This is a genomic window from Brevibacterium sp. LAARM3_SD1 (assembly GCF_057364765.1).
Window position 1 is genome coordinate 1 of record NZ_JBNFOL010000032.1, and the last position, 47454, is coordinate 47454.

A 47454-nucleotide genomic window follows, 5' to 3' on the forward strand; every position below is an offset into this window, starting at 1 on the left:
CGAGTCCGGCCTACCTCATCAGCGCGATCGAGTCGTGGCAATATGGCCGAAGTCGCCGCCGGCGTCATGACGGAAGCGACCGTGCCGCCCACTCACCGCTGGATCCCGGCGGGAATGACTGTGCAATACAACGCCAAGGCCAGCAAAGGGCCGGTCACGGCTGTCACCCGACTTGAAGAGATCCCCGAATTCGGCGAGGAGAAGTTCGACCTGGTCGTCCCTGTCGATGTCCTCGACGCGAATGGCATCGCCTTCGTCACCGCACACATCACCATGTACATCTCACCGAAGAAGAAATAGAGCACCGGCGCTCTCTGCGCCCATGCCCTTCCGCTCACCGCCCGGAGAGTCGCAGCACCCGCTGGGCGTATGAAGCCCCATCGCCGCTCGAGCGCGGCGGCTCGTATCCGCCTAGGGCCCCGAGGGTGATGATGAGCTCGCCGAGTTCGACGTAGATGAACTCAGCGAGCTCTTCGTCGATGGGCCAGTCGCAGCCGATGCCGCGTGCGAGATCCGCGGCATGGAGCGATAGCTCGAGGATGCGCATCTGGACAAGCTGCTCCCCCGGGATGTTCCCGATCCGGTGAGCCACCAGCGCTGTGAGATCGCAGGTGTCCGCACGTGACCTGAATGTGCTCTCGTGCGTCCAGAATGACTGGATCATGTCATCGCCGAGATGGTCGAGTCCCCTTACGGCCTCGACCTCGGCGGTGCTCGCCTGCCCCAACAGCTTCGTGTATCGGACTCCCCCGCCGATGAGGTGATTGATGAGCTCCGCATTCGTCCAGTCGTCGGCACCGCTCGTGAGATTCAGGTCCGTCTCCCGCACGCGCTGGAGCGTTGCGACCCAACAGGCTTCCGCGCGATCGAGTTGCTCTGCCGTTGCTGCATCCATGCCATCAGCCTACGTCGACTGGTCTCCGAAAAGCGGCGTCCTCACCAACGGGACAGAAGTCGGCTATCGCCGTGATCAGTCTCGCGAAATGAGAACTTCTCTCCAACCTATGGTCCCTGACCGTTCGGTCAGTATAGGTTTGTTCCTGCGCAGAGACTGATGGTATACCATACCTGCCCTGTCGGTCTGCGTCTCTGCAACTCGACAATGAAGTGAGGAGCTGACCATGCCTATGGCCAGCGGTTCGGCCGACTACATCGGCCTCGCAAATGCCCCCATACTCTGGATACTCGCGATGGCGGTGATGGGCGTCGTCGTCGTGCAATCGCTCATCTATATGACCGCGGTGAAGAAGAACGCCGAGTCCGCGGGAATGAGCCAACAGGAGGTCCGTTCGGCTTTCCGTGCCGGCGGTGTCGCCGCGATCGGACCATCTCTGTCGGTGGTGCTCGTCGCCATCGCCCTGCTGCCGCTGTTCGGCACTCCCCCTGTCATCGTCCGCGTCGGACTCATCGGATCCGCCGCCACAGAAGTGGCCTCTGCCTCCCTGGCCGCAGGCACCATGGGTGCGAACCTCGGCGATGAGACCTTCACTCGCGGAGTCTTCATCGTCGCTCTCATGGCGATGAGCCTCTCGGGAGCAGGCTGGATGATCTCCACCCTCATCCTCACCCCGGTCTTCAAGCGCAGCTCCCACAAGCTCGAGAAGGTCAATCCTGCGCTCATGTCGATCATCCCGGGCGCTGCACTGCTCGCAGCCTTCGCGGCCCTGACCTTCCGCGAATTGCCGAAATCGCCGACCCACGTCATCGCCGTCATCGTCTCGGCAGTGGTCATGAGCATCTGCCTGCTGCTGGCCAAAACACTGAAACAGAATTGGCTGAAGGAATGGGGCCTGGGGTTCTCCCTGCTCATCGGCCTCGTCGCCGCCTATTTCGCCCACTACGCCGGTCTCGGACTGCCCGAAGCCTGAGGAGAGACCATGTCATCGATCATCACATCACCCTCACACGCGGCCTTCGAACGCACCACCAGCCGATGGGGTTCGATCACGCTGTTCATCGGATTCCTCATCGCCACCTCGGTGCCCTTCTATCTGCTCTTCGTCGCGGACGCGAACATCAATTTCGGGGAGATCCTCAAGGGATTCCTCGCCGTGTTCGCCGTCTACGGAGTCTTCTACATCGTCGAACCACTCACCTACTTCCCGATCCTCGGGCCTGCCGGCATGTACCAGGCGTTCATGATCGGCAACGTCTCGAACAAACTGCTGCCCTCGGCGATCGTCGCTCAGGACACGATCGGCGCGAAGCCGGGCACCCGCAAGGGCGAATACGCGGCGACGATGGCGATCTGCGGGGCCGCGATCATCCACGTCGCCTCGATGGTCATGTTCGTCGGCATCCTCGGCACGTGGCTCGTCACCCTCGTCCCCGAGCCGGTCACCCTCGTCGCGAAGCTCTACATCCTCCCGGCCATCCTCGGCGGTGTCACCGTCCAGCTCATCGCCTCTCTCAGGCAGCTCAAGTCGACGCTCATCGCGCTGGGCATGGCGGCGCTGGTCATTCTCGTCCTCGTGCAGCTGGTTCCCGTGCTCGCGCCCGGAGACGTCGCGATCGTCGTGTTCCTGACCATCCTCATCACCTGGTTCACCCGCAACAAATCGGTCACGGACAAGCGGCCCGACAGCGACGGCACCGATACCGTCGGCATCAACTGACGAACACTGCCGACAACCGATTGCGGTGGGTGCTCGACTGCCGAGACTCACCCCCGCATTCGACGAATCCTGCCAAGATGAGACCAGACCACTGCTGAAAGGACATCATGTCTCTCAACCCCGCCATCCGCGCGTCGATCAGTGCCGATCTCGACCAGACGATCGCCGACTACAAACACTTCCACCGCACTCCCGAACTGTCGATGCAGGAGACGAACACCGCCGCCGAGATCGCCTCCCGGCTCCAGTCCCTCGGCCTCACGACCCACACCTTCGGCGGGACCGGAGTCGTCGCCGTGATCGAGAACGGCGACGGACCTGTCATCGGCTACCGGGCCGACATCGACGGACTGCCGATCAGCGAGGACACCGGGTACGACTACGCCTCCACCGCGGACGGCACGCTTCCCGACGGGGAGACCACAAAGGTCATGCACGGCTGCGGCCACGACACCCACATCACCGTCGGGCTCTACCTCGCCAAGCACCTCGTCACGCACAGGGATCTGTGGTCGGGGACCGTCGTCATGCTCTTCCAACCCGGTGAGGAGACCGGCCAAGGTGCGCGCGCAATGCTCGACGACGGACTGTGGGATCAGATCGTGCGTCCCGAGGTCATCTTCGGCCAGCACGTGTGGCCCGGAGCAGCGGGGCACCTCTACGTCAGCAGCGGCACCGCCATGGCGATGTCCGACTGCCTGCGTGTGACCGTCAAGGGCAAGCAGGCGCACGGCTCACAGCCGGAGAACGCGATCGACCCGATCGTCCTCGGCGCCTATATGATCACCCGCCTCCAGTCGGTCGTGTCACGCGAGATCTCCGGTCGCGATATGTCCGTGGTCACCGTGGGCACCTTCCACGGCGGACTCAAGGAGAACATCATCCCCGACTCCGCCGAGTTCAAACTCAATATCCGCACCTTCACCGAGGAGGTCCGCGAAGTCGTCCTCGACCGTGTCCGCCGCATCATCGTCGCCGAGGCGCAGGCGTCTGGGGCACCGGAACCGGAGATCGAGGAGATGTATCGATTCCCGCGCTGCTTCAACGATCCCGAGGAGACCGAGTCGTTCCTCACCCATGTGGGAGCCGAACTCGGTACCGAGCAGGTTCATCTGTCCGAGCCGGCTACCGGCAGCGAGGATGTCGGAGCCTTCGGCGATGACATCGGAGTCCCGTACGTGTACTGGTTCTTCGGCGGCTACTCCCCCGCGAAGTTCGCCGACGGGCAGACTCCGCCCGGGAACCACTCCCCGTATTTCGCCCCCGACGATGTTGAGACCACGCTCGAGACCGGCATCAGAGCCGCCCTTTCTGCAGTGCTGAGCAAGGTCGGAAAGGACGGCGCATGAGCGAGGAGATGCTGTGGTGGTCGACTCGTGAACTGGCGGCCCGGATCGCATCCAAGGAGGTCTCGGCGCGAGAGGCGCTGCAGGTCCACCTCGACCGCATCGACGAGGTCAACCCTGCCCTCAATGCCGTCGTCACCCGTGACGACGAGGCCGCCTTCGCCCGGGCCGCAGACGCCGATGCCGCGACAGCTCGCGGAGAGAGCTACGGTGCCCTGCATGGGGTGCCGATGACCCATAAGGACACTCACGACACCGCGGGAATGCGCACGACCTGGGGTTCGCCGCTCATGGCTGATCGCGTACCCGAAACGGACGCGCTCATCATCGCCCGACTCAGGGCCGCGGGGATCACGACGACGGGCAAGACGAATGTGCCCGAGTTCGCGGCCGGCTCGCACACCTTCAACGAGGTGTTCGGGACGACGGTGAACCCGTACGACCGGACGAAATCGGCATCGGGATCCTCCGGCGGGGTCGGGGCGGTGCTCGCGGCCGGGATTCAGGCCTCCGGAGACGGATCGGATATGGGCGGATCGCTGCGCTCGCCGGCATCGTTCAACAACGTCGTCGGATTCCGACCGAGCAACGGCCGCATCCCGCACGTTGCCCCGGGCAATCCCTATGCGTGGCTGTCGCAGAGCGGGTTCATGGCCCGTACGGTCTCCGATGTGGCGCTGCTGATGTCCGTGGCCTCCGGTCCACATGCCTCGGCGCCGGGATCGATCCCCGAGTCGGGCGGAGTCTTCGACCTGCCGGAATTCGCCCTCGAGGCTGACCGCTCCCCCGACCTCACCGGTCTCCGGGTCGGGTTCAGTCCCGATCTGGACGGACTGCTGCCGGTCGAGACAGAGGTGAAGGACATCGTCGCCTCCGCCGCTCAGGTGTTCGGCCGCCTCGGCGCGCATGTGGACGACGAGATCCCGAACCTCATCGACGCCGATGAGGTGTTCAATGTCCGTCGTGCCCTCGACTTCGTCGGTTCCTGGGGCGGGCTGTATGAAGCCCACCCCGACAAGATCAAGGAATCGGTGAGGTGGAACATCCGCATGGGCCTCGACTTCACCGGTGCCGAGGTGGTGTCCGCGGAATCCGCACGCACGCGCTTGCACGGTGAGATCGACCGCTACTTCGCCGGACACGATGTCCTTGTGCTCACCACCTGTCAGGTCCTGCCGTTCGATGCCGACATCGAATACCCGACGCAGATCAACGGGGTGCCCCTGAACAACTACCTCGATTGGATGCGGGCACTGTGCCTGATCTCGGCAACCGGGTGCCCGGCGATCTCGGTGCCGGCCGGCTTCTCGGACTCCGGTCTGCCGGTCGGTGTGCAGATCGTGGCGAAACCAGGTGCTGATGTCGAGTTGCTCCGAGTTGCGCATGCCTTCGAAGCCGCAACCGGCCACCACGCGCGGCATCCCGTGTTCTGAGCGGTTCTCGCAAGCGGTTCTCGCAACAGGGTTCGCTTCGGCACGGAGGGCAGGGAAAGGCAGGTATGGCAAACCTGGGCAGAGTTTGCCGAGCCTTTCCACACTGGAACCGTTCTAGAAAAGGTGTCAGGATATTGTCTAAGCAGGCGGAATGGATCCGCCTCGAACCGCAAAGGAGTAAAAGATGCACCTGAGCCCCGCAATGCAGAAGGTCCTCAACGAGCAGGTCACCCTCGAACTCGAAGCCTCGTTGGTCTACCTCCAGCTCTCCATCCAGCTCGACGATCTCGATCTGCCCGGAATGACGCGCTGGATGCGCGCCCAGTCCGAAGAAGAGCAGGTTCACGCCGCCAAGTTCACTCAGCACTGCCTCGACCGCGGATTCGCCCCTCAGATCGGTGATATCGCCGCTCCGAAGGTCTCCGGTTCGCAGCCGATCGACTTCTTCAAGGCCGCACTTGCGCACGAGGAGAAGGTCTCCGAGTCCATCCGGAACCTCTACCGCACCGCTCAGTCCGAAGCCGACCTCGACGTCCTGCCGCTGCTCCACTGGTTCATCGACGAGCAGGTCGAAGAGGAGTCGAGCATCTCCGAGATCATCGGTCGCCTCGAGCGCGTCGGCACCGACGGAGCCGGCGTCCTGCGCATCGATTCCGAGCTCGGCTCGCGCCACCCCGATATCACCGCCGACAGCGAGTGACATCTGCAGATTGACCACTTCGGCTCCGCGCTCATCTCCAGCGATATGAGCCGATTGGGACTGCGAGGCGAGAACTCAGCGGCCGATCCCATCACGGGGTCGGCCGCTGTGATGTCTGGACCGGACCGGCGGCAGGGAGACGTGCGCGGTCGAACAGGAGGCCTCGTGCTCAGCCGAGAACGGACTGTGCGATGAGGAGCACGACCGGCAGAGTCACGAGCATGACGACGGTCTGGCCGGCGATGAGGGCGGCCATGAGCTTCGCATCTCCCCCGAGCTGCCGGGCCATGACATAGCCGGAGCTCGCCGTCGCGATCGATTGGAAGAGCAGTCCGACCAGCGCCGGCACCGTCGGGAGGTCGACGATGGACAGTGCTGCCAGTGACAGTCCCGGCAGCACGAGCAGCTTGATGAGCGTCGAGGTGACGATGGCCCTGGCGTGGGCACGCATGGAGAACGTCTGCAGACCGGCGCCGACGCACAGCAGACCGATGGGCAGCGAGGCGGCTGCCAAGGGATCGAGGACTGTCGCCGCCACATCCGGCAGGCCCAGACCGGTGATGTTTACTGCGGCTCCGGCGACACAGCCGAGCACCAGCGGATTCGTCACGATCGCCCGCAGCAGCGCGAGCAGCGAGGTCGGCCCCGTGCGCAGGAACTCGAATCCGAGGCTCGAGATGACATTGACCGTGGGGACGAGGATTGCTGCGACGATCGCGGCCACGGCGCTGCCTTCGGACCCGAACAGACTGCCGGCCAGGGACAGACCGATATAGGTGTTGAACCGGACCCCGCCCTGGAGTACGGAGGTGAAGGCGGGGAGGTCGCGGGCGATGACTCGGCGGGCCAGGACGATGCCCACGGATACGATCACAGTGGGGATGACGAGCGCCGCTGCCAAGCGCGCGAGCGGGACATGGGCCACGTCCACCTCGGCGACGGAGGTGAAGAGGAGCACCGGAAGGAGACAGTAGTACGCGAGCTTCTCCGCACCGGACCAGAACTCCGAACTCCGAAATCCCGGCAGCCGCTTCAGCACGAGGCCGAAGGCGATGAGCACCGTGACGGGAAGAAGGGCGAGGAGTATCGGAACCAGGCTCACAGACTGAGAATTTCATGAGTTTGGAATCATTTCAAAGTTGAGTGTGTTTGACTCAATGTAGGACCCGAACGAAAGGAAGCACATGGCTACACGTTTCGACCCCATCCGTGACCTCGACCGATTCTTCTCCGAGGTGACCCGCACTCCGAATGCCACCACCCTGCCGATGGACCTCTACCGTGACGGTGAAGTCTTCATCGCCCGCATCGACATGCCAGGAGTCGATCCGAGCAGCATCGATGTCGACGTCGAGGACCGCACGCTCACCGTGCGTGCCCGTCGTGAGTCCGAGGTCGCCGACAAGGACGTGAAGTGGCTGACCAGGGAACGCACCAACGGCACCTACGCCCGCCAGCTCACGCTCGGCAATCGGGTGGCCCTGGATCGCATCCGCGCCGACTACAGCGACGGCGTCCTCACGCTGACGATCCCCGTCGCCGAGGAGGCTCGCCCCCGGAAGATCTCAGTCTCGCACGCTTCCGGACAGACCACCCCCGAGGTGGTCGAATCCTCCACGTCGGACGAGCCCCACTCCCCCGGCGTCGACAGCTGACAACGGCGCCGGGCTCCGGCGCACCTGAGTGAAACGAGGATCGGACTCCGCTCCGACACTCGGACGCTGACAGCGGGCCGCACCCCTATTCGGGTGCGGCCCGCTTCGTTCGTTCGGCACCGTTCGAGTTCAGTGGCGTTGATGATCAGCGCCGTTCGAGGAGGTAGGCCAAACACATATAGGGCAGATCTACCGTGTCCGGAACCGGATGTTCCACTCGCAGATACTCCCGCAGATTCGATTCGACTCGGGCCCGCGTCTTCTCATTCGAGCGCAGCCAATAGGAACGCGTCCGAGCCAGGTCGACGATACCGTCGACGGACAGTTCAGTGGCGAATTCCACGAGCGTGTGGTCGATGAGGGTCAGTCCGGCTCCGGGCTGGGGCCGGTACTGCGGCCGGTACACATCGCCGGCATGCATGATCCGGCTCAAACGGAGCACCCAGTCGACGCGGACATCGAGTTGGTTGATGAGGATGAGGAGCCGACCTCCGGGTTTGAGGATGCGGGCCGCCTCGGCTGCGGCACTCGCTTCGTCGAACCAGTGCCAAGCCTGCGCGACGGTGACGAGGTCGAGGCTCTCCGCCTCCAGGCCGGTGTCCTCAGCGGTGCCGACCACGGTGGGAGCAGGATTGCGTTCGAGCGCGACCGCGTCGGGATCGACGGCGATGACTTCGGCGCCGAGGTCGCGCAGCCGGCGGCTGAGGATCCCGGTTCCGGCCCCGAGGTCGCACACGCGCAGATCGGACCATTGCCGGTCCCAACCGGCAAGCGCCAGATCGAGTGCCGCGTCGGGATAACCGGGGCGCACCTCGTCATAGACCCCGGCCTGGACGCCGAAACTGCGTCCGTGGGCGGGCTGCGCGCGTGGTCGCACCATCGTGATTCTGCCTTTCACCAGGTCTGCAGCGGTCGTCCTGGCGACCGCTGCAGACCACTCTAGCGTCGTCGCCGATCAGCGAGTCGATAGGATGGAGTCAACGGCCCGTTCCCAGCCCTGAGGAGTCAGCATGTCCGCACCGTCCGATCTCCAGTCCAAACTGGATGAGGCCTCCGCCGCCTATGAGGAATTCGCCTCGCGCGGCCTCGCTCTCGACATCACTCGGGGCAAGCCCGCCCCGGAGCAGCTCGACCTCGCCGCCGATCTGCTCACCGCCGTCAGCGGCGATGACTACCTCACTCCCGGTGGAGTCGACACTCGCAACTACGGCGGTCTCGATGGGCTCATCGAACTGCGGGAGATCTTCGCCCCGCTGCTCAAGGTGCCGGCCGAGCAGCTGCTGGCCGGAGGCAATGCCTCGCTGACGTTCATGTCCCAGGCGCTGACCTTCGCACTCCTGCACGGAACGGCCGTCGACGATCGTCCGTGGGGTCAGGGTCCGCATAAACTGCTGTGCCCAGTGCCCGGGTACGATCGGCATTTCACCCTGGCCGAATCCCTCGGGTTCGAGCTGCTGACCATCCCGATGGACGAGGAAGGTCCGATCGTCGCCGAGGCGCAGCGTCTGGCCGAAGACCCGGCGGTCAAGGGCATGTGGCTGGTGCCGATGTATTCCAATCCGACCGGAATCACCATCACCGGGGCCCGAGCGCGGGAACTCGCGGCTATGCCCACCGCGGCACCCGACTTCGCGCTGCTGTGGGACAACGCCTACGGGGTGCACCATCTGCGTGAGAACCACCCGGACAATCTCGACATCCTCAGCCTGTGCGCCGAGGAGGGCCATCCCGAACGAGCCTGGATCTTCGCCTCGACATCGAAGATCACCCATGCAGGAGCCGGAGTCTCGTTCTTCGCCGGCGGCCCGGCCACGGTCGATTGGATGCGTGCGAACCTCGGGAATGTTGCGATCGGCCCCGACAAGATCAACCAGCTGCGCCATGTCCGGTTCTTCTCCGACACCGCCGGGGTCGAAGCACATATGCGCAAGCACGCCGAGATCATCGCACCGAAATTCGACGCCGTGCTCAAGGCGCTGGAGGATGGACTCGGAGCGGACGAACTCGCACAGTGGACCTCACCCGACGGCGGTTATTTCATCACTCTGACGACGATGGAGGGCATCGCCGATCGAGTCGTCAAACTCGCCGGAGAGGCCGGAGTGAAGCTGACACCGGCCGGAGCCACTCACCCGTACGGACTCGACCCGCACAACAACGTCATCCGCATCGCCCCGACGATGCCGACCCTCGACGAGGTCGAACTCGCGGCCCAGGGGCTCGTCGCGTGTGTGCGGCTGGCCAGCTACGAGAAGCTGTTGGCCGGCTGAACTTCCCATAACCTGCAGACAGAGACATGCCCGCCCCCGAATCATTTCGGTTCGGGGGCGGACCTGTTTGTGCCCGGTATTTCGGCCGAGACGTCGACTCTGCCGAAATCACTGCCGATTCGGCTCAGTATTCGTAGAAGCCGCGACCGGACTTCACACCGAGCAGACCGGCGTCGACCATGCGGGAGAGCAGGATCGGCGGCTTCGCGGCCGGATCACCGGTCTCCTCATACATGCTCTCTGCGGCATAGAGGCAGGTGTCGAGACCGACGAGGTCGGCGAGCTTGATCGGACCCATCGGGTGGGCGCAGCCGCCGACCATACCCGCGTCGATGTCCTCCTTCGTGGCGGACCCGGCCTCGAGCATCCTGACGGCGCTGAGCAGGTACGGGATGAGCAGGGCGTTGACGATGAATCCGGGCCGGTCATCGGCCTGGATCGGGTTCTTGCCGAGCACATCGGCGACGAAGGTGGTCACGATGTCGCGGACATCCTCGGCGGTGAGCACCGAGGAGACGACCTCAACCAGCGGCTGCACGGGTGCCGGGTTGAAGAAGTGGACACCGAGCACACGTTCTGGACGCGAGGTCGACTGGGCGAAGCGGATGATCGGCATCGACGAGGTGTTCGATGCGAGGATCGCATCCGGGTCGGTGACGACCTTGTCGAGTTCGGCGAAGATCGACTTCTTGATGTCTTCGTTCTCACTCGCTGCCTCGATGACGAGCTGACGGTCGGCGAGATCGCTGATATCGGTGGTGAACCGCAGCCGGCCGAGCGCCTCGTCGCGGGCAGCGGCATCGAGTTTGCCCTTGTCCACGGCGCGGGCGAGGGACTTCTCGATGCGGGCACGACCGGCGGCCGAGGCCTCCTCGTTGATCTCGCGGACGATGACGTCGAGGCCGGACTTCGCCAGCACCTCGGCGATTCCGGCTCCCATGAGTCCGCTGCCGATGACGGCGGTGCGCTGGATGCTCATAAATTTCTCCTTCTCAAGTCAGATTGGTCGATGGTGTGCGATTTGATCGGCTAGGACATCCGGGCGAGGAACCAGTCAGCCGAGCGGATCGCCTTCATGGCTTCCCGCCGGCGCTCGGCGGGCAGGGTCTGGATGTAGACCTGCCCGTCGAGGTGGCCGACTTCGTGTTGGAGCATCTGGGCGAAGACTTCCGTGCCTTCGATCTCGATCGGCTGATTCTTCGCATCCACCCCGCGCACCCGAGCAAATTCATAGCGCGGGGTGGGGAAGAACAGTCCCGGGACGGACAGGCAGCCTTCTTCGATATCGCGCAGCTGCCCTCCGACCTCGACGATCTCCGGATTGATGACATAGCCGGTGCGACCGTCGAGGTCGTAGCCGAAAGCCCGCAGACCGACTCCGATCTGCGGGGCGGCGACCGCCGCACGGCCCTCGGGCCGTGCGGTGTCGACGAGGTCGGCGGCGAGTGCTTCGACGTGATCGTCGAATACAGTCACCGGCTCACACTTGCTGCGCAGCACCGGGTCGCCCCACAGCCGGATCTCGCGTTCAGGCATCGATCACCACGACGAGGTCTCCGCCTTCGAGCTGCTGGACGTCGGCGATGGCCACACGCGAGACGGTTCCCGCCGTCTGCGTGGTGATCGTCGCTTCCATCTTCATGGCTTCGATCGTGGCAACGGTATCGCCGACGGCGACCTTGTCGCCCTCGTGGACCTGCATGGTCACGACACCGGCGAACGGGCTGCCGACATGTCCGCTGTTGTTCGGATCGGCCTTCTCCGCGGTCTTGACCTCGCTCTCGACCGACCGGTCACGCACCTGCAGCGGACGCAGCTGTCCGTTGAGGGTGAACATGACCGACCGCATTCCGCGCTCGTCGGTTCCGCCGATGGCCTGAACGCCGATGAGCAGGTTCTTGCCCTTCGCCAGCTCGACTGCGTGCTCTTCGCCGCCGGTGAGTCCGTAGAGGTACTCGGAGGTCTCGACGACGGAGAGGTCACCGTAGTTCGCGCGCATCGTCTGGAACTCCTTCGTCGGTCCGGGGAACAGCAGCTCGTTGAGCTTGTCCTTCCGGTCCCGGCCGGGAGTCTCCAGAGCCTGCGCATCCGCGGGCTCGAGGTGTTCGACGAGCGGCTTGGCGGAACGACCGGCGAGAGCCTTCGTACGGAACGGCTCCGGCCATCCGCCCGGAGGATCGCCGAGGTCGCCGTTGAGGAATCCGATGACCGAGTCCGGGATGTCGAACTTGTCCGGGTTCTCCGCAAACTCCTCCGGTGAGACTCCGGCACCGACGAGGTGGAGGGCCAGATCGCCGACGACCTTCGAGGACGGGGTGACCTTGACGAGGTGGCCGAGGATCGAGTCGGCGGCCGCATACATGTGCTCGATGTCTTCGAACCGCTCCCCCAGACCCAGTGCCACGGCCTGCTGACGCAGGTTCGACAGCTGGCCGCCCGGGATCTCATGGCGGTAGACGCGACCCGTCGGTCCCGCGAGTCCCGACTCGAAGGGTGCGTAGAGTTTGCGCACCGACTCCCAGTAGGGTTCGAGGTCGCTGACGGCGCTGAGGCTGATGCCGGTGTCGCGTTCGGTGTTCTCGAATGCGGCGACGAGGGCGGAGAGGCTCGGCTGGCTCGTGGTTCCGGCCATGGCCGCCGAGGCGGCATCGACGGCATCGGCACCCGCCGCGGCCGCAGCATAGAGGGTGGCCAGCTGTCCGCCCGCGGTGTCGTGCGTGTGGACGTGGACGGGCAGGTCGAAGCTCTCCCGCAGAGCGGTCACGAGCTTGACCACAGCGGCGGGACGCAGCAGTCCGGCCATGTCCTTGATGGCGAGCACATGAGCGCCCGCATCGACGATCTGCTCGGCCAGGCGCAGGTAGTAGTCGAGCGTGTAGAGCTCTTCCTTCGGATCGAGGATGTCCGAGGTGTAGCACAGGGCCACCTCGGCCAGTGCCGTATTCGTTCCGCGCACGGCCTCGATCGCCGGGCGCATCTGCTCGACGTCGTTGAGAGCATCGAAGATGCGGAAGATGTCGATGCCAGTGCGAGCCGCCTCATCGACGAAGGCGTCGGTGACCTCCGTCGGGTACGGGGTGTAGCCGACGGTGTTGCGTCCGCGCAGGAGCATCTGCAGGTTGATGTTGGGCACCGCTTCGCGCAGAGCCTCGAGGCGTTCCCAGGGATCCTCCCCGAGGAAACGCAGCGCCACATCATAGGTGGCACCGCCCCACGCCTCGATGCTCAGCAGCTCGGGCGTCATCCGTGACACGTGGCCGGCCACGGCGAGGAGGTCACGGGTGCGCACGCGGGTGGCGAGCAGCGACTGGTGGGCGTCGCGGAACGTCGTATCGGTGACCGCCAGAGCGGTCTGCTCACGCAGTGCGCGGGCGAAGCCCTCGGGGCCGAGTTCGGCGAGGCGGTCATGGCTGCCCGCAGCAGGAGCAGCGGAGAGATCGATGTTCGGCAGCTTGTCGCCGGGACGGATGCGCAGACCCGGTTCGCCGTGGGGACGGTTGACGGTGACATCGGCGAGGTAGTCGAGAAGCTTCGAGCCGCGGTCGGCGCTCACACGGGCGTCGAAGAGCTGCGGGCGCTCTTCGATGAAGGAGGTGGACAGGTCGCCGGCGACGAATGAGGGATCGTCGAGGACGGCCTGCAGGAATCCGATGTTCGAGGACACACCGCGGATGCGGAACTCCGCGAGGGCGCGCTTGGCACGGCCGACGGCCTGAGCGAAGTCGCGGCCACGGCAGGACAGCTTCACGAGCATCGAGTCGAAGTGAGGGCTGACGGAGGCACCGGCGTGGACCGTTCCGCCGTCGAGGCGCACGCCTGCACCACCGGCAGAGCGGTAGGCGGTGATGGTGCCCGTGTCCGGACGGAAGGAGTTCGCGGGATCCTCGGTGGTGATGCGGCACTGCAGGGCAGCACCCTTGATGCGCATCTCGTCCTGGCGCAGGCCGATCTCCTCGAGGCTCTCGCCGGCGGCGATGCGCATCTGCGACGCGACGATGTCGACGTCGGTGATCTCCTCGGTCACGGTGTGTTCGACCTGGACGCGCGGGTTCATCTCGATGAACACGTGCTTGCCGGCGCGCGGACCGTCGGTTTCGAGGAGGAACTCCACGGTGCCGGCGTTCTGGTAGCCCAGCGCCTTCGCGAACTTCAGGGCGTCTGCGTGGAGGGCGGCAGCGATCTCGGGATCGAGGTTCGGTGCCGGGGCGATCTCGACGACCTTCTGGTGACGGCGCTGCACCGAGCAATCACGTTCGAACAGGTGGATGGCGTTCGAGTCGTTGTCGGCCAGGACCTGGACTTCGATGTGACGGGGACGCTGCACGGCCTGCTCGATGAAGACCGTGGGGTCGCCGAAGGCACCTTCGGCTTCGCGCATCGCGGCCTTGAGAGCGTCTTCGAGGTCCGATGCCTGCCCCACGCGACGCATTCCGCGTCCGCCGCCGCCGGCAACGGCCTTGACGAAGAGGGGGTATTCCATCGATTCGGCATCGGCGAGCAGCTGCGCGATATCGGCCGAGGGGCGGGTGGAGTTAAGGACCGGGATGTCGGCATTTCGTGCGGCGGCCAGTGCCTGGACTTTGTTTCCGGCCAGTTCGAGCACATCGGCCTTGGGCCCGATGAAGGTGATTCCCGCTTCGGCACAGGCGCGCGCCAGGTCGGGGTTCTCAGAGAGGAAGCCGTATCCGGGGTAGATGGCGTCGGCGCCGGATTCCTTCGCCACCCGCAGCATCTCTTCGACGCTGAGGTAGGCGCGGACTGGGTGACCCTCCTCACCGATCATGTAGGCCTCGTCGGCCTTCATGCGGTGTTCGGAATTGCGGTCCTCATAAGGGAAGACTGCGACGGTGGAGGCTCCGAGCTCATAGGCGGCACGGAACGCGCGAACGGCGATCTCTCCGCGGTTGGCCACGAGAACTTTAGAGAACATAGGTGTCTCTCACTTCTGTATCGGCCGCACTGGGCGACTGTTCGACAAGCTGTCGGAAACATACTCTACTCAGTGACCTGGAACACCTCTGCGACCGGGGGGTCGACTTTCGACTGAGACGTGAGTCTCGGCGTGGTCGGCACGGCTCGGCAGCCGCCGATACGTTAACGTAGGAGAGTGCTTGTCCTAAGTATCAGCAGCCTCAAAGGCGGAGTCGGTAAGACATCCGTGACGCTCGGTCTGGCCTCGGCGGCCTACAACAGGGGGATTCCCACCCTGGTCGTCGACATGGACCCGCAGGCGGACTCGTCGACCGGCCTCGATGTGCCGACCTCGACGCGTGTCGACATCGCCGATGTGCTCGCTGCTCCGAAGTCCCAGAAGATCCTGTCCGAGGCGATCATCCCCTCCGGGTGGGTCGGCGACAGGCTCGGCCACCTCGATGTGATCTCCGGTTCTCCGCGTGCCGCAGAATTCGATCGGCCTTCGCTGTCCGAGCGTTATCTGCGCCGGCTCGAAGATGCGCTGTCTCGGATCGCCAAGGGCTACCGGCTCGTCCTCATCGACTGTCCGCCCAGCCTCAACGGCCTCACCCGTACAGCGTGGTCAGCGAGCAACCGAGTCGCGGTCGTGACCGAGCCAAGTCTGTTCTCCGTCGCGGCTGCCGACCGTGCCCTGCGGGCAACGGATGAGCTGCGGCAGCGTGGCGCTTCCGACCTGCAGCCGCTCGGCCTGGTCGTCAACCGGGTGCGTGCCGGTTCGACCGAACATGACTATCGCATCCAGGAGATGCGTGAGATGTTCGGTCCGCTCGTGCTCAATCCGCCTTTGGCCGAACGTGCCGTCATGCAGCAGGCTCAGGGTTCGGCACGTCCGATCCATTCCTGGCCGGGCAAGCCCGCCGAGGAAGTCGCCGGTTCATTCGACGCTCTCCTCGAACGCGCACTGCGTTCGGAGAACATCCGCGGCCGGCGTGGTGCCGCCCCGGCGAAGAACGGTGCTCAGCAGCCCGAGAAGAAGTGAGACTCTCACCGCCGCTCCCCCAGCAGCGATTCGACTGCCCGTCGCGAACTCAGGTTCGCGGCGGCAGATCTGTTTTCGGATGAAGATCGACCGTGATCCTGAGCTGTGCGAGATCCATCCCCTACTGTCCGAGATCATCAGGTCCCTGATGCGAACCGAGGCGGTCCGCTCGGACTGAGCGGACCGCCTCGGTGGTGGTGTGAGTTCTCTGTCGGCTGTCAGCCGGACTTGCGTGCGCGACGGGCGGCGAGTTCGTCCATGGCCTCGAGTGCCGCATCGTCTTCGAGGATCCGTTCGCTCGGGAACTCCGAAAGCGAGCCTTCGACTTCGTTCCAGACGCGACCGACGGCGATGCCGAAGACGCCCTGCCCGCCCTGGAGGAGGTCGACGACCTCATCGGGTGAGGTGCACTCGAAGACGCTGGCACCATCGGACATGAGGGTGATCTGGGAGAGATCCTCGACGCCGCGGGAGCGCAGGTGCTCAACCGCTGTGCGGATCGACTGCAGTCCGACGCCGGTGTCGAGAAGTCGCTTGACGATCTTGAGAACGAGGATGTCACGGAAGCTGTACAGCCGCTGGCTGCCGGATCCGGTCGCATTGCGGATCGACGGGGTCACCAGATCGGTGCGTGCCCAGTAGTCGAGGCGACGGTAGCTGATGCCGACGACCTTGCAGACGGTGGGACCGCGGTAGCCGGCCTCTTCATCGAGTACGGGCAGATCATCATCGAACAGCAGCCCTTGGGCTGCTGACGGCATCGGCGTCACGTCGACGCTTTCATGACTTGAGCGGTTCACACCGACTCCTCCTTAAAGTCCCTGGGGGAAGCGAAGGTCGCTTGGAAGGACCGAGAACATAGTCATTCTAGCTCTCTTCCCAGCGAACCTACAGTGGGATTCAACAACTCCAAGTTATTCTGCCGTCCCGGCCAGGACAAACACCTCGAGGTAACAATTTCCGCGTGTCGCCGTTACCGCAGTATTCGAACATGTCACATGGATGTCTTTCAGGCGTCTCGGAGCGGAAAGCGGCGGGTCGTTCAGGCCGAGGTCGACGGGTTCTCACTGCCGGATTCAGGCTCGTTCCGGTCCGTTGAATCCTGCTGCGCCTTCGTCGCACCTTTGCCCTTCGGAGCGTCCTTGCCCTTCGCCGCATCCCGGCCCTTCGCGGCGTTCTTCTCGGATTCCGACTTCTTCGGCTTCGCGCTCGTCAGCAGCTTCGTCTTGACCGTCGACGCGTAGGTGTCGACGTACTCCTGTCCGGACAGGCGCATGATCTCGTACATGATCTCGTCGGTGACGGACCGCAGCATGAAGCGGTCGACCGGAAGGCCCGAATACTTAGAGAAATCCATCGGTGCGCCGAAGACCACTCCGACACGCCGGAGTTTGGGGACGAGGCGACCGGCAGGCTGCAGCTTGTCCGTGCCGATGATCGCCACGGGAACCACGGGGGCACCGGATTCGAGGACGAGACGCGCGATGCCGGTGCGTCCCCGATAGAGCTTGCCGTCGGGCGAGCGAGTGCCTTCGGGGTAGATGCCCAGCGAGTTGCCTTCGCGCAGGACCTTGAGCCCCGATTCGAGCGAAGCCTGCGATCCCGAGCCGCCGCCGCGATCCATGGGCAGCTGGTTGTTGAGCTTGAAGAACCAGCGCGTCACTGCGCCCTTGATGCCGCGGCCGGTGAAGTAGTCCTTCTTCGCCAGGTACACCACGGGGCGCGGAGCAAGCAGCGGGACGAAGATCGAGTCCATGAAGTGATTGTGGTTTCCGGCGATGATCGCTGGACCTTCGGCCGGCAGATTGTCCAGGCCGCGCACCCACGGACGGAAGAGGATCCGCAGGATGGGTCCGGCGAGGACTCGCTTGAGAAACCAGTAGAACACGCGCACCCTTCCGACTACGACTCTTTGTCGTCCTCGGCAATCATATATCGACACGAACCGTGAACAGCGAAGTCCGTCGACGACACATCCGTGCCATGCTGGAACCATGGAGATCGATTTCACACTCAGGGCGGATCCGACGGCCGCCTATCGCAGCCTCGGTGCCGGTTCGTCGACTGCGGTGCTGTTCCTCCACGGACTCACCGGCTCTCCCGTCTCCTGGGTGCCGATCGCCCGCGCGATCGCCGCCGAGGGCATCGACGTCAGCGTTCCCCAGCTGCCCGGACACGGCACCACCTGGCAGGATATGGGCGCCACGGGATGGGCCGACTGGCTCGGCGAGGCGCGTACGGAGCTCGGCCGGCTGCAGGCCGACCATGACCGGGTCATCGTCGTCGGCTTGTCGATGGGTGGAGCCCTGACTCTGGCTCTGGCCGCGGCCGAGGGCGCGCCCGACGAGATCATCGTCGTCAACCCCGCCCTGTATGTCGACTCCCCCTTCGCTCCTCTGCTGCCGGTGCTCCGGCGCGTCGTGCGCACGATCCCGTCCATCGGCGGGGACATCGCCCACCCGGACCGCGACGAGTACGCCTACGACCGGACGCCGGTGGCTCCCTTGGCCACGTTCCATCGTGCGCTGAGCTTCGTGCGCGACGATCTGTGGAAGGTCGACTGCCCCGTCACCGCCATGGTCTCCGGAGAGGACAATGTCGTGGGCCCGCGGACGCTGCGGGCGCTGCGATCGAACCTTCCGCACCCGCCGAGAATCGTCGCTCTGCGTCAGTCCCGGCATGTGGCGACCCTCGATTTCGATGCCAACACCATCGCCGAGGCGGTCCTGCAGGCAGCCCGCCCCGAGGCGGCCGTCCATTCCCCGTCGGAGACCCGGGAATAGCGCGGACCGAGGAATTGCTGAAACGGACATGAACGACGACGGCAGCGCTTCGACTCCCGACGACGAGGGCCGGGACGATTGGCGGCGAGACGTCCCCGATCCAGAGCGGATCGGACACGACCGATCGCGCATCAGCGACGACGAGTGGGACGACCTCGTCCGGCAGATCGCCGAACCCTCGGCGACCGGGGGCGATATGCCCGCCGAGGATGTGCGCGACGCCCTCGAGGATGCCGAGCATTGGGAGCCCGAACCGGCCGAACCGATCGGGTGGCGCACCGCTTCGCCCACTCTGGTGCTGTCCTGGGCCGCAGCCCTCGGCGCAGTCGTGCTGCTGCTCATCGGCGCCATCTTCTTCCGGCCGCTGCCGGGGTGGTACCTGCTCATCGGTCTGGCCGTCGGCATCGGCGGAGCGGTCGGACTGTTCTTCCATCTGCCGAGCCATCGATCGGCCGACGACGGCGACGGATCCTCGGTGTGACCGTACTGACCGCAGTTCATGTCAGCGGGACCTGAGAGACTGAACCTCATGACCGCCCCGTTCGACCGCGCACCCAGCGCACTGCACAACTCCCAGCTGTCCTTCGACAGTCTCGGCACTCCCCTGTCAGACGTGACCTTCGTCATAGTCGACCTCGAGACGACCGGCACCCGGGCCGGGCAGTCGGAGATCACCGAGATCGGTGCGGTCAAGACACGCGGCGGCGAGGTCATCGGCGAATTCCAGACCTTAGTCAAACCCGAACATTCCGTCATCAGCCCGTTCGTCGCCCGGCTCACCGGCATCACGCACGCGATGGTCGATGACGCCCCACCGATCAGCTCCGTTCTGCCGAGCTTTCTGGAGTTCTCCATCGGAGCCGTGCTGGTGGCCCACAATGCGCCTTTCGACATCGGCTTCCTCCGCTCGGCCTGTGAACGTCTCGACTATCACTGGCCGGCGCCCACTGTGCTCGACACCGTCACTCTGGCTCGACGCGTCGTCGGCCGCGACGAAGTGCGCAATCACAAGCTCTCGACCCTCGCCGCACATTTCGGCACCCAGGTCGAACCCGATCACCGTGCTCTCTCCGATGCTCGTGCCACCGGAGAGCTCCTCCACCATCTGTTCGAACGCTTCGGCGGCTATGGAGTGACGACCCTGGAGGAGCTGTCCACCGTCCGCCAGTCGGGCTGGGCGAAGCGGCAGGCGAAATCCCATCTGGCCAAGGGCGTTCCCGCGGAGCCCGGCGTGTACATGTTCCTCGACGGCACGCGTCGTGTGCTCTACATCGGCAAGTCCGGAAATATGGCCAGGCGGGTGCGCGGGTACTTCAACGCCTCGGAGAACCGCGGCCGCATGGCCGAGATGATCACCGCGGCACAGGAGGTCAGCTGCCTTCCCTGCGCCCATGCGCTGGAAGCCGAAGTCCGCGAGATCCGTCTCATCGGTGAGCTCGCTCCGCCGTACAACCGGCGTTCGAAGAACCCGGAACGCAATTCCTGGGTCGTGCTCAGTGATGAGCTGTTCCCTCGGCTGTCGGTGGTCCGAGCGAACTCAGCTCTCGAACGCTCCCCCGCCCCGCCGTTGGGACCGTTCCGATCGCGGAAGTCGGCACAGGCCGTCAAGGAACTCCTCGATACCCTCTACCCGGTCAAGAGGTGCACGGCCACCATCACGAAGCGCAGCCTCGGCGAGCATCGTCCTTGTGTGAGTGCCCAGGTCGGTCAGTGCGGCGGTCCGTGTGCGGGGATCACGGATGCCGATGACTACCGGAAGTCCATCGGTGAGCTCTTCGACCTGCTCGCCGGAGATCTGTCGTCGCTGCAGCGTCTGGCTGCCGAGCGGATGCAGAGACTGGCCGGGGAGGCCAGATTCGAAACGGCCGCCGAGGTCCGTGATGCGATGCGCTCGGCGGTGGCGATCGCGGCACGTGCGGAACAGGTCACGGCGCTGCGGAGAGTTCCCGAACTGGTTGCTGTCGCGCCCGGGTTCGAGGCCGGCTGGGACCTGGCGATCATCCGCCACGGGAAGCTCGCCGGTGCCGGCCATGTGTCAGCCAGGACCGCCATGGGAGATTCCCTGATGGCGCTGCGTTCGACGGCCGAATGGGTCCCTGCCCCCGGCCCGCTGCCCAAGGACACAGATTCACTTCCCGAGGAGACGCGCCTGCTGTCCGGCTGGTTGGAGACCGCCGAACTCATCTCCGTGACCCCCGCAGACGATTGTGGCTGGTCGCTGCCCCGGCAGGGAGCGACCAGCCACGCTCAGAACTCAGGCGCGGTTCGTCTCAGCCACCCGGTGTGAGACGTCGATGAGCTGCTGAAGCTTGTTCGCGCCTCCGCCGTTGTCGATCGTCTCCACCGCAGTCTCGAGCTTGAGAGCCAAGCGCTCGGTGAACGAGCCCACCGCCGATTCGTCGGCGGCGACGAGAGCGGCCGCGGCATTGATCGCCACGATGTCTCGCACGGCCGACCGCTCACCGTCGAGGACCTCTCGGGTGATGGCGGCGTTCTCATCCGGGCCGCCGCCGCGCAGGTCCTCCTTCGTCGCCCGCTCGATGCCGAGATCGAGTGCATCGAAGGTCGTGTGCTCGATCTCGCCGTGGCGGACTTCCCATACGTCGTTGACGGCGGTGTTGCTCAGCTCGTCGAGACCGTCGCGTGACCGGAACACCACGGCCTGGTGGCCGCGTTTGGCCAGGGTGCCGACGACGAGAGGGGCCATCTGGGCGTCGGCGACGCCGATGGCCGTATGCCGTGCCCGAGCCGGGTTCGTCAGAGGGCCGAGGATGTTGAACGCGGTGGGGACGCTGATCTGTCGCCGTACGGCGGCGACGAACTGCATCGACGGGTGGAAGACGTTGGCGAAGCAGAAGGCCAGTCCGACCTCCTGCGCGATCTGACCGGTCTGTTCGGGTGTGATGTCGAAGCGCACACCGAGAGCTTCGAGCACATCGGCCGAACCCGACGCCGACGATGTCGCGCGGTTGCCGTGTTTGACGACCCGCTGTCCGGCCGCGGAGATGATCATGGCTGCGGTCGACGAGATATTCGCCGTCTTCGCACGGTCGCCTCCGGTGCCGACGATGTCGACGGAGTCTTCGAGGCCGGGCAGGGGGACGGCGTGGTCCATCATCGCCGCAACGAGGCCGGCGATCTCCTCGACCGTCTCACCCTTCGTATGGTGAGCGGCGAGAAATGCGGCCATTGTCACATCCGGAGTCTTGCCCGACATGATCTGATCCATCGCCCAAGCCGCCTGATCGCCGTCGAGGTCCTGCTGGTGCATCAGCGCCATGAGCAGGTCGGGCCAGTTCACAGCCGCCGCCGGAACCGTGGTGCTGGCCTCGGAAGCCTGAGCTGCCGAGGTGGTCAAGGGCGTGGAATCGGTCATCCGTTTGAACTCTCACTAGGCGTTGCCGCCGCCCTGATATCTGGGGCGGACCTTACCTGCGGCATACTATCGCGACTTCGACACGCGGGCGGAAGCTGGTTGGGAAACGAGATTTCGGCACCAGATCGCGGTTTTTGCTACGTCGTGTAGAAATTTCTTTCTCGAAACCTGGGTAAAAGATGAAAACTCACCCCGAGACGGGTAATAATGGGGGTGTGTCAACTGCCACTGCATCTCAAACAGCGCCAGCACATCCGGTTGTCAATCGTCCGAATGTGACCACGGTGGGCTTCATCGTGTTCCTCGCGAGCGACCTGATGTTCTTTGCCGCGCTCTTCGCCATGTACTTCACCATCCGGTCCGTCGTTCCGGAGCTGTGGGAGGCGAGGACCCAGATCCTCGACATCCCCTACGCTCTCGGCAACACGCTGATCCTGGTGTCGTCTTCGTTCACCTGCCAGCTCGGAGTGTTCGCAGCAGAGAAGTTCCGCCCCCGGCGGACCGGCTCGCTGTTCAACATCGCCAAATGGGGAATGGTCGAGTGGTTCTACCTCACCTTCGCCCTGGGCGCGATCTTCGTCTCCGGTCAGGTCATGGAGTATGCGACTCTCGTCAGCGAGGGCATCTCCATCAACTCCGACGGCTACGGTTCCGTCTTCTACCTGACAACGGGCTTCCACGGCATCCACGTGACCATCGGACTCATCTGCTTCCTGCTCGTCATCGGACGTGCCTACGGAGCGAAGAAGTTCGGGCACCATGAAGCCACATTCGCAATCTGCGTGTCCTATTACTGGCACTTCGTCGATGTCGTCTGGATCGGTCTGTTCGGCGTCATCTACCTGCTCCAGTAGCCGGCCTGAGATGCTCGGCCCCCAGGACTCACAACACTTCAAGCAAAGGACGATCAAGTGAAGCTTCTAGCAGATCGCCGCAGACATCCCATGGCGCTGGTCGCGCTTCTTCTCGTGGGACTGCTGCTGACCGGCGGAGCCTATGCACTCTTCACGCAGACTTCGAGCGCCAAGGCGGACACAGCCAGCGCCTCTGATATCGAAGAAGGCAAGAAACTCTTCGCGGCCAACTGCGCCACCTGTCACGGCATGAACGCCGAAGGCACGAAGGCCGGACCCGGCCTCATCGGCGTCGGCGCCGCTGCTGTGGACTTCCAGGTCGGCACCGGACGCATGCCGCTGCAGGCCAACGGTCCGCAGGCACGTGTCAAGGAACCGCAGTTCGATGAGGAGCAGACTGCTCAGCTCGCTGCCTACGTTGCTTCGCTCGGCCCCGGACCGGCAGTTCCCGAAGACGAGTACCTCGATGCTTCGAAGGGCGACCCGGCTGCCGGCGGCGGTCTGTTCCGCACCAACTGCGCCATGTGCCACAACGTGGTCGGCTCCGGCGGTGCACTGACCCGCGGCAAGTACGCACCGAACCTTTCCGAGGTCTCCGAGAAGCACCTCTACGAAGCGATGCAGACCGGCCCGCAGAACATGCCGATCTTCAACGATGCGAACCTGACTCCCGAAGACAAGCGCGATGTCATCGCCTACGTCAAGGAAGTCTCGGACAACCCCTCCCCCGGCGGCTTCAAGCTCGGATCGCTGGGACCAGTGGCAGAGGGCCTGTTCATCTGGTTCTTCGGACTTGCCGCTGTCATCGGTCTGACAGTGTGGCTGTCATCCAGGGCCAAGTGAGTCCGACAGTGTCGTTCACCATCAATTACGAGAATAGACGGGGAATTCAATGACCTCGAAAGAGCACTCCGGCGGCGGCAGCCAGCTCGAGGAGTTGAACGGGTTCACGAACCCAGGTCTGCCCGAGCACAAACCGCGACTGTCCGACACGGACCCGCGCGCCGAGAAGGTCGCCGAACGGCAGGTAGCCGCCTGGTTCATCCTCTCGATGATCGGAACCATCTGGTTCATCGTGGCGTACTTCCTGTTCACGCCGGGCGAATCGATGCAGAGCATCCGCCTCCACAACATGTTCGTCGGCCTCGGCGCCGCTGTCGCGATGTTCTCCATCGGCTTCGGTGCAGTGCTCTGGGCCAAGAACCTCATGAGCGATCATGAGGGCATCGACGAACGCCATGACATCGGCGGCAGCGAAGAGGATCAGGCGATTGCGCTCGAGATCCTCCACCAGGCCAAGGAAGAGTCGGGCATAGCCCGCCGTCCGCTGCTGCGCAACACCCTCATCGCAGCGCTGGCGATCGCTCCGCTGCCCGCAGTCCTCGTCTTCCGCGACCTCGGTCCGCTGCCGGGCGACAAGATGTTCAACACGCTCTGGCAGAAGGGCACCCGCCTCATCCGCGATGTCGGCGGAATCCCCTCGGTCGATTCCGAACGTCCGATCAAGGCTGACGAAGTCACAATCGGCTCGGCCTACCACGTCCTGCCTTCGGGCATCGGCGACGAGGAGGTCAGCGAGCACCCGCTGGACGAGAAGGCCAAAGCGGCCGTGCTTCTCATGCGCATCGATCCCAAGGAACTCAAAGAGGATCCGGATCGCAAGGATTGGTCGCACGACGGTATCGTCGCCTACTCGAAGATCTGCACCCACGTCGGCTGCCCCGTCGCACTGTACGAGCACCAGACGCACCACCTGCTGTGCCCCTGCCACCAGTCGACCTTCGACGTGACGGAACACTGCAAGGTCATCTTCGGCCCGGCCAAACGACCGCTTCCTCAGCTGCCCATCACCGTGGACAGCGAAGGCTACCTGGTTGCCCAGTCGGACTTCCCTGAGCCTGTCGGACCTACGTTCTGGGAGATCAACCACCCATGAGTACTACACAGCCAACCACCACCATCGGGAAGGCGGCGAACTTCGCCGAAACCCGCGTCGGGGCATCTGTCCTCGTGCGCGAGTTCGGTCGCAAGATCTTCCCCTCCCACTGGTCGTTCATGCTCGGCGAGGTTGCTCTCTACAGCTTCATCATCGTCGTCCTGTCCGGAACGTTCCTCACGTTCTTCTTCCAGCCGGCCATGGGTGAACTTCACTATGACGGACCCTGGCTGCCGCTGCGCGGAGTCGAGATCTCCGAAGCCTATGACTCGACACTGGCAATCTCCCTGGAGATCCGCGGCGGTCTGTTCATCCGACAGATGCACCACTGGGGTGCGCTGCTCTTCGTCGCCGCATTGAGCGTCCACATGCTTCGTGTGTTCTTCACCGGCGCTTTCCGTCGTCCGCGTGAGCTCAACTGGGTCGTCGGTGTTCTGCTCGTCATCATGGGCATGGCTGCCGGCTTCACCGGCTACTCGCTCCCCGATGACCTGCTCTCGGGCAACGGCCTGCGAATCATCGACGGCATCCTGAAGTCGCTGCCGTTGGTGGGAACCTACATCTCGTTCTTCCTCTTCGGAGGCGAGTTCCCGGGCATCGACATCGTCGCCCGCCTGTACACACTGCACATCATGATCGTGCCTGCACTGCTCATCGCGCTCATCGGCATCCACCTGATGTTCGTCGTGGTGCACAAGCACACCCAGTACCCCGGCGCCGGCAACACCGAGAAGAACGTCGTCGGAGAACCCGTTCTGCCGACCTTCGCGGCCAAGGGCGGAGGCTTCTTCTTCCTCATCTTCGGTCTGCTCTCGCTGATCTCGGCACTGTTCACGATCAACCCGATCTGGAACTACGGTCCGTACGACCCGTCACCGGTCTCTGCAGGTACGCAGCCTGACTGGTACATCGGCTGGGCCGACGGATTCCTCCGCATCGTTCCGGGCTGGTTCGAGTTCTACATCTTCGGATGGCCGATCTCGTTCAACATCAACAGCGCCGTGATCGTCATGGGCGGCGTGTTCGCAGTCATGTTCATCTACCCGTTCTTCGAGGCGTGGCTGCAGAAGGACCATCGGGAACACCACATCCTCGATCGTCCGCGCAACAACCCGACTCGTACCGCCATCGGCGTTGCAGGAATCATCTTCTACTGCAACATGTGGGCGGCCGCATCGGGTGACATCATCGCCGTGTTCTTCCAGATGTCGCTCAACGACATGATCTACATCTTCCGGTTCCTGTTCTTCTTCGGACCGATCATCGGTTATGTCATCACCAAGCGCATGTGCCTTGCACTTCAGCGCAAGGATCGCGAGATCGCTCTGCACGGACGCGAGACGGCACACATCATCCGTCTGCCCCATGGTGAGTTCCTCGAACGTCACGAGGCGCTTCCCCCGCACAAGCTGTGGAAGATCACCGCGTTCGAGTCGCCGGCCTACATTCCGGCTGAACCGAACGCCGACGGCAAGATCACGGGCATGGAGAAGCTCCGTGCACGTCTGTCGCGCTTCTTCTTCGAGGATCGTGTGGCACCGGTGACGAAGCAGGAGCTCGAAGCTTCGCACCATGACCACGATGCGGTCGAGGGTTCGAAGCACAAAGAGATCGGACACTGACTGGTCTGACCAGTGAAGCTCGAGGGGCTCAGCAGTTCAACTGCTGAGCCCCTCGTTCTATTCACCGGAGGATTCTGCTCCTCACCAGTGCACCGCCTCAGCCGGATTCCCCAGGCTTACCCTCTCCTCGGCAGACACGGGTCATCGCTCCCCTGTCCTGCTCATTTCGCAGGGCTCAACGCTCGGCAGCTGCCTCGGACTGTGATCTTCAACGAAAGATGGCGGTGTTCTTTCAACGCTTCGTGACGGTTCTGAGTTCAGATCTCTGACGCTCCTTCGCGTCTTTAGACCGTCTTGTAAATCATGGCTTTTGAGAACCCAATCGGTGTTGCCTACCCGATCGATAGGCTCCCTGGAGAAATTGACGATTCTGCAGACTCCGCGTTCGAGGGTGCCGCCATGCGAATACGCACGGCGGCACCCTCCGACGCCATATTGTTAGCCGGCTGCAGCACGAACGATCTCGGCGTCTTGTTCAGGTGTTCCACCCGAGACTCCAACTGCCCCGATAATTCGCTCGCTCGTGTCGAAGAGCGGAATCCCACCACCCATGAGGAGCAGGCCGCCATTGGTGTGATCGAAGTGAGCGACCGGCTCACCGAGCTGGAGCGGAGCATTCAACGCTTCGCTCGGTGCCTCGAACATGACGGAAGTGCGGGCCTTCGCCAGCGCGAGATCATTCGATGCCAACCATGCTCCATCCATGCGTGCGAAGGCAACGAGATTCGCTCCGGCATCAAGGACCGCGAAGACGGCGTTGAGTCCGAGATCGCGCGCCTTTTCCTGCCCGGCGTCGATGATCTGGGCGGCCCGGTCAAGAGTGATCGTGGGCTGTGACATGTGGTTGAGTCCCTTCGTTTAGTTCTCTCTCAGGCCTTCTGCGTCCACTCGGTTTCCTGCCATTGCTTGGCGGCCTCGATGGTCTCCAGCGGACGCATGGTCCGGTAGTCCGGGCTATCGGAGACGATGGTCTCGACCATCGCATCGACCATCTCCTGCGGATCGGCCTGGTCAGCCAGCGAAGGCCCGAAGTCAGGCATCGGCACATGTGCGGTCTCGGCATCGTGCCATTGAACGTAGCTCTCAGCGCCAGTGTCGTTAAACCCGGTTCCGAAGACTCCGGGATTGATGGTGGCAACCTTGATGCCGAACTGCTCCAGCTCAGCCTTCATAGAGCCAGCGACGGCCTCAATCGCGTGTTTGGTCGCACAGTAAGCGCCGAGGAACGGGACAACGAGGATCCCTCCCATGGACGACGTCCACACGATTCGCCCACCCTGCCGGGCGATCATCTTCGGCGCGATCGCCTGTACCAATTCGAGGTGTCCAAAGAGATTGATGTCGAACGATTCCCGCACCCGCTGCAACGGGATATCGACCATTGCCCCACCTTCCATCACGCCAGCATTGAGGACGAGGACGTCGACGTCAAAAGAACCAGCATGGTTGATATCGATTTCATCGTGCAGGTTGAGCTTGATGACTGAGAGGCCAACACCAGCGTCGTTGGCATCAGCTCTCAGGCTACGTACTTGTGGCCACGTCTCCGCCGCGGCGATGACATCATTACCCCGGCGGGCAAGTTCAAGAGCCGCACCCTGTCCGAAGCCACTGCTGGCACCGGTGATGAGAATTTTCCGGGACATACTTACTCCTCAATGTAACTATCTGGATACTTACCAACACGATGCTTCCACACCACACCCACGTCGTCAATAACTAGATGCTTACCTTTAGAATGAACAAATGCCACCTGATGCCACAGATACCAAGCGACGGATTCTCGCTGCAGCGCGTGCCGAGTTTGCCCAGTACGGGTTGGCTGGCGCGCGAGTGGACCGGATCGCCGAGACAGGACAAGCCAACAAGCGGTCGATCTATGTGCATTTCGGATCGAAGAACGACCTGTTTGATCGAGTCGTGACATCAGCGTTGACCGATATGGCGGAGTCGGTACCGTTCACCGCTGAGGACTTGCCTGCCTATGCGGGGGCGTTGTTTGACTATCTCATTGCACGACCTGAGGTTTTGCGACTGACCACTTGGGCTGGACTTGAGCGAGCTGAGGCGTCACCGAATGAGGTTCAAGCTTATGAGCCGAAAGTGACAGTGCTGACTCAGTTCTTCGGTGAGATGGCAGTCGATGTGCTCGCCCTGCTACTTGGCCAAGTCACTGCATGGCAATCCGCGTCCGCTGCTCTGCGGGCACACGCGCCAGACGATGCGTGGTCAACATCCCGCATTCGGCAGCACCGGGCCCTGCTGATTGCTTCCGTCGAAGCCCTCATTGACGCCGCGAAGTAAGACACAGCACTACCTTCTTCTGGATCTGAGAGCAGATCGAAGGTGTCTCACAACTAAAGTGCCTCAGAACCCATGGGTATTGAGGCGGTCGAGTTTCGAGTGTGAGATTCAACGATGAATGGCGGTGTTCTTGCATCGCTATGTGGCGGTCGCTCGCTTTCCTCCGACAAATGTCCGAGATGTCGCCGCGGCCACTATGCTTGTGCTGACCATATTTCGAAGGAGCAATCATGAGTCAGACACCAAATCTCGTGCAGCAACATATAAATGCTTTCAACAATCGCGACGTCGACGCGCTGCTCACAGACTTTGCGCCTTCGGCCGAGTGGATCACTGGTGACTACACAGTACCCAAAGGGCAACTGCGCGAATTCTTCACCTCCGCGATGGAATCGCTCACGCCCCAGCTCACTCTCCGACGCGCTATCGACGGAGGAAATGCAGTTGCCATCGAAATGACAGAGGCCTGGACCCACGACTCCACCGCAAAATCAGCTGAGCTGATAGCAGTTTTCGATCTAGACGCGGGAAAGATCACGCGAGCGAGGATTTACCGCGAGGGCACCGCAGATCCGTAAGCCCCAGCGTTGGTCTTTCTCGACCGGTAGGCAACTCCGAATCATCAGCTCCGCTCAGCAGTGCATCCATAGCAGACAGTCATCCTCGTGCGAGGATCAACCACCCACGTCCCGGAGCGTACGACAAGTCGCGCACCTCTATGTCTATGAAGCCAGCCGCCGAGAGCGATTGTTCGAACGCTTCTTTGCGGCGAAACCGTAGGGTCAAAGTGGAGTCGATTCGTTCACCATCGCGGTGAAAGATCGTCGGTGATTCGAAGCTCACGAGCTCCTCGTCTATTTTGGTCACCTGTATCCATTCCTCAACTGGTCCTTCGCTGTCGAGCTCGACGAGCCGATGAGTCTGTTCTTCAGTTCAACGCTCCCAACCGCGGTCGGCGGGACGTCGTGCCTCGAAGATGAGGTGCCCTCCTGGCCGAAGGCAGGTCTTGATTGCCTGCAAGGTGGCCATCCAGTCGTCGTCGCTCAAAAACACTTGCGCGACGTTGGCAGTCATCGTAGCGAGATCGAATTGCCCTTGTCGGCGTGGATCAGCCGAAACGTCGACTGTTGTGCCAACGACGGACGACCCTCGATGCAGGCGACCTGGACGGGTCACTGCCAGTGGCAATGGGACATTCGTCCAAGCACGTCTCTGTGCTCAGACGGTACCAGGTGCGGTTGCGTCGGTCCCCAGTGTTGAGGAGTTGCTCTGTGTTCTCTGAGTGACGCTGGCAGCGTTCAGAAGCCCTCCTTCTCGGCCGGAGACCACTCTCGAAGACTTTTCCGATGCGCCTGGGCTCCTACGGCAGCCACGGAGGGCCATTTTCGATGGTTCTACAATGGTCGTTTCTGGCTGGCGAAAATGAGGCGTCAGCAGGGAGGCGCCATCGGGCGAGGAGACGGTCGATGGCCCGGCCCCACTCCCCTGATTCGTTATCGGATGCCGCGCAGCCTCTCAACACATCTGACGCCCTCGCTCGGCCAGGTTGAGTTACGGCGCCGCTTCGGGAGAGCCCGACTCCGTTGCTGCGACATTGTTGGGCCGCCGCACAATCAGTTCAGAAACCGACGCGCTGTATCCTCGCGGAGCGCATTGGTATCCGACCATCGTCACCATGTTCGGAGCCTTCGATACTCGCGTGCTGAACAGTTCATCGGTTTCGAACCTGATGAACAGTCCAAAAGGTGATCCTCGTGAGCAAGAGCGCCGATGCCGGCGCAATCTTGAGGCTGCGCCGGCGCAGCCTGCCGCCGAACTCCGTTTTCTACCCCACACCCGCCATCCCCCTCGGCGAAGATCCCGGTGATACGGGCAAGTCAGCGGTTCTGTGAATAGCACTGTGGCCCGGACTCGACTTGAGTCCGGCACAGTGGCTGCGCGATCAGATCACTGAATCAGTGAGCGAAATCGCCGCGATCATGTTCGTAGGTGAGTCCGACCAGAGCGATGATGCCGAGCACGACACCGAACGGGAAGATCCACCAACCCATGGCGATGCCGTAGAACGCGACAGCAGCTGCAGCAGCAGAGGTGATCGGCCACCAGCTCCACGGGCTGAACATACCGTAGTCGGCATCGGCGTCGGAGATCTCGGCGTCGTCGTTGTCCTGAGGCTGACGACCGACGCGTCGATCCGTCAGCCAGAGGTAGACGCCGATCATCAGGGCCATCAGTCCGACGAGGAGCAGCGCCGGGAATCCGACAAGCTCGGTGAAGTCGGTGAAGAAGCCGTAGAAGATCCCGACTGCGATGAAGAACAGGCCGCAGAGGTTGAAGACGTAGATCGATGACTTCATTTGGCGTTGTCTCCTGTGAGCTGGGGTTCTGCCTGACCGTGACCGCTGTATTCAAGCAGCTCGGGGTGGTTGAGGTCGAAGGCAGGACGTTCGGAGCGGATCCGCGGCAGCGAGGTGAAGTTGTGACGCGGGGGCGGGCAGGATGTAGCCCATTCGAGCGATCCTCCGTAGCCCCATGGATCATCGACCGTCACCTTGGGTGCGTTGCGGTGGGTGATCCACACGTTCCAGAAGAACGGAACCATGGACAGACCCAGCAGCAGCGAGCCGACCGTCGACACCTGGTTCATCCAGGTGAAGCCGTCCTGCGGCAGGTAGTCGGCGTAACGACGCGGCATTCCGTCGACACCCAGCCAGTGCTGGACGAGGAAGGTTCCGTGGAAGCCGATGAACAGCATCCAGAAGTGGATGTGTCCGAGCTTCTCGTTGAGCATCTTGCCCGTCCACTTCGGCCACCAGAAGTAGAATCCGGCGAACATCGCGAAGACGACCGTGCCGAAGACGACGTAGTGGAAGTGGGCCACGACGAAGTAGGTGTCGGACACCTGCTGGTCGAGGGCGGGGCTGGCCAGGATGACGCCGGTGAGTCCACCGAAGAGGAAGGTGGCGAGGAAGCCGATCGACCACACGATGGGCGTCTCGAACGTGATCGAGCCTCTCCACATCGTGCCGATCCAGTTGAAGAATTTCACACCTGTCGGAATCGCGATGAGCATCGTCATGAAGGCGAAGAACGGCAGTGCGACGACGCCCGTGACGTACATGTGGTGGGCCCACACTGTCACCGACAGAGCAGCGATGGCGACCGTCGCGAAGACGAGCTCCTTGTAGCCGAAGACCGGCTTGCGGCTGAATACCGGGAAGATCTCGGTGACGATTCCGAAGAACGGCAAAGCAATGACGTAGACCTCCGGATGGCCGAAGAACCAGAACAAGTGCTGCCAGAGTATGGGACCGCCGTTGCCCGGACTGAACACATGAGAGCCGAGCACACGGTCGGAAGCGAGGACCAGCAGCGCAGCCGCCAGGGGCTGGAAGGCCATGAGCACGAGGATGCCGGTGATCAAAACGTTCCAGGTAAAGATCGGCATGCGGAACATGGTCATGCCTGGGGCACGCATGGTGATCACAGTGGTGATGAAGTTGACGGAGCCGAGGATGGTTCCGAAGCCCTGCAGAGCGAGTCCGAGGACCCACAAGTTACCACCGGCGCCCGGCGTGAACGTCGTATTGCTCAATGGGGCGTAGGCCGTCCAGCCGAAGGATGCCGCACCCTGCGGGGTGAGGAATCCGGAGATGGCCACGAGGCTGCCGAAGAGGTACATCCAGAAGGCGAAGGCATTGAGGCGGGGGAACGCCACATCCGGCGCACCGATCTGCAACGGCATGATGACGTTGGCGAAGCCGGCGAACAGCGGGGTGGCGAACATCAGCAGCATCAATGTGCCGTGCATGGTGAACAGCTGGTTGTACTGTTCCTTCGTCTCGATGATCTGCATGCCGGGCTCGAAGAGCTCGAGGCGGATGATGAGCGCCATCACGCCGCCGACGCAGAAGAAGAAGAACGAGCCGATGAGGTACATGTACCCGATCGTCTTGTGGTCCGTCGACGTGATCCAGTCGACGATGATCTTGCCCTTGCTCCGTGGAACTACTGGAGCGTCAAGAGCCGCCTGATCCATCGTGGCGGTCATTTCTCAGCACCTTCTTTCGGGTACCAGTTGCGGTCGTACTCCGGTCCCAGCTGGCCTGTGTTGCCCTGATCGGCAAGCGACTGCGTGTACTCCTGGAATTCTTCCTTGGACACGACTTTGACGTTGAAGAGCATCTCCGAGTGGTACTCGCCGCAGAGCTCGGCACACTTGCCGACGTATTCGCCTTCCTTCTCGGCACGCAGATGCAGGCTCTGATCGTGACCGGGGATCATGTCGCGCTTCTCGAGGAAGGCGGGGACCCAGAAGGAGTGGATGACGTCGCGGGAGTGCAGGCGGATCTCGAGGTCGGTGTCGACCGGGAGGTAGAGCACGGGTGCGGTCTCTTCCGGCTCCTCGGTGCCGTCGAGCGCAACCTGTGTGCCGGCGTAGTAGACGTTCTCGGTCTCGTAGTTGAAGTCCCAGGCCCACTGTTTGGCGGAGACCTCGATGACCTGTTCGCCGGGGGTCCTATCGTCCGTCGTCTTCTCCATGACCTGGACGGTCTGGAAGAAGAACCCGAGGACGAGGACGACCGGAGTCACGGTGAACAGGATTTCGATCGGCATGCTGTAGCGCATCTGCACCGGCAGGCCGCGATCGTGCTTGCGGCGGCGGTAGGCGACCATGGCCCAGAGGATGAGACCCCAGACGATGAGGCCCACGATGAGGAGCGCGATCCATCCGCCGTTCCACAGCGCTGTATAGGCATCCGTGTGGTTCGTCGCGCCTTGCGATTCGACGGGAAAAAATCCTGTGGCGATCTGCTCTTTCGTGCAACCCGATAGCAACGCCGGTATCAACACGGCGCTCAGAATGCCGAGCCGCTTCGCCCAGGACCGCTGCGGTCCTGACTGATTCGGAGAATCCACGTGCAGCCTTTCACAACGTTCTGCGTCTCCAGGTCAGGCCGAGAGACGTGTACTTACTCTGTCACCCATAAGACTACCGCTACACGCGGTAGAAATTCACCCGCAGGTGTTCATTTGTTGAGAATATCCTGACAGATGCGGCCCCTGAGCGCGGAATCTAGGTGCGCGGAGTACTCGAGGCCGCTGATCTCCGACACGCCGAGGGTCGAGAGATGTGATGTCTGCCACTGCGTATCGATGAGCCAGTCCCCCGGCTTCGTGCCCTCATCCGCCGAGGCGGTCCGGCTCTCTCCGCTGACGACGTCGATGCCGTCGAAGAGTGCGACGAGGTGGGCCAGCGCCGCCTTCGACGCGTCACGCTGAGTGTGGAACATCGATTCGCCGGCGAAGAATGATCCGATGGCGACTCCGTAGAGTCCGCCGACCAGCTCGTCGTCGTTCCAGACCTCCACCGAATGAGCCCAACCGTCGTCGTGGAGGCCCTGATAGAGCTCGATCATCTCCGCGGTGATCCAGCTGCCTGTGCGCCGTGGATCGGCGCAGGAGCGGATGACGTGTCTGAAGGCTCGGTCGGTGGTGAAGGTGAAATGCTTCATCGATTTGCGCAGGCTCTTCGTCACGCGCAAGTCACCGGGAAACAGGACCCCGCGGCGGCGGGGAGCCCACCAACCCATCCGACCGGTCCCGCCGTGGCCGACACCCATCGGGAAGAGACCGGCCCGATACGACAAAAGGACCTGGGACTGCGTGGCCGTGTACGACACGGCACGCAGATCTTCCAGGTCCATGAGAAGCGGTCCTCCTCAGCCGAGGCTGATCAGTGGAACGAATCTCCGCAGGCGCAGGAGCCGCCGGCGTTGGGGTTGTCGATGGTGAAGCCCTGCTTCTCGATGGTGTCGGAGAAGTCGATGGTCGAACCGCTGAGGTAGGGAACGCTCATCCGGTCGACGATGACCTCGACACCGTCGAAGTCGCGCACGGCGTCTCCGTCGAGGAAGCGCTCATCGAAGTAGAGCTGATAGATCAGTCCGGAGCATCCGCCGGGCTGGACAGCCACACGCAGGCGCAGGTCGTCACGACCTTCCTGTTCCAGCAGGCTGCGGACCTTGTCGGCAGCGGTCGACGACAGCTCCACCTCGTGGGTGGCTTCGGCTTTTTCGGTCACAGTCATGGTTACTCCTTCTCGCGTTCCTGTCCCCAGGCTACACCGGTGACAACATCGGTGCCCGGCAAGCTATTCCCCGTTCGTGTCATCGAATGTCGCCGAGGCGCTGCAGCAGCAGGGCTTCGGCGACGATCGCGGCCTTGAAATCGGGCAGGTAGAGCGATTCGTTGGCGCTGTGAGCCCTGGCGTCGGGGTCCTCGACACCCGTGACGAGGATCGACGCGCCGGGGAAGACATCGAGCAGATCGGCGATGAAGGGGATCGATCCGCCGATGCCCATCGTCACCGACTCGGTTCCCCAAGCATCGGTGAGTGCCTGCCGAGCGGTCTGGACCACAGGATCGCTCTCATCGGCCTGCCAGGGGCTGCCGCCCTCGGTCTCACCGATGCTCAGCTGCGCGCCGAAAGGCAGATTCACCCGCAGATGCTCTTCGACGGCCCTGACCGCAGAGGCGGGGGTGTCCCCGGGCGCGAGTCGGATCGAGAGCTTGGCCTTCAGCGAGGACTGCAGGGTGTTCGACGAGACCGCCACATCCGGGATGTCGAGGCCGATGACGGTGATCGACGGCTGGGTCCACAGCCGGGAGGCCAGAGTGCCTGAGCCGATGAGTTCGGTGTCCGGGAGGACTCCGGAATCGGTTCGCAGAGTCGCCTCGTCGTAGTCGATGTCGGTCTCCGCGCTCGAATGCAGGCCGGGGACCGCAACGGAGCCGTTGGCATCGTGGAGAGTGGCCAGCAGCTTCGTCATCGCGAGCATCGCATCCGGTGCCACTCCCCCGTACATTCCCGAATGCACGGCATGGTCTAGGGTGGAGACCTCGAATTCGACGGCGCACATGCCGCGCAGGCTCGTCGTCAGCGCCGGGGTTCCCGCAGCCCAGTTGCCGGAGTCGGCGACGACGATGACATCGGCGCGCAGGCGATCGCGGTAGGTCTCGAGGAAGCTGCGGAAGCTCGGGCTGCCGGCTTCCTCCTCGCCTTCGAAGAAGAGGGTCACACCGACGCCGAGGCGGTCGGCCAGCAGCCGCAGAGCCGTGAGGTGGACCATGATTCCGGCCTTGTCATCGGCGGCTCCCCTGCCGAAGAGCCGATCTCCCTTGCGGGTGGCGACGAACGGCTCGGTGTCCCAGTCCTCGGCGCGTCCGGGCGGCTGGACGTCGTGGTGAGCGTAGAGGAGGACGGTCGGGGCGCCTTCGGGTGCCGGTGCGGAGGCGACGACGGCTGGGTAGCCCGGGGTGCCGTCGGGCTGGTCTGCGCTGAGGATGTCGACGTCGAGGCCGAGGTCGCGTGCCAAGCCGGCTACTGCCTCGGCGCTGGCCGTGACATTCGCGGCGTCGAAGCTCGGCCAGGCGACGGACGGGATGGCCACGAGGTCGGTGAGATTGCTCAGGACCTCGTCGAAGATGGAGTCCAGTTCGGCATGCAATTGTGCACTGTCAAGTGCTGAAGTCGATTCGCTCATTCTCCAAAGGTAGTATTCATCTCGTGTTCGGAAGCAAAAATCTCGCGCGGAAGACGAAACCTCCGCCTCTCAGCCAGTCCATGACGACCTCTCTGCAGAAGCCGACGCCCGGCGCGATGCGGAGGCGAAGAAGGGACGGCCTACGCCCAAGCGCAGCCAACAGGAGTCTGCGCGCCGCCAGCCCCTGGTGAACAAGGATCGCAAGGTTGCGAACAAGAAAGCCAAGGAGCAGCAGCGGCAGGACCGTGATCGCGCGCGCATCGGAATGATGAACGGTGAGGAGAAGTACCTCACCCGCCGTGACAAGGGACCTCAGCGCCGGTACATCCGCGACTACATCGATGCCCGCTTCTCGATCGGCGAGATCTTCATCCCGGCCGCGATCCTCATCCTCGTCATCGCGTTCACCCAGCCGGTGCAGATCCAGCAGTACTTCACCTATGCCGTCTGGGGTCTCATCGCGCTGATCGTCCTCGACGGATTCGTGCTCAACTACATCCTGAAGAACCGTCTGCGCAACAAGTTCGGCGAGGTCGAACGCGGAATCACCTTCTATGCGGTCATGCGCAGCATCCAGCTGCGTCCGCTGCGCATGCCCAAGCCTCAGGTCAAGAGGCGTCAGTACCCCGAGTGAGCAGTCGGCTCGACTCGAGGCCGCGGACGATGCGGCCGGGGAAGAACGGACCGGAGTAGATCATCTCCGAATAGACCTGAACCAGATCGGCGCCCGCGGCCACTCGTGCCCGGGCGTCTTTCGCGTCTGCGACTCCCCCGACGGAGATGACCGTGAGCTCGTCGCCCACGTGCCTCTTCACCAGACGCAGCACCTCGAGCGAGCGTTCGGCCACGGGGCGCCCAGAGATCCCTCCGGCCTGACCTGCGGCGAAGTCCGCCTCGGCGCCGGTGAGCACGGACCGGTCGATCGTCGTATTCGTCGTGATGAGTCCGTCGACGCCGGTGCGCAGAGCCAACTCGCAGATCTCGACCACATCCTCGTCGGCCAGGTCCGGGGCGATCTTGACCAGCAGAGGCACATGTCCCAGCGTCGAGCGCGGACTGTCCACCACCTCGGCGGCCGTGTCGCGGACTGCCGTGATGATCGGCTCCAAGCTGCTCGCGGACTGCAGATCACGCAGACCCGGGGTGTTCGGTGAACTGACATTGATCACGAGATAGTCGGCCAATGGAGCCAGCGCACGAGTCGAGGCCGCGTAGTCGGCCACCGCGTCGGTCGCCTCGACGACCTTCGTCTTTCCGATGTTGATGCCCACGATCGGACGCAGACGCTGTGGGAGGGCGTCGATCTTCGCGCGTTCGGTCGCGATGTTGAACGATGCCTGCCGGGCACCATCGTTGTTGAACCCCATTCGATTGAGCAGAGCGAGGTTCTTCCGCAGACGGAACAGCCGCGGCCGATCATTTCCCGGCTGAGCATGGGCGGTGATCGTTCCGACCTCGATATGGCCGAAGCCCAACGACGACATCGCGCGGACCCCGACGCCGTTCTTGTCGAACCCGGCGGCCAGACCGACGCGATTGGCGAAGGGCAGTCCCATCACCTCGACGGGCCGGACGGTGCCGCGGGCGCAGACGAAGCGGAGCAGACGCCCGAGCAGGGGAATGGAGTCAAGGAGCCGCAGGGCGGTGAACGAGAGGTGATGGGCCCGTTCGGCATCCATCGGAACGAAGAGAAGTCTGAAGATCAATGAGTACACGGAGTCAAGAATATGTCAGAGTCCCTCGGCGCTTCAGCAGGCGCCGGCTTCACCGCTTCAGCACGCGCACGTCTTAGGCATTAGGATCGAATCAACGTTCAAAGACGACTGAAAGGGAACTCATGGCTGGTGCATCCACCCTCAGCAGCTACTCCACGACCTCACCGGTGAAGGCCACCGCCACCGTACTGGTGCTGGCGGCAGCGGATTCGACGGTCCTCGGGCTCGAAGGCGCGAAGGCGGCGAAGACCGCCCTCAACGATGCGGCTCGGGCCATCGGGTTCAGCGGAAAGGCCGGTTCCACCGCCCGTGTTCCCGCTCCGAAGGGTGTCACAGCCGACTCCGTCCTGCTGGTGGGGCTCGGCGATTTCGATGCCGACGACTCCGATATCGCTGCGAAGGCCGAAGCGCTGCGGCGAGGTGCAGGTGCGGCGCTGCGAGCCCTGGACGCAGTCGAATCGATCGCTCTGGCCCTGCCTGCCGTCACTGCGGCCGAGGTCGAAGCGGTCACTGTGGGTGCCGGACTCGGAGCGTACCGATTCCTCGACTACCGCAGCGAAGGCAAGACGTCGGGTGAGATCACCGTCATCGGCCCCAAGGGCAAGACCTTCGCTGCCGCCCATGACGCCGGAGAGGTCATCGCGGCCGCGACGAACAGAGCTCGCGACCTCGTCAACACTCCCCCGCTCGATCTCTACCCCGAGTCCTATGCCGAGATCGTCAAGGATCAGGCCAAGGAACGCAAACTCAAGGTCACCGTCCTCGGTGAGAAGGAGCTCAGGGCCGGCGGCTACGGCGGAATCATCGGAGTCGGCCAGGGGTCGACTCGCGGACCTCGGCTGGTCAAGGTCGAATACGCACCGCGCGGAGCCAAGCGTCATCTCAGCTTCGTCGGCAAGGGCATCACCTTCGACTCCGGCGGCATCTCACTCAAGCCCGCGAAGAGCATGGAGGACATGAAGTCCGATATGGCCGGTTCCGCGGCCGTTGTGCAGGCGCTGTTCGGCATCGCCGACCTCAAACTGCCGGTGCGCGTCACCGCATGGCTGCCGATGGCCGAGAACATGCCCGGATCCTCGGCGCAGCGTCCCAGTGATGTGCTCACGATGCGCAGCGGCAAGACCGTCGAGGTCACGAACACCGATGCCGAGGGCCGCCTCGTCCTCGCCGATGCGCTCACCGACGCCGGGACCGAGAATCCGGACCTGCTCATCGATGTGGCCACTCTCACCGGTGCTCAGATCGTCGCTCTCGGCGAACGCACCTCCGGTGTCATGGGTTCGGAAGCCGCACGGGCTGAGGTCATCGCCTCGGCGTCCGTGGCCGGTGAGGAGATGTGGGCGATGCCGATCCCCGAGGAGATGCTCTCCGGATTCGACTCCACCGCCGCCGATCTCACGAACTCGGGACCGCGTCCCGGCGGCATGCTCGCCGCAGCCGCGTTCCTGCGGGAATTCGTCGGCGAGGATGCGAACTGGGCGCATATCGATATCGCCGGACCGAGCTTCAACGGGTCCGCGCCTTTCGGCTACACACCGAAGGCGGCGACCGGAGCTGCGGTTCGCACGCTCATCGAAATCGCGAAGGCGAAGGCCTGAGGACGATGGTTCTACACGCTGTCGAGGTGAACGTGATGATGCCCACCTGTGTCCAATCAGACAGCGTTTTTCTTCGCCCCGCGCAAGAAAAGTGGAAAGATAAGACTGAAAGCTGCGTACTGCAGGCTTATTCACAGCTACGAGGAGAAATCCGTGAGTGACGAATTGACCTACGACCTTGTCGTTCTGGGCGGCGGAACCGGTGGCTATGCCGCTGCTCTGCGAGCCGCTGAACTCGACATGAAAGTCGCTTTGATCGAACGCGACAAGGTGGGAGGCACCTGCCTGCACCGTGGCTGCGTGCCGACGAAGGCTCTTCTGCACGCCGCAGAAGTGGCCGACACCGCCAAGAACTCCGAGACCTTCGGCATCGAAGCCGAGTTCAAGGGGATCGACATCGCCAAGGTGCTCGAGTACAAGGACGGGGTCATCACCCGCAATTACAAGGGTCTGCAGGGTCTGGTCAAGGCTCGCGGAATCGACACTTACTTCGGCACCGGCAAGCTCGTCGGCAAAGACACCGTCGAGGTCACCGGCGAAGACGGCAACCACACGGTCAAGGGCACGAACGTTCTGCTCTCGACCGGTTCGACGTCGAAGACCATCGGACTCGAGATCACCGACCGCGTGATCACGAGCACCGAGGCTCTGCAGCTCGACAAGGTCCCCGGCTCGGCCATCGTTCTCGGCGGCGGCGTCATCGGCGTCGAGTTCGCCAGCGTCTGGAACTCCTTCGGAGCCGACGTCACGATCGTCGAAGGCCTCAAGCATCTCGTGGCCAACGAGGACGAGACCATCTCGAAGAACCTCGAGCGCGCGTTCAAGAAGCGCAATATCAAGTTCAAGCTCGGCGTCATGTTCAAGGGCGTCGAAGAGACCGCTGATGGTGTCAAGGTCACCCTCGAAGACGGTTCGACGCTCGAAGCGGAGTACCTCCTCGTGGCCGTCGGCCGTGGCCCGGTCACCGAGGGCTTCGGATTCGAAGAGCAGGGCATCCCGATGGATCGCGGATTCGTCCTGGCCAACGAGCGCCTGCACACCGGCGTCGGCAACATCTACGCCTGCGGCGATATCGTTCCCGGACTCCAGCTCGCTCACCGTGCATTCGGTCAGGGCATCTTCATCGCCGAGGAGATCGCCGGGCTGTCACCGGCTCCCGTCGTCGAATCGGGCATCCCACGCGTGACGTACTGCGAGCCGGAGATCTTCTCCGTCGGACTCTCCTCTGCTCAGGCCGAAGAGAAGTACGGCAAGGATCAGGTCGAAGCACTCGAGTACAACCTCGGCGGCAACGGCAAGTCCGTGATTCTGGGCACCACTGGCCTGATCAAGGTCATCCGTGAGAAGGACGGCCCGGTCGTGGGCGTCCACGGAATCGGTGCGCGTCTGTCCGAGCAGGCCGGTGAAGCTCAGCTCATCGTCAATTGGGAAGCATTCCCCGAGGAAGTCGCGCAGCTCATCCACGCGCACCCCACGCAGAACGAAGCGCTCGGCGAGGCCCACCTGGCCCTGGCCGGAAAACCCCTGCACTTCCACTCATAAGATCCGAGGAGACGAAAACTCATGTCGAATTCCGTTCAGATGCCGGCTCTCGGCGAGTCGGTCACCGAGGGCACTGTCACTCGCTGGCTCAAGGAAGTGGGCGAAGAAGTCGAGGTAGACGAGCCATTGCTCGAGGTGTCGACCGATAAGGTCGACACGGAGATCCCCAGCCCGTACGCAGGCACGCTCGAGAAGATCCTCGCCGAAGAAGACGACGTGGTCGAGGTCGGCGGCGACCTCGCCTACATCGGCGACGGCAGCGGTGCCTCCTCCGAGGACGAGGCACCGGCCGAGGAGCCCGCTGAGGAAACCACCGAGGAGCCGGCAGAGGCCCCGGCCGAAGAAGCTCCCGCCGAAGAGGCACCAGCAGCTGAAGAGGCACCCGCGGAGGAATCCGCTCCTGCCTCTTCGGATTCCGGTTCGTCCGAAGGCACCGAAATCACAATGCCCGCACTCGGCGAGTCCGTCACCGAAGGCACCGTGACCCGCTGGCTCAAGGAAGTCGGCGAAGAGATCGAGGTCGACGAACCGCTCCTCGAGGTCTCGACCGACAAGGTCGACACCGAGGTCCCCTCCCCCGTCGCCGGAGTCGTTCAGGCTCACCTGGCGGAAGAGGACGACACCGTCGAGGTCGGCGCGCCGCTGGCCCGCATCGGCTCCGGTGCCCCGACCGAATCCGCACCGGCTGAGGAAGCACCGAAGGAAGAGGCTCCCGCTCAAGAGGCTCCGAAGCAGGAAGCACCCAAGCAGGAGGCACCCGCTGAGGAAGCTCCCAAGCAGGAGGCACCCGCTGAGGAAGCTCCCAAGCAGGAGGCACCCGCTGAGGAAGCTCCCAAGCAGGAAGCACCGAAACAGGAATCAGCTCCCAAGCCCGCCGTGACAGAATCGGCGCAGTCCGCTTCGGCCGCGCAGGCCGAGGAGCCGGTGGAAGCCGCCTCGCAGGCCCCTGCCGCAGCCGACACCGTGGGCGAGAACGCCGCCTACGTCACTCCCCTCGTGCGCCGTCTGGCTCGCGAGAAGGGTGTCGACCTTTCGCAGGTCACCGGCACCGGAGTGGGCGGTCGCATCCGCAAACAGGATGTCGAGACGGCCGCGAAGAACGGCCCTGCCGCCGCACCGGCTGCTCAGGCCGGCGCGCGACCGGAGCTCCCAAGGCTCCGTTCAAGGTCGAGATCCCCGAGGAAGTCGCGAAGCTGCGCGGCACCACGGAGAAGGCTTCGCGCATCCGCCAGACCATCGCCAAGCGCATGAGCGAGTCCCTCGATGTCTCCGCTCAGCTCACGCAGGTCATCGAAGTGGACATGTCTCGCGTCGTGAAGCTGCGCAAGGCCAACAAGGAAGCGTTCCAGGCCAAGCACGGTTCCAAGCTGACCTACCTGCCGTTCTTCGCGAAGGCCATCGTCGAGGCGCTGCAGGTGCACCCGAAGGTCAACGCCCAGTACGATCTCGAGACGCAGCAGATCACCTACTTCGATCATGAGCACCTGGCTGTCGCGGTCGACACCCCGCGCGGACTGCTCGTGCCCGTGATCAAGGATGCCGGTGACCTGAGCGTCGCAGGTCTGTCGAAGGCCATCGACGATGTCGCTGACCGGACCCGCAACAACAAGATCATGCCGGACGAGCTCTCGGGCGGAACCTTCACGGTGACGAACATCGGTTCCGTCGGTGCGCTGTTCGACACACCGATCATCAACCAGCCGCAGATGGGCATCATCGGCACGGGTGCGATCGTGCGTCGTCCCATTGCCGTGCAGACGGCCGATGGCGACGAGGCGATCGCCATCCGTGACATGGTGTACCTGCCGTTGACCTACAACCACCAGCTGGTCGACGGTGCGGATGCAGGACGCTTCCTGCAGACCATCAAGGCACGTCTGGAAGAAGGCAACTTCGAGGCCGATCTCGACCTCTGAGCCTGACTCTTCCGCACACCGTTCGAGGGGCGACCATTCGTGGTCGGCCCCTCGGGTCATTTACGGCTTTGCGACCTCGCGGACCTCTGCGACAAGCCATCGTTCCCCGACCCTCTGCAGCTCGAACTCGACCGATTGCGCAGCGAACTCCTGCAGAGCATCACCGCTGCCCGCGCTCGAATGCATGAGCGCCGCGGCGACCACCCGGTCAGAGTCGGTCGCGACGATCTTCACGTCCTCGACGTCGATCGAATAGTCGGAGTCCGCATACGCGGCAGGATCGATGAGCTCATCCGCTGCAGCCGCGGCGGATTCGGGCACCGTCAGTGCCTGCAGAGCCGCGGAATCGCCGTCGCTGAGAGCCCTTGCTCGCGACTCACACAGCTGTTCGAGGACGCCGGTGACGTCCTCGACATCCATCGCTGCAGTCGGCTCGGGCGACGAGTCCGCTGCCTGGCCGGATGAGGCCTCCCCGCCCCTCACAGCTGCCGTATTCGACCATGAGGTCCAGACGACGATTCCGCCGAAAAGCGTCAGACACACGGCGACGCTGATGAGCAGGGTGCTGCGGCCGAAGAGCCGTGGCCGCCCACGGTCTCGGTCCCGGTTCCGGATCCGCGACCACCGCGACTCCACGGCACTGAGCACCGTTGTCCACGGATGGCGTCGCCCGTCCGATCGCCTCCGTTCCCGTCTCGAGTGGCGCGAGTTCTTCGCGACAGCACGCAGCGGGGACACTCCCCCGCCGCGCAGAGGCGGAGCCGGTGTGCCGAGCGTCGACCCGTGGCCCTCACTCGAGTCGCGGTTCGGTCTGAGTCCGGATGCCGCGCGCAGTCGGGCTGTGAGCGCCGATTCCGGTGCGGTTCCGCTCTCGGCCGGGACAAGCGGCAGTGCAGCGGGACGGTCGAGGGTACGGAGGGAATCGGCCGCCTCGGCGAGGGCGGTGCTCAAACCGACATCGGACGCAGCTTCGTCGAGAAGTTCGGCGACGAGCGTTCGCAGAGCCGTCGACGATTCGGTCAGCGCGAGATCGACGGGCAGCAGCACCTCGGCCCACGGGCGCCCGTACACGGCGTGGTAGATCATCTCCCCCACTGCTCTGCGCGAGGTCGTCACCGGCGCTGCCCGGACACCGGGGATGATCACCGGCCGACCGTCCGCGTCGAGCGCGAACGCGGACAGAGTGAGCCGATATTGCGGGCGCGTGCACGTTTGCAGCTGTTCGATGATGCCGAGGAACAGGGTGCACAGCTCGGCCTCGGTCAGTCCCTGATATGCGCGGACGACGTCGATTACGAGCCCGCCGGGCGATGCGGGGACGACGAGAACGGAACGGGCACCAGTGGGAAGAGCCACCTCGGTGAGGGCAAGGACGCGGGGATCATCGGCATCGAAATCATTGTGGACGACGCCCCACGCGCTCCGGCCGTCGGAATCGACGATCCGGTGGATATTGTCAGCGATCGTTACTTGGAACTCCCATGTCATCGTTCGTCATCTCCATTGATGATGTTTCATATCGTTTGATGATGTTCAATCATTCTGCCTGCAGTGGTCGTGTGTCAAGGGCCACAGCCTCGGTGGCGGTCGCCGGATGTAATTGGAAACAAATTGAACACTGGGGTGAAGAGTCATAGTGTGGAGCCATGCCCCTGGCCACAGAAACGCTCGGGTTCGCCCCAGTCCTCTCGGACTATCGGCAGACTTGGGAATTGCAGAAGAGATATCACGAAGAAGTGCTCGCAGGAGATCGTCGATCGACGATCCTGCTCCTCGAACATTCGCCGGTCTATACGGCCGGGAAGCGCACCGAGGACTTCGAGCGGCCGACCGACGGCACCGACGTCATCGACGTCGACCGCGGCGGGAAGATCACCTGGCACGGCCCCGGGCAGCTTGTCGCGTACTGCATCTACAAGCTCAATGACCCCAAAGAGGTGCGGCTCTTCGTGTCCCAGCTCGAAGACGCGATGATCCGGCTGCTCTCCGAACACGAGATCGAAGCGACCACGATCGAGGGCCGCGCCGGTGTCTGGCTGGAGGGCGACGAACTCCGTCGCGACCGCAAGATCGGCGCGATCGGCATCCGCATCCACGAAGGCGTGACGATGCACGGGTTGGCCCTGAACTGCAGCAACGACCTCGGCGCCTATGAATCGATCATCCCCTGTGGGATCACCGACGCCGACACCACGTCCATCAGTGCAGAACTCGGTCGCACCGTCACTCCGGAAGATGTGGCACAGCGACTCGACGACATCCTGCACGAGACCATCACCGCATAGGAGAACTCAGATGACGATCGCACCAGAGGGCCGCCGCATGCTCCGCGTCGAGGCCCGCAACTCCGAGACTCCGATCGAGGACAAGCCGGCCTGGATCAAGGCGAAGGCGCATATCGGTCCCGAGTACACTGCGCTGAAGTCGCTCGTGCGCAAGCAGGAGCTGCACACGGTGTGCGAAGAGGCCGGCTGCCCGAACATCTTCGAATGCTGGGAGGACCGCGAAGCGACCTTCCTCATCGGCGGCGAACAGTGCACCCGGCGCTGTGACTTCTGCCAGATCGACACCGGCCGACCGGCCGAATTCGATGCTGACGAGCCTCGCCGTGTGGCCGCCTCGGTGGCGGAGATGGGTCTGCGCTACTCGACGATCACCGGCGTGGCCCGCGACGACCTCGAAGACGGCGGCGCCTGGCTCTATGCCGAGACGGTGCGTCAGATCCACGACCTTTCCTACGTCGACGGGCGCGGCACCGGTGTCGAGCTGCTCATCCCGGATTTCAACGCCAAACCGGACCAGCTGGCCGAGGTATTCTCCTCCCGCCCCGAGGTGCTCGCGCACAATGTCGAGACGGTTCCGCGCATCTTCAAGCGGATCCGCCCTGCGTTCCGCTACGAGCGGTCGCTGTCGGTGATCACCCAGGCCCGCGAGTCCGGTCTGGTGACGAAGTCGAACCTCATCCTCGGAATGGGCGAGACGAACGACGAGATCATCTCCGCACTGCAGGACCTGCACGATGCCGGCTGCGACCTCATCACGATCACGCAGTACCTCCGCCCGTCTCCCCGTCACCATCCCGTCACCCGCTGGGTGAAGCCCGCCGACTTCGTCATGCTGCGCGATGCTGCAGAGGAGATCGGCTTCCTCGGCGTCATGTCGGGCCCGCTGGTGCGTTCGTCGTACCGTGCCGGTCGCCTGTGGGCCACAGCCATGCGCCGCCGCGGCGAGGAGATCCCCTCGCATCTGGCGCACCTGGACAAGCACACGCCCGCCAAACAGGAGGCACAGGCCGTTGTGGATACCTTCGGCCCCGGCGAAGAGGTAGACTTGACTGCTGAGCAATGAGCGTCGGCCTCCCCCTGATCGCCGGAGGCGACGCCGCAACGCCCCTCAAGAGCAAGTGAGAGAATGAGCGAAGAACCGCGTAAGGGACTCTTCCGGCGCAAGCCGAAAGATCCGAACAAGAAGCCCGGCCGACTGGCGCAGATGCGTCAGGTCTACGAGCTGTCCGCCAAACACAACAAAGCGACCCCGTGGCTGCTGGCTGCGGCCGTGCTCGGCTGCACGATCGTCGGCCTCCTCATCGGTCTGCTCATCGGCGGCACTACCGCGATCTTCACGACCATCCTCGGCTTCATGGTCGGTCTGCTGCTGGGCATGTTCATGCTCGGACGCTTCGCCGAGACCGCCGCATTCGCTCAGATGGACGGACAGCCCGGAGCCTTCGGTGCCGTCCTCAACACCGCTCGTCGCGGATACCTCATGGACGAGAAGCCAATCGCCGTCGACCCGAAGAGCCGGGACCTCGTGTTCCGCTCGACCGGTCGTGCCGGTGTCGTCCTGCTCAGCGAAGGACCGAAGGGCCGCAGCGCGAAGCTGCTGGCCAAGGAGAAGAAGCGTCACGAGCGCATCCTCCCCAACGTCCCGGTCCACACCTTCCAGGGCGGCAAGGAAGAGGGCCAGCTGGCGATGAAGCAGGTCGTCCCGGCAGTGCAGAAGCTGCCGCGCAAGCTCAACCGCGCCGAGGTCCTGGCCGTGCGCAATCGTCTGGCCGCTCTGGGAACGCAGGGTTCGCGCCCGCCGATCCCGAAGGGCATCGACCCGAACAAGGCCCGCCCGAACCACAAGGCCATGCGCGGACGCTGATCCGCAGATTCCCTGCTTAGGGTAAACGGAAGCGGCGCCGACTCGGAGTGAGTCGGCGCCGCTTCCGTGTCCCCACCTATCTATCCCCAATTACTACCTGACGGCGGCTCAGCAACCTCGCGCCAGGTTGCTGAGCCGCC

44 protein-coding genes and 1 pseudogene are annotated in these 47454 nt (G+C 63.7%); 26 read left to right on the forward strand and 19 right to left on the reverse strand.

Annotation, left to right across the window (positions count from 1 at the left end; all coding sequences use genetic code 11):
- Positions 1-300: DUF4442 domain-containing protein (locus tag AC2W7L_RS15240; RefSeq protein WP_486005115.1), on the forward strand; the 300-nt coding region annotated here is incomplete at its 5' end.
- Between the two features lie 34 nt (positions 301-334).
- Here AC2W7L_RS15240 and AC2W7L_RS15245 read toward each other — a convergent pair.
- On the reverse strand, positions 335-895 hold the full coding sequence (locus AC2W7L_RS15245) for a maleylpyruvate isomerase N-terminal domain-containing protein (RefSeq protein WP_486005116.1): 561 nt from the start codon (positions 893-895) through the stop codon (positions 335-337).
- A gap of 226 nt (positions 896-1121) precedes the next feature.
- On the opposite strand from AC2W7L_RS15245, the gene AC2W7L_RS15250 reads away from it, so the two are divergent.
- The 5 genes from AC2W7L_RS15250 (at position 1122) to AC2W7L_RS15270 (ending at position 6094) form a co-directional block, all read left to right on the forward strand.
- Positions 1122-1868: a DUF5058 family protein gene (locus tag AC2W7L_RS15250; protein ID WP_167196195.1), complete on the forward strand. Its 747-nt coding sequence runs from the start codon at positions 1122-1124 to the stop codon at positions 1866-1868.
- 9 nt (positions 1869-1877) lie between these two features.
- Positions 1878-2615, forward strand: a complete 738-nt coding sequence (locus AC2W7L_RS15255; protein ID WP_486005117.1) for a hypothetical protein — start codon at positions 1878-1880, stop codon at positions 2613-2615.
- 107 nt (positions 2616-2722) lie between these two features.
- Positions 2723-3964 (forward strand): amidohydrolase, encoded by a 1242-nt coding sequence (locus tag AC2W7L_RS15260; protein WP_486005118.1) that lies wholly within the window; start codon positions 2723-2725, stop codon positions 3962-3964.
- The gene (locus AC2W7L_RS15265) at positions 3961-5394 is read left to right on the forward strand and encodes an amidase (protein ID WP_486005119.1); all 1434 of its coding nucleotides are present in this window, start codon (positions 3961-3963) and stop codon (positions 5392-5394) included. Before AC2W7L_RS15260 ends, AC2W7L_RS15265 begins: the two co-directional genes overlap by 4 nt.
- A gap of 184 nt (positions 5395-5578) precedes the next feature.
- Complete coding sequence (locus tag AC2W7L_RS15270) at positions 5579-6094, forward strand: ferritin (protein WP_486005120.1); 516 nt, start codon at positions 5579-5581, stop codon at positions 6092-6094.
- A 169-nt stretch (positions 6095-6263) separates the two neighbouring features.
- Here the strand turns inward: AC2W7L_RS15270 and AC2W7L_RS15275 are convergent, their stop codons facing one another.
- A complete protein-coding gene (locus AC2W7L_RS15275) occupies positions 6264-7196 on the reverse strand; it encodes an AEC family transporter (protein WP_486005121.1) in 933 nt (310 codons plus the stop codon).
- 82 nt (positions 7197-7278) lie between these two features.
- On the opposite strand from AC2W7L_RS15275, the gene AC2W7L_RS15280 reads away from it, so the two are divergent.
- Positions 7279-7749: an Hsp20/alpha crystallin family protein gene (locus AC2W7L_RS15280; protein WP_167196178.1), complete on the forward strand. Its 471-nt coding sequence runs from the start codon at positions 7279-7281 to the stop codon at positions 7747-7749.
- Between the two features lie 145 nt (positions 7750-7894).
- Here the strand turns inward: AC2W7L_RS15280 and AC2W7L_RS15285 are convergent, their stop codons facing one another.
- Entirely contained in the window at positions 7895-8629 is a 735-nt protein-coding gene (locus AC2W7L_RS15285; RefSeq protein WP_486005122.1) for a class I SAM-dependent methyltransferase, read from the reverse strand.
- Positions 8630-8759: 130 nt separating this feature from the next.
- Here AC2W7L_RS15285 and AC2W7L_RS15290 point away from each other — a divergent pair, with 130 nt between their 5' ends.
- Positions 8760-10019 carry an aspartate aminotransferase type Ic gene (locus tag AC2W7L_RS15290; protein ID WP_486005123.1) on the forward strand — a complete coding sequence of 420 codons (1260 nt, stop codon included), beginning with the start codon at positions 8760-8762 and terminating at the stop codon, positions 10017-10019.
- 124 nt (positions 10020-10143) lie between these two features.
- On the opposite strand, the gene AC2W7L_RS15295 is transcribed toward AC2W7L_RS15290, so the two are convergent.
- Genes AC2W7L_RS15295 through AC2W7L_RS15305 form a run of 3 tightly spaced genes read right to left on the reverse strand, consistent with a single transcriptional unit; the run spans position 10144 to position 14949 of the window.
- Complete coding sequence (locus AC2W7L_RS15295; RefSeq protein WP_486005124.1) at positions 10144-10998, reverse strand: 3-hydroxybutyryl-CoA dehydrogenase; 855 nt, start codon at positions 10996-10998, stop codon at positions 10144-10146.
- Positions 10999-11048: 50 nt separating this feature from the next.
- Positions 11049-11555 (reverse strand): peptide deformylase, encoded by a 507-nt coding sequence (locus AC2W7L_RS15300; protein WP_486005125.1) that lies wholly within the window; start codon positions 11553-11555, stop codon positions 11049-11051.
- Entirely contained in the window at positions 11548-14949 is a 3402-nt protein-coding gene (locus tag AC2W7L_RS15305; RefSeq protein ID WP_486005126.1) for a pyruvate carboxylase, read from the reverse strand. The genes AC2W7L_RS15300 and AC2W7L_RS15305 overlap by 8 nt, the downstream gene beginning before the upstream one ends.
- A 177-nt stretch (positions 14950-15126) precedes the next feature.
- Here AC2W7L_RS15305 and AC2W7L_RS15310 point away from each other — a divergent pair, with 177 nt between their 5' ends.
- The gene (locus AC2W7L_RS15310; RefSeq protein ID WP_167196161.1) at positions 15127-15972 is read left to right on the forward strand and encodes a ParA family protein; all 846 of its coding nucleotides are present in this window, start codon (positions 15127-15129) and stop codon (positions 15970-15972) included.
- A 218-nt stretch (positions 15973-16190) separates the two neighbouring features.
- Here AC2W7L_RS15310 and AC2W7L_RS15315 read toward each other — a convergent pair whose 3' ends face one another.
- Positions 16191-16772: a MerR family transcriptional regulator gene (locus tag AC2W7L_RS15315; protein ID WP_486005127.1), complete on the reverse strand. Its 582-nt coding sequence runs from the start codon at positions 16770-16772 to the stop codon at positions 16191-16193.
- Positions 16773-17014: 242 nt separating this feature from the next.
- Positions 17015-17860: a lysophospholipid acyltransferase family protein gene (locus tag AC2W7L_RS15320; protein ID WP_486005128.1), complete on the reverse strand. Its 846-nt coding sequence runs from the start codon at positions 17858-17860 to the stop codon at positions 17015-17017.
- 106 nt (positions 17861-17966) lie between these two features.
- Here AC2W7L_RS15320 and AC2W7L_RS15325 point away from each other — a divergent pair, with 106 nt between their 5' ends.
- From AC2W7L_RS15325 to AC2W7L_RS15335, 3 genes are read left to right on the forward strand one after another with little or no spacing between them, the layout of a single operon-like run.
- Positions 17967-18755: an alpha/beta hydrolase gene (locus AC2W7L_RS15325; RefSeq protein WP_486005129.1), complete on the forward strand. Its 789-nt coding sequence runs from the start codon at positions 17967-17969 to the stop codon at positions 18753-18755.
- A 28-nt stretch (positions 18756-18783) separates the two neighbouring features.
- Entirely contained in the window at positions 18784-19236 is a 453-nt protein-coding gene (locus AC2W7L_RS15330; protein WP_486005130.1) for a YiaA/YiaB family inner membrane protein, read from the forward strand.
- Between the two features lie 48 nt (positions 19237-19284).
- Positions 19285-21042: a DEDD exonuclease domain-containing protein gene (locus AC2W7L_RS15335; protein WP_486005131.1), complete on the forward strand. Its 1758-nt coding sequence runs from the start codon at positions 19285-19287 to the stop codon at positions 21040-21042.
- Here the strand turns inward: AC2W7L_RS15335 and trpD are convergent.
- The gene (gene trpD, locus AC2W7L_RS15340; RefSeq protein ID WP_486005132.1) at positions 21010-22131 is read right to left on the reverse strand and encodes an anthranilate phosphoribosyltransferase; all 1122 of its coding nucleotides are present in this window, start codon (positions 22129-22131) and stop codon (positions 21010-21012) included. The genes AC2W7L_RS15335 and trpD overlap by 33 nt on opposite strands.
- Positions 22132-22310: 179 nt before the next feature.
- Between trpD and ctaE the strand changes: the two genes are divergently transcribed.
- Genes ctaE through qcrB form a run of 4 tightly spaced genes read left to right on the forward strand, consistent with a single transcriptional unit; the run spans position 22311 to position 26543 of the window.
- Entirely contained in the window at positions 22311-22985 is a 675-nt protein-coding gene (ctaE, locus tag AC2W7L_RS15345) for an aa3-type cytochrome oxidase subunit III (protein WP_208091502.1), read from the forward strand.
- Positions 22986-23042: 57 nt separating this feature from the next.
- A complete protein-coding gene (gene qcrC / locus AC2W7L_RS15350) occupies positions 23043-23828 on the forward strand; it encodes a cytochrome bc1 complex diheme cytochrome c subunit (protein WP_167196143.1) in 786 nt (261 codons plus the stop codon).
- Positions 23829-23877: 49 nt separating this feature from the next.
- Positions 23878-24921 (forward strand): cytochrome bc1 complex Rieske iron-sulfur subunit, encoded by a 1044-nt coding sequence (gene qcrA / locus AC2W7L_RS15355; protein WP_486005133.1) that lies wholly within the window; start codon positions 23878-23880, stop codon positions 24919-24921.
- Positions 24918-26543, forward strand: a complete 1626-nt coding sequence (qcrB, locus tag AC2W7L_RS15360) for a cytochrome bc1 complex cytochrome b subunit (RefSeq protein WP_486005134.1) — start codon at positions 24918-24920, stop codon at positions 26541-26543. Before qcrA ends, qcrB begins: the two co-directional genes overlap by 4 nt.
- 438 nt (positions 26544-26981) lie before the next feature.
- Here qcrB and AC2W7L_RS15365 read toward each other — a convergent pair whose 3' ends face one another.
- Both AC2W7L_RS15365 and AC2W7L_RS15370 read right to left on the reverse strand, forming a co-directional pair.
- On the reverse strand, positions 26982-27383 hold the full coding sequence (locus AC2W7L_RS15365) for a GlcG/HbpS family heme-binding protein (protein ID WP_486005135.1): 402 nt from the start codon (positions 27381-27383) through the stop codon (positions 26982-26984).
- 29 nt (positions 27384-27412) lie between these two features.
- Positions 27413-28189 (reverse strand): SDR family oxidoreductase, encoded by a 777-nt coding sequence (locus tag AC2W7L_RS15370; protein ID WP_486005136.1) that lies wholly within the window; start codon positions 28187-28189, stop codon positions 27413-27415.
- 100 nt (positions 28190-28289) lie between these two features.
- Here AC2W7L_RS15370 and AC2W7L_RS15375 point away from each other — a divergent pair, with 100 nt between their 5' ends.
- The 3 genes from AC2W7L_RS15375 (at position 28290) to AC2W7L_RS15385 (ending at position 30739) form a co-directional block, all read left to right on the forward strand.
- Positions 28290-28847, forward strand: a complete 558-nt coding sequence (locus tag AC2W7L_RS15375) for a TetR/AcrR family transcriptional regulator (protein ID WP_486005137.1) — start codon at positions 28290-28292, stop codon at positions 28845-28847.
- 230 nt (positions 28848-29077) lie between these two features.
- The gene (locus AC2W7L_RS15380; protein WP_486005138.1) at positions 29078-29425 is read left to right on the forward strand and encodes a nuclear transport factor 2 family protein; all 348 of its coding nucleotides are present in this window, start codon (positions 29078-29080) and stop codon (positions 29423-29425) included.
- 1176 nt (positions 29426-30601) lie between these two features.
- Entirely contained in the window at positions 30602-30739 is a 138-nt protein-coding gene (locus tag AC2W7L_RS15385; protein ID WP_486005139.1) for a hypothetical protein, read from the forward strand.
- A gap of 63 nt (positions 30740-30802) precedes the next feature.
- On the opposite strand, the gene AC2W7L_RS15390 is transcribed toward AC2W7L_RS15385, so the two are convergent.
- From AC2W7L_RS15390 to AC2W7L_RS15415, 6 genes are all read right to left on the reverse strand, one after another.
- Positions 30803-31204, reverse strand: a complete 402-nt coding sequence (locus tag AC2W7L_RS15390; protein ID WP_486005140.1) for a cytochrome c oxidase subunit 4 — start codon at positions 31202-31204, stop codon at positions 30803-30805.
- Positions 31201-32898 (reverse strand): aa3-type cytochrome oxidase subunit I, encoded by a 1698-nt coding sequence (gene ctaD, locus AC2W7L_RS15395; protein WP_486005141.1) that lies wholly within the window; start codon positions 32896-32898, stop codon positions 31201-31203. Before ctaD ends, AC2W7L_RS15390 begins: the two co-directional genes overlap by 4 nt.
- Complete coding sequence (gene ctaC, locus AC2W7L_RS15400; RefSeq protein ID WP_486005142.1) at positions 32895-33767, reverse strand: aa3-type cytochrome oxidase subunit II; 873 nt, start codon at positions 33765-33767, stop codon at positions 32895-32897. Before ctaC ends, ctaD begins: the two co-directional genes overlap by 4 nt.
- 110 nt (positions 33768-33877) lie before the next feature.
- On the reverse strand, positions 33878-34555 hold the full coding sequence (gene aat, locus AC2W7L_RS15405; protein WP_486005143.1) for a leucyl/phenylalanyl-tRNA--protein transferase: 678 nt from the start codon (positions 34553-34555) through the stop codon (positions 33878-33880).
- A gap of 29 nt (positions 34556-34584) precedes the next feature.
- A complete protein-coding gene (locus AC2W7L_RS15410) occupies positions 34585-34938 on the reverse strand; it encodes a HesB/IscA family protein (protein ID WP_025778316.1) in 354 nt (117 codons plus the stop codon).
- Positions 34939-35017: 79 nt separating this feature from the next.
- Positions 35018-36394, reverse strand: a complete 1377-nt coding sequence (locus AC2W7L_RS15415; RefSeq protein ID WP_486005144.1) for a M20/M25/M40 family metallo-hydrolase — start codon at positions 36392-36394, stop codon at positions 35018-35020.
- Positions 36395-36581: 187 nt separating this feature from the next.
- On the opposite strand from AC2W7L_RS15415, the gene AC2W7L_RS15420 reads away from it, so the two are divergent.
- Positions 36582-37028 (forward strand): DUF3043 domain-containing protein, encoded by a 447-nt coding sequence (locus tag AC2W7L_RS15420; protein WP_486005145.1) that lies wholly within the window; start codon positions 36582-36584, stop codon positions 37026-37028.
- Here AC2W7L_RS15420 and AC2W7L_RS15425 read toward each other — a convergent pair.
- Positions 37003-38109, reverse strand: coding sequence for a quinone-dependent dihydroorotate dehydrogenase (locus tag AC2W7L_RS15425; protein WP_486005146.1), 1107 nt, complete (start codon positions 38107-38109; stop codon positions 37003-37005). The genes AC2W7L_RS15420 and AC2W7L_RS15425 overlap by 26 nt on opposite strands.
- Positions 38110-38231: 122 nt before the next feature.
- On the opposite strand from AC2W7L_RS15425, the gene AC2W7L_RS15430 reads away from it, so the two are divergent.
- The 3 genes and pseudogenes from AC2W7L_RS15430 to sucB all read left to right on the forward strand — a co-directional run bounded on the left by AC2W7L_RS15430 (position 38232) and on the right by sucB (position 43165).
- Positions 38232-39707 (forward strand): leucyl aminopeptidase, encoded by a 1476-nt coding sequence (locus tag AC2W7L_RS15430; protein ID WP_486005147.1) that lies wholly within the window; start codon positions 38232-38234, stop codon positions 39705-39707.
- Positions 39708-39860: 153 nt separating this feature from the next.
- Entirely contained in the window at positions 39861-41249 is a 1389-nt protein-coding gene (gene lpdA / locus AC2W7L_RS15435) for a dihydrolipoyl dehydrogenase (protein WP_486005148.1), read from the forward strand.
- 21 nt (positions 41250-41270) lie between these two features.
- A pseudogene (gene sucB / locus AC2W7L_RS15440) lies at positions 41271-43165 on the forward strand (2-oxoglutarate dehydrogenase, E2 component, dihydrolipoamide succinyltransferase).
- Between the two features lie 60 nt (positions 43166-43225).
- On the opposite strand, the gene AC2W7L_RS15445 reads toward sucB, so the two are convergent.
- Complete coding sequence (locus AC2W7L_RS15445) at positions 43226-44653, reverse strand: hypothetical protein (protein WP_486005149.1); 1428 nt, start codon at positions 44651-44653, stop codon at positions 43226-43228.
- 158 nt (positions 44654-44811) lie between these two features.
- Between AC2W7L_RS15445 and lipB the strand changes: the two genes are divergently transcribed.
- The 3 genes from lipB (at position 44812) to AC2W7L_RS15460 (ending at position 47314) form a co-directional block, all read left to right on the forward strand.
- Positions 44812-45450: a lipoyl(octanoyl) transferase LipB gene (gene lipB, locus AC2W7L_RS15450; protein WP_486005150.1), complete on the forward strand. Its 639-nt coding sequence runs from the start codon at positions 44812-44814 to the stop codon at positions 45448-45450.
- A gap of 10 nt (positions 45451-45460) precedes the next feature.
- Entirely contained in the window at positions 45461-46513 is a 1053-nt protein-coding gene (gene lipA, locus AC2W7L_RS15455; protein ID WP_167196095.1) for a lipoyl synthase, read from the forward strand.
- A 63-nt stretch (positions 46514-46576) separates the two neighbouring features.
- A complete protein-coding gene (locus AC2W7L_RS15460; protein WP_486005151.1) occupies positions 46577-47314 on the forward strand; it encodes a DUF4191 domain-containing protein in 738 nt (245 codons plus the stop codon).
- Positions 47315-47454: the final 140 nt, after the last annotated feature.

Bases quoted from the DNA above. Each gene is read 5' to 3' on its own strand.
- AC2W7L_RS15305 (WP_486005126.1), bottom strand. From the start codon at position 14,949: ATGTTCTCTAAAGTTCTCGTGGCCAACCGCGGAGAGATCGCCGTTCGC.
- AC2W7L_RS15295 (WP_486005124.1), bottom strand. From the start codon at position 10,998: ATGAGCATCCAGCGCACCGCCGTCATCGGCAGCGGACTCATGGGAGCC.
- AC2W7L_RS15365 (WP_486005135.1), bottom strand. From the start codon at position 27,383: ATGTCACAGCCCACGATCACTCTTGACCGGGCCGCCCAGATCATCGAC.
- AC2W7L_RS15280 (WP_167196178.1), top strand. From the start codon at position 7,279: ATGGCTACACGTTTCGACCCCATCCGTGACCTCGACCGATTCTTCTCC.
- AC2W7L_RS15380 (WP_486005138.1), top strand. From the start codon at position 29,078: ATGAGTCAGACACCAAATCTCGTGCAGCAACATATAAATGCTTTCAAC.
- AC2W7L_RS15270 (WP_486005120.1), top strand. From the start codon at position 5,579: ATGCACCTGAGCCCCGCAATGCAGAAGGTCCTCAACGAGCAGGTCACC.
- AC2W7L_RS15255 (WP_486005117.1), top strand. From the start codon at position 1,878: ATGTCATCGATCATCACATCACCCTCACACGCGGCCTTCGAACGCACC.
- AC2W7L_RS15325 (WP_486005129.1), top strand. From the start codon at position 17,967: ATGGAGATCGATTTCACACTCAGGGCGGATCCGACGGCCGCCTATCGC.
- ctaE (WP_208091502.1), top strand. From the start codon at position 22,311: ATGAAAACTCACCCCGAGACGGGTAATAATGGGGGTGTGTCAACTGCC.
- qcrA (WP_486005133.1), top strand. From the start codon at position 23,878: ATGACCTCGAAAGAGCACTCCGGCGGCGGCAGCCAGCTCGAGGAGTTG.
- AC2W7L_RS15430 (WP_486005147.1), top strand. From the start codon at position 38,232: ATGGCTGGTGCATCCACCCTCAGCAGCTACTCCACGACCTCACCGGTG.
- AC2W7L_RS15260 (WP_486005118.1), top strand. From the start codon at position 2,723: ATGTCTCTCAACCCCGCCATCCGCGCGTCGATCAGTGCCGATCTCGAC.
- ctaD (WP_486005141.1), bottom strand. From the start codon at position 32,898: ATGACCGCCACGATGGATCAGGCGGCTCTTGACGCTCCAGTAGTTCCA.
- lipA (WP_167196095.1), top strand. From the start codon at position 45,461: ATGACGATCGCACCAGAGGGCCGCCGCATGCTCCGCGTCGAGGCCCGC.
- AC2W7L_RS15410 (WP_025778316.1), bottom strand. From the start codon at position 34,938: ATGACTGTGACCGAAAAAGCCGAAGCCACCCACGAGGTGGAGCTGTCG.
- AC2W7L_RS15300 (WP_486005125.1), bottom strand. From the start codon at position 11,555: ATGCCTGAACGCGAGATCCGGCTGTGGGGCGACCCGGTGCTGCGCAGC.
- AC2W7L_RS15375 (WP_486005137.1), top strand. From the start codon at position 28,290: ATGCCACCTGATGCCACAGATACCAAGCGACGGATTCTCGCTGCAGCG.
- AC2W7L_RS15250 (WP_167196195.1), top strand. From the start codon at position 1,122: ATGCCTATGGCCAGCGGTTCGGCCGACTACATCGGCCTCGCAAATGCC.
- AC2W7L_RS15330 (WP_486005130.1), top strand. From the start codon at position 18,784: ATGAACGACGACGGCAGCGCTTCGACTCCCGACGACGAGGGCCGGGAC.
- AC2W7L_RS15390 (WP_486005140.1), bottom strand. From the start codon at position 31,204: ATGAAGTCATCGATCTACGTCTTCAACCTCTGCGGCCTGTTCTTCATC.
- lipB (WP_486005150.1), top strand. From the start codon at position 44,812: ATGCCCCTGGCCACAGAAACGCTCGGGTTCGCCCCAGTCCTCTCGGAC.
- AC2W7L_RS15415 (WP_486005144.1), bottom strand. From the start codon at position 36,394: ATGAGCGAATCGACTTCAGCACTTGACAGTGCACAATTGCATGCCGAA.
- trpD (WP_486005132.1), bottom strand. From the start codon at position 22,131: ATGACCGATTCCACGCCCTTGACCACCTCGGCAGCTCAGGCTTCCGAG.
- AC2W7L_RS15245 (WP_486005116.1), bottom strand. From the start codon at position 895: ATGGATGCAGCAACGGCAGAGCAACTCGATCGCGCGGAAGCCTGTTGG.
- AC2W7L_RS15445 (WP_486005149.1), bottom strand. From the start codon at position 44,653: ATGACATGGGAGTTCCAAGTAACGATCGCTGACAATATCCACCGGATC.
- AC2W7L_RS15290 (WP_486005123.1), top strand. From the start codon at position 8,760: ATGTCCGCACCGTCCGATCTCCAGTCCAAACTGGATGAGGCCTCCGCC.
- AC2W7L_RS15370 (WP_486005136.1), bottom strand. From the start codon at position 28,189: ATGTCCCGGAAAATTCTCATCACCGGTGCCAGCAGTGGCTTCGGACAG.
- AC2W7L_RS15335 (WP_486005131.1), top strand. From the start codon at position 19,285: ATGACCGCCCCGTTCGACCGCGCACCCAGCGCACTGCACAACTCCCAG.
- AC2W7L_RS15265 (WP_486005119.1), top strand. From the start codon at position 3,961: ATGAGCGAGGAGATGCTGTGGTGGTCGACTCGTGAACTGGCGGCCCGG.
- AC2W7L_RS15460 (WP_486005151.1), top strand. From the start codon at position 46,577: ATGAGCGAAGAACCGCGTAAGGGACTCTTCCGGCGCAAGCCGAAAGAT.
- aat (WP_486005143.1), bottom strand. From the start codon at position 34,555: ATGGACCTGGAAGATCTGCGTGCCGTGTCGTACACGGCCACGCAGTCC.
- AC2W7L_RS15285 (WP_486005122.1), bottom strand. From the start codon at position 8,629: ATGGTGCGACCACGCGCGCAGCCCGCCCACGGACGCAGTTTCGGCGTC.
- qcrB (WP_486005134.1), top strand. From the start codon at position 24,918: ATGAGTACTACACAGCCAACCACCACCATCGGGAAGGCGGCGAACTTC.